44 protein-coding genes (2 of these 44 only partly in view) are annotated in these 57453 nt (G+C 69.7%); 20 read left to right on the top strand and 24 right to left on the bottom strand.

What is annotated here, in order from left to right; genetic code table 11:
• From ACZ5MC_RS12135 to ACZ5MC_RS12125, 3 genes are all read right to left on the bottom strand, one after another.
• Window positions 1-2373: the 5' portion of a S9 family peptidase gene (locus ACZ5MC_RS12135; RefSeq protein WP_464515934.1), read on the bottom strand. 33 nt of this gene lie to the left of the window's left edge; 2373 of the gene's 2406 nt are visible here — the first part of the coding sequence; its start codon is at window positions 2371-2373; its stop codon lies off the left edge, out of view.
• 118 nt (window positions 2374-2491) lie between these two features.
• The gene (locus ACZ5MC_RS12130; RefSeq protein ID WP_464515933.1) at window positions 2492-4018 is read right to left on the bottom strand and encodes a M14 family metallopeptidase; all 1527 of its coding nucleotides are present in this window, start codon (window positions 4016-4018) and stop codon (window positions 2492-2494) included.
• Between the two features lie 80 nt (window positions 4019-4098).
• Complete coding sequence (locus ACZ5MC_RS12125) at window positions 4099-5166, bottom strand: hypothetical protein (RefSeq protein WP_464515932.1); 1068 nt, start codon at window positions 5164-5166, stop codon at window positions 4099-4101.
• 74 nt (window positions 5167-5240) lie between these two features.
• On the opposite strand from ACZ5MC_RS12125, the gene ACZ5MC_RS12120 reads away from it, so the two are divergent.
• From ACZ5MC_RS12120 to ACZ5MC_RS12105, 4 genes are all read left to right on the top strand, one after another.
• On the top strand, window positions 5241-5885 hold the full coding sequence (locus ACZ5MC_RS12120) for an SOS response-associated peptidase (protein ID WP_464515931.1): 645 nt from the start codon (window positions 5241-5243) through the stop codon (window positions 5883-5885).
• The gene (locus ACZ5MC_RS12115; RefSeq protein ID WP_306600685.1) at window positions 5878-6405 is read left to right on the top strand and encodes a hypothetical protein; all 528 of its coding nucleotides are present in this window, start codon (window positions 5878-5880) and stop codon (window positions 6403-6405) included. The genes ACZ5MC_RS12120 and ACZ5MC_RS12115 overlap by 8 nt, the downstream gene beginning before the upstream one ends.
• A gap of 67 nt (window positions 6406-6472) precedes the next feature.
• A complete protein-coding gene (locus ACZ5MC_RS12110; RefSeq protein WP_464515930.1) occupies window positions 6473-7207 on the top strand; it encodes a GNAT family N-acetyltransferase in 735 nt (244 codons plus the stop codon).
• A gap of 94 nt (window positions 7208-7301) precedes the next feature.
• Window positions 7302-7601: a PIN domain-containing protein gene (locus tag ACZ5MC_RS12105; RefSeq protein WP_306600682.1), complete on the top strand. Its 300-nt coding sequence runs from the start codon at window positions 7302-7304 to the stop codon at window positions 7599-7601.
• Window positions 7602-7929: 328 nt separating this feature from the next.
• On the opposite strand, the gene ACZ5MC_RS12100 is transcribed toward ACZ5MC_RS12105, so the two are convergent.
• The 4 genes from ACZ5MC_RS12100 to ACZ5MC_RS12085 form a co-directional block, all read right to left on the bottom strand.
• Complete coding sequence (locus tag ACZ5MC_RS12100; protein WP_306600681.1) at window positions 7930-9504, bottom strand: DHA2 family efflux MFS transporter permease subunit; 1575 nt, start codon at window positions 9502-9504, stop codon at window positions 7930-7932.
• A gap of 10 nt (window positions 9505-9514) precedes the next feature.
• Window positions 9515-10600: an HlyD family secretion protein gene (locus tag ACZ5MC_RS12095; RefSeq protein WP_306600680.1), complete on the bottom strand. Its 1086-nt coding sequence runs from the start codon at window positions 10598-10600 to the stop codon at window positions 9515-9517.
• The gene (locus ACZ5MC_RS12090) at window positions 10600-12216 is read right to left on the bottom strand and encodes a TolC family protein (RefSeq protein WP_306600679.1); all 1617 of its coding nucleotides are present in this window, start codon (window positions 12214-12216) and stop codon (window positions 10600-10602) included. The genes ACZ5MC_RS12095 and ACZ5MC_RS12090 overlap by 1 nt, the downstream gene beginning before the upstream one ends.
• A 143-nt stretch (window positions 12217-12359) precedes the next feature.
• Window positions 12360-14402, bottom strand: a complete 2043-nt coding sequence (locus ACZ5MC_RS12085) for a sigma 54-interacting transcriptional regulator (protein ID WP_464515929.1) — start codon at window positions 14400-14402, stop codon at window positions 12360-12362.
• 123 nt (window positions 14403-14525) lie between these two features.
• On the opposite strand from ACZ5MC_RS12085, the gene ACZ5MC_RS12080 reads away from it, so the two are divergent.
• Together ACZ5MC_RS12080 and ACZ5MC_RS12075 are read left to right on the top strand one after the other, a co-directional pair.
• Complete coding sequence (locus ACZ5MC_RS12080; RefSeq protein ID WP_306600677.1) at window positions 14526-15107, top strand: outer membrane beta-barrel protein; 582 nt, start codon at window positions 14526-14528, stop codon at window positions 15105-15107.
• 411 nt (window positions 15108-15518) lie between these two features.
• Window positions 15519-16904 (top strand): sigma-54 interaction domain-containing protein, encoded by a 1386-nt coding sequence (locus tag ACZ5MC_RS12075; RefSeq protein WP_306600676.1) that lies wholly within the window; start codon window positions 15519-15521, stop codon window positions 16902-16904.
• Here the strand turns inward: ACZ5MC_RS12075 and ACZ5MC_RS12070 are convergent.
• Window positions 16894-17145, bottom strand: coding sequence for a FitA-like ribbon-helix-helix domain-containing protein (locus ACZ5MC_RS12070; protein ID WP_306600675.1), 252 nt, complete (start codon window positions 17143-17145; stop codon window positions 16894-16896). The genes ACZ5MC_RS12075 and ACZ5MC_RS12070 overlap by 11 nt on opposite strands.
• 252 nt (window positions 17146-17397) lie before the next feature.
• On the opposite strand from ACZ5MC_RS12070, the gene ACZ5MC_RS12065 reads away from it, so the two are divergent.
• From ACZ5MC_RS12065 to ACZ5MC_RS12050, 4 genes are all read left to right on the top strand, one after another.
• Window positions 17398-20589: a C45 family autoproteolytic acyltransferase/hydolase gene (locus ACZ5MC_RS12065; RefSeq protein WP_306600674.1), complete on the top strand. Its 3192-nt coding sequence runs from the start codon at window positions 17398-17400 to the stop codon at window positions 20587-20589.
• 128 nt (window positions 20590-20717) lie between these two features.
• On the top strand, window positions 20718-21119 hold the full coding sequence (locus ACZ5MC_RS12060; protein ID WP_306600673.1) for a bacteriohemerythrin: 402 nt from the start codon (window positions 20718-20720) through the stop codon (window positions 21117-21119).
• 98 nt (window positions 21120-21217) lie between these two features.
• Complete coding sequence (locus ACZ5MC_RS12055) at window positions 21218-22183, top strand: hypothetical protein (protein ID WP_464515928.1); 966 nt, start codon at window positions 21218-21220, stop codon at window positions 22181-22183.
• Window positions 22184-22244: 61 nt separating this feature from the next.
• Window positions 22245-25478, top strand: a complete 3234-nt coding sequence (locus ACZ5MC_RS12050) for a S41 family peptidase (RefSeq protein WP_464515927.1) — start codon at window positions 22245-22247, stop codon at window positions 25476-25478.
• Here the strand turns inward: ACZ5MC_RS12050 and ACZ5MC_RS12045 are convergent.
• Window positions 25475-25969, bottom strand: a complete 495-nt coding sequence (locus ACZ5MC_RS12045) for a DinB family protein (protein WP_464515926.1) — start codon at window positions 25967-25969, stop codon at window positions 25475-25477. The two genes, ACZ5MC_RS12050 and ACZ5MC_RS12045, sit on opposite strands and share 4 nt — an antisense overlap.
• Window positions 25970-26094: 125 nt before the next feature.
• Between ACZ5MC_RS12045 and ACZ5MC_RS12040 the strand changes: the two genes are divergently transcribed.
• Together ACZ5MC_RS12040 and ACZ5MC_RS12035 are read left to right on the top strand one after the other, a co-directional pair.
• Window positions 26095-27666: a peptide MFS transporter gene (locus ACZ5MC_RS12040; RefSeq protein WP_464515925.1), complete on the top strand. Its 1572-nt coding sequence runs from the start codon at window positions 26095-26097 to the stop codon at window positions 27664-27666.
• A 113-nt stretch (window positions 27667-27779) separates the two neighbouring features.
• Window positions 27780-28835, top strand: coding sequence for a PilZ domain-containing protein (locus ACZ5MC_RS12035; RefSeq protein ID WP_464515924.1), 1056 nt, complete (start codon window positions 27780-27782; stop codon window positions 28833-28835).
• On the opposite strand, the gene ACZ5MC_RS12030 is transcribed toward ACZ5MC_RS12035, so the two are convergent.
• The 5 genes from ACZ5MC_RS12030 to ACZ5MC_RS12010 form a co-directional block, all read right to left on the bottom strand.
• A complete protein-coding gene (locus tag ACZ5MC_RS12030) occupies window positions 28825-31836 on the bottom strand; it encodes an IPT/TIG domain-containing protein (RefSeq protein ID WP_464515923.1) in 3012 nt (1003 codons plus the stop codon). The two genes, ACZ5MC_RS12035 and ACZ5MC_RS12030, sit on opposite strands and share 11 nt — an antisense overlap.
• A gap of 19 nt (window positions 31837-31855) precedes the next feature.
• Window positions 31856-34867 (bottom strand): IPT/TIG domain-containing protein, encoded by a 3012-nt coding sequence (locus tag ACZ5MC_RS12025; RefSeq protein WP_464515922.1) that lies wholly within the window; start codon window positions 34865-34867, stop codon window positions 31856-31858.
• An 88-nt stretch (window positions 34868-34955) separates the two neighbouring features.
• Window positions 34956-36185, bottom strand: coding sequence for a glycosyltransferase family 4 protein (locus ACZ5MC_RS12020; protein WP_306600665.1), 1230 nt, complete (start codon window positions 36183-36185; stop codon window positions 34956-34958).
• An 11-nt stretch (window positions 36186-36196) separates the two neighbouring features.
• Window positions 36197-37207, bottom strand: a complete 1011-nt coding sequence (locus ACZ5MC_RS12015) for a zinc-dependent alcohol dehydrogenase family protein (protein WP_464515921.1) — start codon at window positions 37205-37207, stop codon at window positions 36197-36199.
• A 13-nt stretch (window positions 37208-37220) separates the two neighbouring features.
• A complete protein-coding gene (locus ACZ5MC_RS12010; protein ID WP_306600663.1) occupies window positions 37221-38288 on the bottom strand; it encodes a quinone-dependent dihydroorotate dehydrogenase in 1068 nt (355 codons plus the stop codon).
• 107 nt (window positions 38289-38395) lie between these two features.
• On the opposite strand from ACZ5MC_RS12010, the gene ACZ5MC_RS12005 reads away from it, so the two are divergent.
• A complete protein-coding gene (locus tag ACZ5MC_RS12005) occupies window positions 38396-40036 on the top strand; it encodes an NAD(P)/FAD-dependent oxidoreductase (protein ID WP_464515920.1) in 1641 nt (546 codons plus the stop codon).
• A 330-nt stretch (window positions 40037-40366) separates the two neighbouring features.
• Here ACZ5MC_RS12005 and ACZ5MC_RS12000 read toward each other — a convergent pair whose 3' ends face one another.
• The 3 genes from ACZ5MC_RS12000 to ACZ5MC_RS11990 form a co-directional block, all read right to left on the bottom strand.
• Window positions 40367-40786, bottom strand: a complete 420-nt coding sequence (locus ACZ5MC_RS12000; protein WP_306598196.1) for a GxxExxY protein — start codon at window positions 40784-40786, stop codon at window positions 40367-40369.
• A gap of 220 nt (window positions 40787-41006) precedes the next feature.
• Window positions 41007-42047: an IS630 family transposase gene (locus ACZ5MC_RS11995; RefSeq protein ID WP_464515919.1), complete on the bottom strand. Its 1041-nt coding sequence runs from the start codon at window positions 42045-42047 to the stop codon at window positions 41007-41009.
• Window positions 42048-42778: 731 nt separating this feature from the next.
• The gene (locus ACZ5MC_RS11990) at window positions 42779-43237 is read right to left on the bottom strand and encodes a GNAT family N-acetyltransferase (RefSeq protein ID WP_464515918.1); all 459 of its coding nucleotides are present in this window, start codon (window positions 43235-43237) and stop codon (window positions 42779-42781) included.
• A gap of 89 nt (window positions 43238-43326) precedes the next feature.
• Between ACZ5MC_RS11990 and ACZ5MC_RS11985 the strand changes: the two genes are divergently transcribed.
• Window positions 43327-44295 carry a hypothetical protein gene (locus ACZ5MC_RS11985; protein ID WP_306600660.1) on the top strand — a complete coding sequence of 323 codons (969 nt, stop codon included), beginning with the start codon at window positions 43327-43329 and terminating at the stop codon, window positions 44293-44295.
• On the opposite strand, the gene ACZ5MC_RS11980 is transcribed toward ACZ5MC_RS11985, so the two are convergent.
• Window positions 44276-45457, bottom strand: a complete 1182-nt coding sequence (locus ACZ5MC_RS11980; protein ID WP_464515917.1) for a GNAT family N-acetyltransferase — start codon at window positions 45455-45457, stop codon at window positions 44276-44278. The genes ACZ5MC_RS11985 and ACZ5MC_RS11980 overlap by 20 nt on opposite strands.
• Window positions 45458-45618: 161 nt before the next feature.
• Between ACZ5MC_RS11980 and ACZ5MC_RS11975 the strand changes: the two genes are divergently transcribed.
• From ACZ5MC_RS11975 to ACZ5MC_RS11950, 6 genes are all read left to right on the top strand, one after another.
• Window positions 45619-47184, top strand: coding sequence for a peptide chain release factor 3 (locus ACZ5MC_RS11975; protein ID WP_306600658.1), 1566 nt, complete (start codon window positions 45619-45621; stop codon window positions 47182-47184).
• 82 nt (window positions 47185-47266) lie between these two features.
• Window positions 47267-47569 carry a hypothetical protein gene (locus ACZ5MC_RS11970; RefSeq protein ID WP_306600657.1) on the top strand — a complete coding sequence of 101 codons (303 nt, stop codon included), beginning with the start codon at window positions 47267-47269 and terminating at the stop codon, window positions 47567-47569.
• Window positions 47570-47580: 11 nt separating this feature from the next.
• Entirely contained in the window at window positions 47581-48090 is a 510-nt protein-coding gene (locus ACZ5MC_RS11965; protein ID WP_306600656.1) for a hypothetical protein, read from the top strand.
• Window positions 48091-48249: 159 nt separating this feature from the next.
• Window positions 48250-48861, top strand: coding sequence for an outer membrane protein (locus ACZ5MC_RS11960; RefSeq protein WP_306600655.1), 612 nt, complete (start codon window positions 48250-48252; stop codon window positions 48859-48861).
• Window positions 48862-48945: 84 nt separating this feature from the next.
• The gene (locus ACZ5MC_RS11955; RefSeq protein WP_464515916.1) at window positions 48946-49077 is read left to right on the top strand and encodes a hypothetical protein; all 132 of its coding nucleotides are present in this window, start codon (window positions 48946-48948) and stop codon (window positions 49075-49077) included.
• A 75-nt stretch (window positions 49078-49152) separates the two neighbouring features.
• Window positions 49153-52206 carry a serine/threonine-protein kinase gene (locus ACZ5MC_RS11950; RefSeq protein WP_464515915.1) on the top strand — a complete coding sequence of 1018 codons (3054 nt, stop codon included), beginning with the start codon at window positions 49153-49155 and terminating at the stop codon, window positions 52204-52206.
• 91 nt (window positions 52207-52297) lie between these two features.
• On the opposite strand, the gene ACZ5MC_RS11945 is transcribed toward ACZ5MC_RS11950, so the two are convergent.
• The 6 genes from ACZ5MC_RS11945 to ACZ5MC_RS11920 all read right to left on the bottom strand — a co-directional run.
• Window positions 52298-53536, bottom strand: coding sequence for an MFS transporter (locus ACZ5MC_RS11945; protein ID WP_464515914.1), 1239 nt, complete (start codon window positions 53534-53536; stop codon window positions 52298-52300).
• A gap of 258 nt (window positions 53537-53794) precedes the next feature.
• Complete coding sequence (locus ACZ5MC_RS11940) at window positions 53795-54541, bottom strand: lysophospholipid acyltransferase family protein (RefSeq protein ID WP_306600651.1); 747 nt, start codon at window positions 54539-54541, stop codon at window positions 53795-53797.
• Window positions 54538-55011 carry a hypothetical protein gene (locus tag ACZ5MC_RS11935; protein WP_306600650.1) on the bottom strand — a complete coding sequence of 158 codons (474 nt, stop codon included), beginning with the start codon at window positions 55009-55011 and terminating at the stop codon, window positions 54538-54540. Before ACZ5MC_RS11935 ends, ACZ5MC_RS11940 begins: the two co-directional genes overlap by 4 nt.
• A 10-nt stretch (window positions 55012-55021) precedes the next feature.
• Complete coding sequence (locus ACZ5MC_RS11930; protein ID WP_464515913.1) at window positions 55022-55954, bottom strand: arginase family protein; 933 nt, start codon at window positions 55952-55954, stop codon at window positions 55022-55024.
• A 12-nt stretch (window positions 55955-55966) separates the two neighbouring features.
• On the bottom strand, window positions 55967-56497 hold the full coding sequence (locus tag ACZ5MC_RS11925) for a GNAT family N-acetyltransferase (RefSeq protein WP_464515912.1): 531 nt from the start codon (window positions 56495-56497) through the stop codon (window positions 55967-55969).
• Window positions 56498-56567: 70 nt separating this feature from the next.
• On the bottom strand, window positions 56568-57453 hold the end of the coding sequence (locus ACZ5MC_RS11920; RefSeq protein ID WP_464515911.1) for a GGDEF domain-containing protein. It continues 980 nt past the right edge of the window; 886 of the gene's 1866 nt are visible here — the last part of the coding sequence; the start codon falls outside the window, past its right edge — the gene reads right to left on this strand; its stop codon occupies window positions 56568-56570.

Genomic DNA, 57453 nt, shown 5'->3' with positions numbered 1-57453 from the left:
CTGGTCCTGCTCCCAGAGCATGTGCAGGACGTTCTCCCGGGCGGCGTAGCTGTGCGACTCCAGGGGCAGCAGCACCAGCCGCGCCCTGCCGCCCAGGCCCTTGATGGCCTGGAAGAGGCGTTCGCTCTGCAGGGTGAACGTGCCCGGATTGTTGTCGGCGTCGCCGTGGATGAGGAGGATGGGCGCCTTGATCTGCCCGGCCGCGTCGAAGGGCGACATGGCGTGGTAGACCCCCGGAGCCTGCCAGTAGGTGCGCTCCTCGGCCTGGAAGCCGAAGGGCGTGAGCGTGCGGTTGTAGGCGCCGCTGCGGGCGATGCCGGCGGCGAAGAGATCGGAGTGGGCCAGGAGGTTGGCCACCATGAAGGCGCCGTACGAATGCCCCATGCAGGCCACGCGCCTGCGGTCGCCCACCCCCAGGCGGTCCAGCTCGTCGATGGCCGCCTTGGCGTTGGCCACCAGCTGCTCGATGTAGGTGTCGTTGGGTTCCGCGGCGCCCTGGCCGACGATGGGGAACCTGGCGTTCTCGAGCACCGCGTAGCCGCGCAGGGTCCAGTAGAGCGGCATGGACCAGCGGGGGGCGGAGAAGAGGTTGGGGGATTCCTTCACCTGGCCGGCGTTGGCGGCGTCCTTGAACTCGGTGGGGTAGGCCTCCATGAGCACGGGAAGGCGCCCGTCCCGCGCGGGATCGTAGCCGGCGGGCAGGTGCAGGACGGCGCTGAGGTCCACGCCGTCGGCGCGCTTGTAGTGGAGCGTCGTGCGGGAGACGCCCGCCAGGGCCTTGTATGGATTCTCGGTGTGCGTGAGGGGCTGCAGGGAGGGCTTCTTCCCGAGGGTGCGCAGGTTCAGGTCGGGGAAGCGCGCGGGTCCCTGGATCTGCGTGAGGAGCCGGGAGGGGTCCAGCACGCGCACGATGTGCTCGTACGTGGTGGCGCCGTCGGCCTGCCAGAGCCGCTCCGCCTTGCCCGTGGCCGGGTCGTAGGCGTCCAGGAAGGGGCGGTTGCCCTTGGGTCCGCAGCCCTCGCCCTCGAGGAAGAGGCGCTTGCGGTCCTGGCTGAAGAGCAGCGTCATGCGGTTGAAGGCGTTGCGGGCGGTGACGAAGTCGCCGGGGTCCCCGTAGGCGTCCTCGGAGGAGCGCTCGAAGAGCAGCCTCCCCGGGCCGCCCCGGGACGGGTCCACCAGGCTCGTGCGGGCGCGGCGGGTCTTCCACCAGCTCTCCACGGCGATGGCGGTGTGATCGTCGCCCCACACGATTTCGTGGAGGCGGTACTTCGCCTGGAAGACCAGGGCGGGCGCGCCCGTGAAGGGCTCGCGGAGCTGGTACGCGTGGTCGCGGAGGGGCACGTCCCGGGAAGGCGCGCCGCCGTCCTGGGCCTCGGTCCACGCCACGGTGGCCGCCTCGTCCTCGCGCCACTGGAACCGCCGGCGCCCCGCCTCGCAGGCGTCGAAGTCCACGGGGATCCGGTCCTGGAGACCCCGTTGCGCCAGGGTGGCCACCGGCGCTCCGGAGGCCGTGACGATGCGCACGGTGGCGGGGAAGCGGCTTTCGGGGAACAGATAGGAGAAGGGCCGCACGAGCTCGGTCACCAGGAGGAAGGCGCCGCCGGGGGCGGGCAGGATGCCGCGGTAGAGGGCCGGAGGCAGCACGCCGGAGCTCCTGCCCTCCAGGTCCACGCGCTGGATGCGGGTGGTGGCGTAGTAGGCGAAGCGGGCCTCGTCCGCGGGGGAGTGGAGCAGGTCCTGGTAGGTGCGCGAAGGCGCGCGCACGCCGGTGGCCTCCTGGACGGCGGGGCCCAGGGGCAGGGCGGAGCCTTCGGGGCAGGGGTCCAGGGTCGGCCGCACGCGGACGTAGAGCCCCGCGCCGTCCGGGCTCCACGCGAAGGGCGCGCCCAGCACCGCGCTCAGCACGGGTTCCGTGAGGCGCCGGGCCCGGCCCGTCGTGGTGTCCACGGTCCAGAGCGCCAGGCCCGCGGCCTGGACCTTCACCAGGGCCAGGTGGGCGCCGGTGGGGGAGAACGCGGGATGCTCGAAGCGCAGGTCCGCCGGCAGGCCCGTGACGGGAATGGCCCTGCCCGTGGCCACCTCGCGCAGCTCCAGGCCGCGCAGGGTCCTTGTGCGCGACAGGTTGTGGGTGCGGGGATTGATGCGGAGTCCCGCCAGGCGCAGTTCGGGCTGGGCGAGGTCCTCGAGGGTCAGCAGGGCGGGGCGCTTGACCAGGGCCAGCACCCGGGCCCGGGGATCCACCAGGGCCGAGGGCGGCGTCTCCACGTCCACCAGATCCTGGATCACCTTGGGGGGCGTGCGGAAGGCGAGGGGAGCCTGGGCCGAGGCGGGAAGGAGGGCCGCCAGGGCCAGGACGAGCCGGATCGAGGTCATGGGTGCTCCGGGGACAAGGCTCCACTGTCCCATCGGCGGCCCTGGAAAGCCAGCACCCGCTGCTCCTGCGGCGAACCCTTGCCCTTGATGAGGAAACCCGGTTTCCCCCGCACCCCGGTCAGGGCAGATCCCCCTCCACCCGCCAGATGGGCAGCTCCGCACCCTGGGCCGGGACGGGAATGAGGCCGTTCTCCACCGCGCCGTCGTCGCTCCCGGGCTCGCACAGGTAGACCGCGATGGCGCCCATGGGCTGGTCCGTGCGCACCAGGACGGAGCCGGCCGGGGCGATGCGGGCGGTCCGGCGCCAGGACACGGACAGCTCGCCCACCTTGGCGGCCTCCAGGATGGCCCGGCCGGTCTGGGCGCCCAGGCCCTCCACGGTGGGCACGTCCACGTCGTAGGTGCCCGAGGGCGTCTCCACGGCGAGACCGTGGCCCTTGAGCGCCTCGCCCACGCCGGCGGGCACCAGGTAGGCCCGGGGCCGCGGCACCACGAGGCTGCCCACGAAGCGGGACAGGTGGGGCAGGACGATGGAGCTGGGCTCGCCCTCCAGGGTGCGGGGGGTGCGGGTGAGGATGGTGACGGGGGCCTTGGCGCGTTCGAGGCGGTAGCGCACGGCGATGCGGTCCCTGGGGGCGCGGCAGGAGGCCACGGTCTGCACCACGTCGTCCCGGTGGGCGGCCACGAAGCGCAGGGTCTCGAGCATGAAGGCGTAGGCGGTGCGCACCCGCTCCTCGAAGGTGATGTAGGAGTAGCACTCCAGCAGGAGGTCCATGCGGCTGGTGAGGCCCCGGTAGTTGCTGCCGAAGCGGGGGTGGTGGGGGTAGGTCATCCAGCCTTCGCGCACCGGGGAGCGCGGATCGGCGTCGCCGTCGGCGTCCAGCACCCGCTCGTCCTCCACGAAGTTGCCGTACCAGCCCGCGTCCAGGCCGTGGTTGGCCTTGAGGGCGGCGGTGACCGGGGGCAGGAGGACCTCGCGCATGTAGTCGATGGGTTCGGCGCGGCCGCTCTCGATGGTGTGGGGGATGTCGTAGGTCATGGAGAAGCGGTGCACGGACCCGTTGGTGGCGTGGTTGTCGATGGTGAGGTCCGGTTCCCATTCCTGGCACACCCGGGTCTGGAGCAGGCGCATCTCCAGGGTCTCCTGGCGCATGTAGTCGCGGTTGAGGTTGATGCCCGAGCCGTTCACCCGGGTGCCCACGCCGCTGTCGGGGCCCAGCTGCCCGGTGAGCTTGGGGAGGTGCAGCCTGCGGTTCCCCGGCTCGATGGCGTCGTTGCCGTCGGGGTTGAAGAGCGGCGCCACGACGAGCGTGACTTCCGCCAGCAGGTCTCCGCCGTGCGTTCCGTCCAGCAGGTCCCGGACCAGCATCAGGCAGCCCTCCTTGCCCTCCACCTCGCCCGCGTGGATCCCGCTGATCACAAGCACCACCGGCAGCCCCAGGGCCCGGGCCTCCATGGGCGTCGTGACGGCGTGGGACGAGAGCACCAGCAGCGGCAGCTCGCGCCCCTGGGGGCTGGCCCCGAAGGAGGTCACGTGGAGCCGCCGGTCCCCCCGGGCCGAGAGCCCCGCGATGAAGGCCATGACGTCGGCGTGGCGGGAGGTCTCCTCGTAGCGGGTTGCTTCGGCGCGGGTGAGCAGCGGCATGGGTGACTCCGGAGGGTGTGGCATTGTCCTCCGCCCGGAGGCCCCTGTCCATATGGGGAATCATGAGGAAAAAACAGCCTTCAGCCTCCCCCCCTGTCCAGCCAGGCCACGGCCCTCCACGCCAGCCAGCTCCCCATCGCCCGCCCCGAGCTCGACGCCAGCTTCTGCACCGCGACCCGGGGAAAGATGGCCCTGGGAAACGCGCAGGCATAGAACCGGATCGTGGACGCCATGTAGGACAGCGCCGAGGTCAGGCCCAGGCCCGCCAGCAGGGTCAGGCACGCGCCCGGTCCGCAGCGGGGGAAGGCCACCAGGAGTCCCAGGAGCGCGATGCTCCCCCCCAGGCCCACGGCGTACGAGCTCCGGTCCCCCAGCGGTCCAAGGCCGTTCCTGAACGCGAGGGTGCCGAAGGCGTGGGCGTAGGCCTCGACGGCCAGCAGCACCCCGATCCACTCCTTGGGCAGGGAGCACGCCTGGGAAAGGCGGTAGGGGATCAGGGCGTTGGCCAGGTTGATCACCGTGAAATTGAGGGCGATCAGGCCCATGCCGGCCAGGGCGGCCAGGGGGGGCCCCTCCTCCAGGGGCGCCGCGGGGTCGGGGGGATCCGGGTCCGCCCAGGCCAGGGCGATGGCCGCGGACAGGGCGACGATGGCCACGCCGGCCAGGGCCACCAGCACCCGCGCGGGCACCGCCGCCCGGGGGGTGCCCGCCACGGCCCCCCCCACCAGGAAGCCCGAACCCACGCCCAGGGCCTTGGTGAAGCTGAACCAGGAGATCCGGCTGCGCAGCTCGGGGGGATGGCTGGACCGCACCGCCATGCGCATGGCGGCCACCTCGGTGCCGGCCATGCCCACGCCCAGGGCCAGGGCGAAGGCCCCGTAGACCCAGGGCGGGGCCGCCAGGCGCAGGCCGAAGAGGCCGAGCAGGAGGACCCCGCACAGGGCGTCCGACACCCAGGCCAGCGTGAGGACCTTGGGCACGGCCGCGGGCCGGTAGATCACCCAGGCCACCACCAGGATCGCGCCCAGCCCCAGCAGGGGGGTGCTCTTCAGGATGGCGGCGTTGCGGTGCCAGAGGAGCGGGGCGGTGGCCACGAAGAAGATGTTCGCGAACCGCAGGAGCAGGGTTAGGACGTTGACGGAGGGCATGGCGGCACGATTCAGGCTCGAGCCTCACCGATGGCACCGGGGGCCCCAAGGTTCCCCTGGGGTAGAATCGGGGCATGTGCGGCCGCTACGCCCTCTCCTCCCCCATCGAGTCCCTGGAAGCCCAGTTCGAGGCCGAGGCCCAGGCGCTGCTCCAGCCGCGGTACAACATCGCCCCCACCACGCCGGTGCCGGTGGTGCGCAACGGCGCCGCGGGCCGGGTCATCGTCCTGCAGCAGTGGGGGCTGATCCCCGCCTGGTCGAAGGACCTCTCCATGGGCGCGCGCATGGCCAACGCCCGGGCCGAGACCGTGGCGGACAAGCCCAGCTTCCGCGCGCCCTTCAAGCGCAGCCGCTGCATCGTCCCCGCCGACGCCTTCTACGAGTGGCGCGCCGGAACCCCCAGGCAGCCCTTCGCCATCCGCGCCGCCGGGGGCGGCCTGCTGGCCTTCGCGGGCCTGTGGGACCGCTGGGAAGGGCCGTCGGGGGTCCTGGAGACCTGCACCATCATCACCACCACCGCCAACGGGGCCATGGCCCCCATCCACGACCGCATGCCGGTGATCCTGGCGCGGGAGGACTACGGCCGGTGGCTGGACGAGGGGGGGACGGCGCTGCTGCGCCCGTGCCCCGACGCCTGGCTCGAGGTGCGCCCCGTGGGGCCCCGGGTGGGCAACGTGCGCAACGACGACCCCTCCCTCCTGGAGCCCCTGGATGCCTAGCCACCCGCGCGAATGGATCTACATCGGCCTCATCGTGGCCGCCCTCTTCGGCCTCCACGGGATCCGCCGGATCTTCTGGGTGTTTTCGCTGCTGGTGCTGCCGGGGACCTTCGCCCACGAGGCCCTCCACTACGTCTTCGGCATCCTCCTCAACGGCGGGCCGGTGGGCTTCAACCTCCTGCCCCGGCGGGAGGGGACGGGATGGGCCATGGGCTCGGTGAGCTTCACCCACATAAGGTGGTACAACGCCTTCTTCATCGGCATGGCCCCGCTGCTCCTGCTGCCTGCGGCCTACGCCCTGGTGGTCTGGCGGCTGCGGGGCGTGCCGGTGTTCGGGTGGCGGGAGGCGCTGGCCGTGTACGTCATCGCAAACCTCATCTATGCGGCGCTGCCGTCCTGGCAGGACGTGCGGATCGCGGCGCGGTCCCCCATCGGCTGGCTCCTGCTGGCGGCGGGGCTCGGCTGGGGCTGGCACGCGCTGCAGGTGGGGGCGCCGCCGGTCCAGGCCCAGGCCAGATAGCGGAACCGCGAGAGCGGACGGCGCATCCATGGAATCCCGCGCCCGCGGGCCTTTCCTTGGATTCACCATGAAAGACCTTCAAATGTGGAACCTGGTGGAGTCGACCCTCGGCATGTCCTCCGTGCCGGGCTGGGAGGTGCTCCAGGAGCAGGACCTCCTGCTCCTGAAGTCCCCGGCGCGCAGGCCCCTCCTCAACCTCGCCTGGGGCCCGGTGACGGCGCGGTCCCTCGAGGTGTGCGAGGCCTTCTTCGCGGGCCGGCCCTGGAGCTGGATGCTCAAGGAGGGCCAGGAGCTGGCCCGGCTCCTGGAGGCGGGCTTCCACGCCACGGAACCCTCCAGGGAGATGGTGCTGGACCTGTCCAGCGCCGGCTTCGACGCCCCGGCCCCCTCCATCCGGGTGCAGCCCGTGGCCTCGGCCCGCGCCATGCGTGCCTGGACGGAGATCCTGGGGGAGGCCTTCGACACGCCCCCGGCCGACCTGGAGGAATTCTTCGGGCCCCTGGTGAAGACCCCCGGCCACGTCCCCTTCCTGGCCACCTGGCGGGGCCTGCCCGCGGCCACGGCCGGCGTCTTCCTGGGGGCCACGGGCGCGGGGATCTACGCCGTGGCCACCCGGCCTCCCTTCCGCCGCAAGGGCCTGGGCAGGGCCCTGGTGCAGGCCTGCCTGCGCGAGGCGCGCCGGGCGGAACTGCGCAGGGCGGTGCTGTACGCCTCGGTGATGGGGCTGGGGCTCTACGAGAAGGCCGGGTTCCGGACGGAGCAGGCCTTCAGCGAATACTGCACGCCGGGGTATCCCCATTGACGGATGTCTCCCGAAAGGCATCCTTGTCCTACCGCGGTAATGGCTTACCATCCAGTGCGCCGCGGCGGACGGCTGCCAGCGGAACGGCGGCGCCTTGTGGGTTCCGCAGGTCGTCCTCGTGGAGACCGTGTGGGTCCTGTCCACGTCCTGCCGCCGCACCCGCAAGGAGATCCTGGGCGTCCTCGAGGCGCTCCTGGGCAACGCCGACCTCCACCTCCAGGACGAGGCCATCGTCAGCGCCGCGGTGGCGTCGTTCAAGGCCTCCAAGGCGGACTTCTCCGACTGCCTCGCGCTGGAGACCGCCAGGGCAAACGGCCACGTGCCATGGGCGGCCTTCGACGGGAACCTCCTGAAACTGCCGGACACGACCCAGCCGAAGGCTCCCGCGCACTGACACGTGTAGCATTTCAGTCCAGTGCCGACCCGTACCGTTCCCCTCATCCGGGAGGAGGTGCGTTCACTCCGGGCGGGAGCCTCACTTTGTTTATCATTTCTCGGCGATCCTCGGCTTCTCGGCGCCTCGGCGAAAGGCTTTTTGCTGAATCTGCCTCAAGGATTGGGCCATGAGTGAACAGTCCAGCAAGGTGTGGAAAAGGACTTATCGCCGAGGCGCCGAGGAGCCGAGGATCGCCGAGAAAAGCAAAAGCAGGATCGCCCCACATCAGGTAATCAGAACCCCGGCGAGGGACGGAATTGTGAAAGATCTTTCTGACGGCCTACGGTCAGTGATCCATCACCACAGGCTTCTTCCCCGCCATGGTCCTGCGCATCAGGAAGATCAGCGGCAGCAGCGCGAAGCACAGGATCCCCATGATCCAGAACGCGTCCGAGAACGCCATCATCGCCGCCTGCCGCTGGAGCAGGCCGTAGGCCATGCCCTGCGCCTGGTGCGCGGCGTCGGGGCCCGAGGAACCCTTGGCCACCAGCACGTGGCTGGCGCTGTTCAGGAAGCCCTGGTAGGCCAGGCTGGCGGGGTGGAGGTTGGCCACGAGGCTGGCCTGGTGCACCTGGCTGCGCCGCGAGAGGATCGTGCTCACCAGGGCGATGCCCGTGGACCCGCCGATGTTGCGCACGAGGTTCATCATGCCGGTGGCGTAGCTGGTCTTTTCCAGGGGGACGTTCTGGAAGGCGGTGACGTTCATGGGCACGAAGAGGAACGCCAGGCCGAAGCTCTGGAGGCACCGGGAATACATGGCGGTGTCGAAGGGCACCTGCAGGTTGAACCGCGACATCCACAGGAGCCCGGCGCCGCAGGTGGTGAAGCCCGCGGCGATGAGGATCCGGGTGTCGAACTTGCGCAGCAGCATGGCCACCACCGGCATCATCAGGAGGATCACCACCCCGCCGGGGCTGAGGATCCAGCCGCTGAGGCTGGCGGTGTAGCCCAAAAGGGTCTGCAGGAAGATGGGCAGGAGCGCCAGGCTGCCGTAGAGCACGAAGCCCAGCACGAAGAGCATCACGGTGGACACCGCGAAGTTGCGGTCCTTGAGCAGGCGCAGGTCCAGGATGGGGTGGTCCTTCCTGAGAAGGTAGAACACGACGCCCACCAGGCACACCACGGCCAGCACGGCGCAGACGAGGATGAGGTTCGAGGCGAACCAGTCCCGCCGCTGGCCTTCGTCCAGGACGATCTCCAGCGCCGCCAGGCCCAGGGTGAGGATGCCGATGCCCAGGTAGTCGACCTTGAAGCCTTCCTTGATCGACATGCGCTTGAGGGTCGGGGGATCGTGCACCATCCGGTAGGTGAGGAACAGCGACAGGATGCCCACCGGGATGTTGATGAGAAAGATCCAGTGCCAGCTGTAGTTGTCGGTGATCCATCCGCCCAGCACGGGTCCGACGATGGGGGCCAGCACCACGCCCATTCCGTACAGGGCCATGGCCGCGCCACGCTTCTCGTGGGGGAAGCTCTCCACCAGGATGGCCTGGGACGTGGGCTGCAGGGCGCCGCCGCCCAGGCCCTGCATGATGCGGAAAAAGATCAGCCAGGGCAGGCTGGGCGCGAGGCCGCAGAGCATGCTGGAGACCGTGAAGATCCCCACGCAGGTCATGTAGAAGCGCTTGCGCCCGAAGAGCCCGCCCAGGTAGCCGCCCAGGGGCAGCACCACGGCGTTGGCCACCAGGTACGAGGTGAGCACCCAGGTGGCCTCGTCCACCGTGGCCGAGAGGTTGCCCGCGATGTGGGGCAGGGCCACGTTGGCCACGGAGGTGTCCAGCACTTCCATGAAGGTGGCGATCATCACCACGAGGGCGATGAGCCACGGGTTTACGGCCCGGTGCCGCGTTTCCGTCGTCATGTGCGGGGCCTCAGCGGGTGAGGATGGTGGCGTCGACGTTCATGCCGGGGCGCAGCGTGACGTTGGCGGCGTCCTTGGCGTCCAGCTTGATCTTCACGGGGATGCGCTGGACGACCTTGACGAAGTTGCCCACGGCGTTCTCGGGGGGCAGCAGGGACAGGCGGGATCCCGTGGAGGCGGCGATGGAATCCACGGTCCCGTGGAGGACGATGCCGTTCATGTCCACCGTGACCTCGGCCTCCATGCCGGCGCGGACCTTGCGCAGCTGGGTCTCCTTGAAGTTGGCGGTGATCCAGGTCTGGTGCAGCGGCACGAGGGTGAGCAGCCCCTGGCCGGGCTGGATGATCTGGCCCAGCTCCACGGACTTGCGGGTGACCACGCCGTCCACGGGGGCGGTGATGCGGGTGTAGGAGAGCTGGAGCTCCAGGGCTTCCAGGTTCGCCTTGGCGGCGAGGATGCCGGCCTTGGCCTGGACGGTCCTGGCCTCCTGGGCGCCCAGCCCGGCGCGGCGGATGTCGGACTCCTGGCGGACGCTGGCGAGGCGGCGCTCCGCGGCCTTGTACTGGCTGTCGGCCACCTCGAAGCGGTTCCTGTAGGCGTCGAAGGCCTGGGCGGAGATCTCCTGGCGCTCGGCCAGGGGACGGGTGCGCTCCAGGTCGGCCTTGGCCGTGGCCAGGGTGGAACGGCTCGCCTCCAGGTTGGCCTCGGCCACCTGCAGGTCCGAGCTGCGGGCCTGGTCGTACGAACTGCGCGCCTTGTCGGTGTCGGCGTGGGACGAGACCACCTGGGCCTCGGCCTGGGCGAGGGCGGCCCGGGCCTGGTCCACGCGGGCCTGCAGGTCCCGGGCGTCCAGCTGCACCAGGACGTCCCCGGCCTTCACGGCCTGGTTGTCCTCCACCAGGACCTTCTCCACGCTGCCGTTGACCTTGCAGGAGACGGGCACGAGGTGGCCGTCGACCTGGGCGTCGTCGGTGGAGACGCGGTCCCGGTAGTGCCACCCCATGCCGCCGGCCACCAGCACGGCGAGGACGCCGGCGGTCATGAGCGCCATGCGGGTGCGGTCCTTCTTGGGGGTCTGTTCGGTCGTCTCGCTCATTATCGGCTCCGTTTTCCGGCGAAGAGGGGTTCCAGCTGGCCCATGGCCTTGGCCAGGTCCGCGCGGGACTGGTTGAGGCGCCAAAGGGCGTTGATGCGGTTGTCTTCCGCCCGGGCCAGCTCGTCCTGGGCGTTGATGACCTCGATGTTGTTGCTCACGCCGGCTTCGAAGCGGTGGCGGGACTGGACCAGGGCCTCCTGGGCCAGGCCCACGGCCTGGGTGGCGACGTCCACCTCGCTGCGGGCCGAGTCCATCTCGGCCTGGGCCACCTGGACCTCGAGGCCGACCTGGGCCCGGATCTCCTTGCGCTCCTCGGCGACCCGGTCCAGCTCGAGCTTGGCCTTGGCGGTCTGGGCGGAGATCCTGCCGCCGGTGAACAGCGGCACCTTGACCCCCAGGCCCACGGTGTAGGTGGGCACCCAGGGCTGGCTGGGGGACAGGCCCATGGACGCGTAGGACCCCGTGACCACCAGGGAGGGCAGGCGCAGGCTGCGGGCCGAATCGCGAAGGCTCATGGCGGCCTGCTCCCGGGCGTCCAGGGCCGCCACCTCGGGCCGCTGGGCGAGGCCCTGGCCGTAGGCCTCCTGGAAGGTGAAGGCCGCGGCTTCGGGAGCCGTGAGGGGATCCGTGAGCACGATGTTCGTGGAGGGCTCCAGGTCCAGGAGCTTGACCAGCCCGAACTGGGCGGTGCGGACCTGGGTCTGGGCCTGGATGAGCCGCTGGCGCTCGTTCTGCACCTGCACCTGGGCCCGGAGGGTGTCCAGCTTCGTGCCCAGCCCGTTCTTCTGCTGGTCCTCGGCGAGCTTCTCCAGGGCGCCGGCCAGCTCCACCCGGCTCCGGGCGGCCTTCACGGATTCCGCGGCCCGCTGGGTGCGCAGGTACTGGCCCACCACCAGGGCGGCGATGCCTTCCCGCGCCACCCGGGACTGGGCCTTCGCTGAGGCCTCGCCGTGGCGGCTGGCCGTCCAGCGCTGGTAGAGGCTCAGGTCGAACAGCGGGGCCTCGGCGCGGATGCCCACCTGGCCCGCGTTGAAGGGCCCCACCACGTCGGGTCCGCCCGGGCTGGGGATGCCCAGGAAGGAGTCCAGGTTCTGCTTGGTGCGGCTGTAGGCCGCCACCCCTTCGACGGAAGGCATCAGGGCCGACGCCGCCAGGCGCCGGTCGTCCTGGCTCTGGGCGATGTTGAGGAGCGACTTGTGGATCTCGGGGTTGCGGGTGAGGGCCTGGTCCAGGGCCTGGGCCAGGCTCAGGGGCACGGCGGGTTCCGCGGCGGCCAGGGCCCCGGCGGCGGCCAGCCCCAGCAGGGGCAGCCACAGGAAGCGCACGCCCGCGGCGCCCAGTTCCCCGCCGTTCAGGATGGACTGGATGATGGGGCCCACGTAGCAGCCCGAGCCCACCAGCCCGGCGCCTTCGCCGTGGATGCGGGCCAGCAGCTCGCGGCCGGCCTCGTCGATGAAGGCCACGCCCTGCATGTCCAGCACCGCCCTGGCGGGATCGGTGCGCCCCTGCCAGCTGCTCCAGGCCTGGGCCAGTTCGGCCACCCATGGGCCGGCCAACTTGCCTTCCAGAACCAGGGTGAGTCCGGTGTCCTGGTCCCTGGGTGTGATTCGAAGCATGGAAACCTCCGTCCGTTCAGACGGTTGCCGGATTCATGCCGAAAGGTAACATTCAAATATATCAATAAAAAGATTCCACCTGCCGACGAAGTGCCGAAAATAAGTGCCGATATATCGGCACACTGCCCATATATCGGCACTCTTCAGATGCCCAGCTTGCGCATGCGGCTCTGCAGGGTGGTGCGCTTCATGCCCAGGCGCGCCGCGGCGCCGTCCGGGCCTCCCACCTTGCCGTGGCAGGCCTCGAGGATCTTGAGGATGTGGGCGCGGTCGGCCTCCTCCAACGTCGCGGCCGGGGCTGGGGCCGGCCGGGCCGTCTCCAGCTCGGCGAAGGGGATCTCCAGCTCCCTGCCGCGGCTGAGGATGACGGAGCGCTCGATGAAGTTCTCCAGCTCCCGGATGTTGCCGGGCCAGTCCCAGGCCACCAGCTTCTCCAGGGCCCGGGTGGGGATGGACTCGATGGGGCGGTGCATGCGCTGGGCGAACTTCTGGGTGAAGTACCGCACCAGGGTGGGGATGTCCTCCTTGCGCTCGCGCAGGGGCGGGACGCGGATGGGGAAGACGTTGAGGCGGTAGAAGAGGTCCGCGCGGAATTCCCGGGCCTCCACCATGGCCGTCAGGTCGCGGTTGGTGGCCGCGATGAGGCGCAGGTCCACCTTGCGGGGCCGGGTTCCCCCCACCCGCTCGAACTCGCGCTCCTGGAGGGCCCGGAGCAGCTTGGGCTGGAGCTCCAGGGGGAGGTCGCCGATCTCGTCCAGGAAGAGCGTGCCCTGGTGGGCCAGCTCCAGGCGCCCGGTCTTCTGCGCGATGGCGCCGGTGAAGGCCCCCTTCTCGTGGCCGAACAGCTCGCTCTCCACCAGGCCCGCCGGGATGGACGCGCAGTTGATCTGCACGAAGCCCCGCTCGGCCCGCGGACTCAGGGAGTGGATGGCCCGGGCCATGAGCTCCTTGCCCGTGCCCGTCTCGCCCAGCAGCAGCACCGTGGCGTCCGACGGGGCCACCGTCTCCACCTGGCGCAGCACCTTCTGGAGGGAGGGGCTGCGTCCCACGATCTCCATGCCGAAGTCCTTGTCCATCTCCTCCTGCAGGTAGAGGTTCTCCTGGGCCAGCTGGTCCCGGAGGGTCTGGATCTCCTCGTAGGCGAAGGCGTTGTCCAGGGCGACGGCCACCTGGGCCGTCACCCGGCCCAGCAGGTCCACCGTGGCCTCCGGGAAGGCGTCCCCCCTGCGGCTCAGGAAGGAGAGCACGCCCATCACCCGGCTGCGGGACACCAGCGGGATGCAGCACATGGTGGCCAGGCCCTCGCCCTTCACCAGCACCTGGGGGATGGGCCCCTCGAAGGCGTCCAGCTCGGCCCGGGTGAACACCAGCGCCCGGCGCAGGTCCATGGCCCGCTGGCTGGGCCCGTTCCGGACGGTGAAGACCTGGTTCTCCTGCATGTGGCCGCGGTTGGTGGGGTAGTCCAGGAACCGGAGGAGGGGTTCGGCCTCGTCCTGGACGAGCACCAGCGCGATGCCGTCGAAGGAGAAGCGCTCGCGCAGGCTCCTGGAGATGGCCTGGAAGAGGTCCCGGGGATCGCGGTGCTCCACCAGCTCGTTGGTGATCTGGAGCAGGATGCGCTGCTGGTCGCGCTCCAGCGTGAGGCTCGCGTTGAGCTCGTCCATCTGGCGCAGGCGCAGGATCTTCACCGTGAAGGAGGCCACGAACTTCGCGAGGTGGACCAGGTAGGCCGGCCCCGCCTCCCGGAACGCGGCCGGCGCGCGGCTGGACAGGGCCAGGCCCCCCACGAGCTGCTCCGGAGTGCGCAGCGGCAGGAGGACGAAGGACCTGAAGCCGCGGTCCCGCAGGGCCTTCCCCGATCCGCCTCCGGTCCCGTCCGGATCCCAGAGATCCGTCTGGAGGTTGCGCGTGAGTTCCACCAGGTCGGGCATCGGCTCCACCCGGGCGAGGAAGCCGTCCTGTCCCAGCTCCGCCGCCCAGGCGGTCTCGGGCCGGTCCTCCCCGGGGTCCCCCAGCCACAGCGCCATGCGGTGGACGGGCAGGGACTTCTGCAGCACCCGGAACAGGGCCGGCCCCAGCGTGCCCAGGTCCCTGCACGGACCCAGTTCCGCGGCCGCGTCCAGGAGCTGGGCGAGCCTCGGGGGATCCATGTCCCGGAAGGTCCGGGCGGGGGCGTTCACGTTCACCCGAGGATCATACCAGCCCGCCGGGAGCGGCACCGGAACCCCGCGGCGGGTCCCGGCACACCTGCTCTGTGGCCGGACCCGAGCCCGGGAGGCCGCGAACGCAACCTTTGCCGTGGAGACACCATGTCGCTCCGTCCGCGTATGCTCCTTCTCGCGCCGTTCCTGGCCGCGGCGCCCCTGGCGGCGGCCGAGGCCTCCTTCGGCGGCCAGATCCACCTCGCCAAGCCGCTGGGCGCCTTCTCCGACTCCGGGCGCCTGGACAACAGGCTGGGATTCGGTCTGGGGATCCAGGCCCCCGTCGACTTCGGCGCCGGCCACATTCTGAGGCCCAAGCTCGACTACCTGGCCTTCAGCCGTGGCGGCGGGGACCGCCGCTACAAGGCCGACTCCCTGCTGCTCATGGCCGACTACACCTACTTCGTGGCGGAGGAGGCGGAAGGCGGATACCTCATCGCGGGGCTGGGCTTCCACTCAACCCGCCTGGACGCGGCGAAGACCTTCGGTCCCGTCACGGCCAGGGGCAGGAAGACCCACAACGGGCTGGCCTACAACGTGGGGCTGGGTTACGCCTTCAACAGGAACGTCGGGATGGAGGTGAAGTACCTGGGCATGGACATGGGGGAGCTGGGCTACAACCTTCCGGGCGCCTACGACGCCGGGTTCATGGCGAACGCCATTGTCGGGACCCTGAGCTTCAGGTTCTAGGGGCAATACGGGCGGCACGGCATGGCCGAACGACGAGAAACACCCCCGGATGGACAGGGATTGGCGAACGCCATCCCCTTCATCCTGCACATCTGCGTCCATCCCTGTTCCGCAGGGCCGATGCCGGGATGGGTCGACTTTGAAAGTAAATAGGGCTCAGACCCATCCCTGCGCTGGCCCTGCGTAACGGGTTGAATTGGATTTTCGCGAAAGGGCAGGATAAAGACTGGGTGGTCAAAGCCTGAGCCGGATGAACAGACATGGCTTTGGGTTGGCCGACACGCCCTGCGCCTTAAGGGGCGCCGGGTCGGGGTGGAAGTCAAACCGGACATCGCCTTCGAGGGCCCGCGGGCCCCGAAGCATACCGGATCGACCTTCTGGCGGGGGATGCGATAATACCGCCTGACCCCCATGGCCAAACTCCTCTCGATCTTCCAGGACTTCACCCTCCTCAAGCAGAAGGCGACCCAGCTGGTCTTCGACTGCTTCGACGAGCTGGCCGAGGGCTGCCTGGTCGTGGACAAGGACGTCCGGGTCGTCATGATCAGCGAGCGGTACGCGGCCAACCTGGGCGTGGACCCCGCCGCGGTCCTGGGACAGGAGATCGAGACCTTCCTGCCCAACAGCCTCATGCGCCAGGTGGTGGAGACGGGAAAGCCCATCCTCCTTGAGATCTTCGAGGCCCAGGAGCACGCCATGGTCGTCTCCCGCATGCCCATCCGGGACGAGGACGGATCGGTCGCCGGGGCCATGGCCTTCGCGCTCTACAGCGACCTGGAGCCCCTCAAGCCCTTCAACGACCGCCTGAACCACCTCCAGACGGAACTGGCCCACGCCCACAAGAAGCTCGCGGAGGCCCGGCGCTCCCGGTTCACCTTCTCCTCCTTCATCGGCACCAGCCCCGGGACCATGGAGACCAAGCGCCTGGCCCGGCGCGCCGCGTTCCTGAAGGCCCCGGTGCTCCTGCGGGGGGAGACGGGCACGGGCAAGGAACTTCTGGCCCACGCCATCCACGCCGGAGGCCCCAGGGCCGAGGGCCCCTTCGTCACGGTGAACGTCGCCGCCATCCCGGACACCCTGCTGGAGGCCGAGTTCTTCGGCGTGGCTCCGGGCGCCTATACCGGCGCGGACCGCAAGCCCCGGGCGGGGAAGTTCGAGCTTGCCCACGGCGGCACCCTCTTCCTCGACGAGATCGGCGACATGCCCCTGGCCCTCCAGGGCAAGCTGCTGCGGGTCCTCCAGGACCAGGAATTCGAGCCCCTGGGCTCCAACCGCGTCGTCCGCGTGGACGTGCGCATCATGGCCGCCACCAACCGCGACCTCGCGGCCATGGTCAAGGCCGGGACCTTCCGCAAGGACCTCTTCTACCGCCTGGACGTGCTGAGCATCCCCGTTCCGCCCCTCCGCGAGCGCATGGGGGATCTGGAGACCCTGTGCGAGCACCTCCTCGAAAAGATCGGCCACAAGAACGGCACCCTCTGCCAGGAACTGAGCCCCGCCGCCATGGAGCTTCTGGAACGCCATGCCTGGCCCGGCAACGTGCGGGAACTGGAGAACGTCCTGGAAAGGGCCATGCTGAACACCGATGCCCACACCCTGGAGCCGTCGGATTTCCAGGAGCTCGGGGGGGAACCGGCCGCCGGAGCCTCGACCCTGGCCGGCGCCGCCTTTGAGGCTGAACGCCGCGCCCTGGAAGCGGCCCTGGAGGCCTGCCACGGCAACGTCGCCCAGGCCGCCCGGAGGCTGGGGATCGGGAGGACCACCTTCTACAGGCGGCTGAACGCGTTCAGGCGGTAGCGTCGGGCCACATGTCGCTCATGTAGCGCTGCAGGAGCCCCACGGAATCGAGCTCCTCGCCGTCGTCCATGACGGGCAGGTTCTGGCCCCAGCCCCGGAGGGCCTCCACCTCGTCCACGGCCGCGGCGTGCTCCAGGATCGCCTTGGCCTCGGTCTGGACGTTCCAGCCGTGCAGGGTCGCGCGGATCCGCAGGCAATCGATGGATTCTTCCTTCACATCCTGGATGAGCAGCTGGGTCATGGTCACCTCCGCATGGAACTCGAGCTCCTGTGAGCATCGGGTGTGCCAATTCGTTAAGCCGTTTATTAAGATCAATAGCATTCAACCCGATCGTCCCGATGTTCCGGCCGCGGAACGGTCCCGGCCCCCCTCCGGAGGCCGGATCCTCGCCGCGGCGGCCGGGTCCCGGGTCCGGATCCCCGGCGCGGCACATGTTCCATTTCCAGGACGGCCCGGATTGCTGCATCATGGTTTGAGGTAATTGGAGATTTCATGATGCGTGGATCCTGGCCGTTCCTGGGTATCTGTTTTTCTGCCATGGCGCTGGTGGCGTCGGATCCGGCCCTGCTGCCGCTGGTGAACGCCGGCTTCGAGCAGCAGAAGGACTCGCAGGTCGCGGGCTGGACGCTGGCCAAGGCCAACGGGGCGACCGTCTCCGTCGGGCTGGGGCACAAGGCGGGGTTCCGCAGCCTCCGGCTCGAGAACCCTGCCGGGGGCGCCGAGTCCACCGTGGTCTCCGAGCCGGTCAAGCTGGAGGTGGGCCGTCTCTACCGGCTCAGCGCGTTCATCCGCACCAAGGGCGTGCACCCCGATCCCACGGCCCGCTACCCCACGGCCCTCGGGGCCTGCGTCTCCATGAAGAGCTTCCCCTTCACCAACGCCTCGCCGACGGTGGCGGGGGACGGCTCCCAGCGCGTCTCGGTGGCCTTTTTCGCCACGACCGCCAACGACCGGGTCCAGCTGCACCTGGGCCGCAACGGGAAGACCGCGGGCGCGGCCTGGTTCGACGACCTCAGGCTGGAGCAGGTGGACGACATCGGCGCGATCATCCCCACGGAGACGGTGCGCTGGGCCGGAAAGGGCTTCCGCTACGACGACGGCGGCTGGATCGTCCTGCACATCGAGGGCGAGCCCTACGACCGGGGCGTCCAGTACGGCCAGCTGGTGGCTTCCGAGCTGGCGCTGTTCGTGGACAAGCTGGCCATCCTGCAGGACAAGGCCGACCCCGTCCGGGGCTGGGACCGCCAGCGGACCCTGGCGGACGCCCTCATGCTGCGCAAGTACGAGCCGGAGTTCCTGGAGGAGATGAAGGGCATCGCCGACGGCGCGGCCAAGGCCGGCGCGAAGTTCCGCGGCCGGGCCCTGGACGTGCTGGACGTGGTCACCGCCAATTCCGACATCGACCTGGGCGAGATCGCCGCCGCCACGCGCGTCACCGCCTCCCCGCTGACGGGCCGCAGCTTCCTGAAGGCCGAGGACGAGGCCGCCGCGGGCGGGAAGGGGGACCGCTGCTCCTCCTTCATCGCCACGAAGTCGGCGTCCTCCGACGGCCGCGTGGTCATGGGGCAGATCTTCATGTGGCCTCCTGGATACACCGGCGTGGACTGGAACGTCATGGTGGACGTGCAGCCCGCGAAGGGACACCGCTTCGTGATGCAGACCTTCCCGGGCGGCATCAGCTCGGGCGCGGACTGGTACATCAACGACGCCGGCATCGTCATCGGCGAGACCACCGTCCAGCAGACCCCCTTCAATCCCGACGGCACCCCCGAGGCCAACCGCATCCGCCAGGCCGCCCAGTACGCCACGAGCATCGACCAGGTGGCGGAGATCCTGAAGAACAGGAACAACGGCCTCTACACCAACGACTGGACCATCGCCGACATCAAGACCGACGAGGGCGCCGTCTTCCTCCTGGGCACCAAGGAGACGAAGATGTGGCGCACCGGCAGCAAGGGCCACCCCGCCGACACCCCGGCGGGCCTCAAGGACTTCGTGTGGGCCGACAACAACAACCGGGACCTGGGCGTGCGCAAGGAGCGCGTCCCCAACGCCGAGAACGAGCCCGTGGACCTGGCCTTCAACACCTGGAACCGCGACATCGCCTTCCAGGACTTCTACAAGCGCTACGGCCAGGGCAAGTTCGACCTGCAGGTGGGCGTGGAGCTGAACGGCTCGAGCCCCATCAACCGCCCCCATGCCTGCGACGGCAAGCTCACCACCTCCGAGATGGCCGAGAAGCTCATGTTCATCGCCCACTTCGGCAAGACCACCCTGCGCGAGAAGTGGGTGGGCGGCCGCTTCATGGCCGACCTCCCCGGGGCGACGCCCCACCTGACGCTGGGCTTCACCACGTTCAGCCCCCTCTACGTCGCCGACCGCCTCAAGCAGGCCCGCGCCGCCGCCCAGGAAGCCGCGACCGCGCCCAAGCCCGACCTGGCCGCGGCCAAGGACGTCCACGCCTATCCCAAGCGCCTGCTCTGGTCCAACACCGTGCTCCCCGCCACCGACGGCGACAACTGGTTCGTGAGCGGCTCGGCGGCGTACTACGGGCTCCTCAAGCGCCTGCCCGAGGCCCAGGACAAGGCGGCCGCGTCCCTGCGGGACAGCCTGGCCGAGCTCAACGCCCGCTACGCCTACGTGGTCTCGAAGGAGGGCTCCCTGGCCCCCGCCAAGGCCCGGGTGGCCTACGACCGCTACGGCGCCTACCAGATCCCCCGGATCAAGGGCACCTTCCTGCTGCACCAGCTGCGCCTCCTGGTGGGCAACGGCCCCTTCGCCAAGGCCATGGCCGCGGTGCACGACGGGTTCAGCAACCGCCCCATGACCACCGCGGACTTCACGGAGACCTTCTCCAAGTCGCTCGGACGGGACCTGAAGCCCTTCATCCAGCAGTGGGTGGGCAGGGAGGACCTGCCCGACCCCATCATCACCGCCAGCGTGGCCACCGCCGCCGAAGGCTTCGACGTCACCGTCAAGGTGACCCAGCCCGGCAGGCCCTGGCACTTCGTCACCTTCCTGGAACTGGGCTCGGCCAAGGGCTCCCGCTTCGTGCGCCTGGAGATGGACGAGGCCATGGGCTCCACCACGTACCACGTGGCCGACAGGCCCACCCGCGTGGTCTTCAACGCGGGCCGGGACCTGCCCACCCGCCAGGAGAACCCCTACACCCTCCCCAACCTCCTGGACGACTTCGACCACACGCTCTACGTCTTCGGCACCTCCCGCGAAGTGGAGGCCAACCGTTCCCTGGCGATCAACTGCCGGGACCTCATGGCCGACGCGTTCACGGAGATCCTGCCCCCCGTCAAGCCCGACGCGGAAGTGACCGACGAGGAACTGGCCTCCCGTGACCTGGTGGTCTTCGGCGGCCCCGAGGAGAACAGCCTCCTGGCGCGCATCACGGAGGAGCACAAGCTGCCCGTGACCTTCGGCAAGGGGTTCTTCCGGTTCCAGGGACGCACCTACGGCAGCTCCTGGGACGGCCTGGCCATCGCCCTGCCCAATCCCTACAACCCGAAGCGCACCCTCTACCTCTACACCGCCAACAGCCGGCTGGAACTGTGGCACATGACCCGCACCTTCCAGCGGGGCCTTCCGGGGTGGGCGCTCTACCGCGGCGCCGAAACGGCGGCGAAGGGCTTCCAGGCCGAAGAAAGGCACGAGGTGGTCCTGCAGCCCTGAGGAGGGAGGATCGGGGCCGGCTGACGTAATTATTCATATCCTGGATTTTGCCCGCAGAATCTAAGTAATCTACTGTATTCACCGTCCCCGGGTTCTCCTGGGAGAATCGGGCAATCCGGGAGATGCATATGGAATCGATGGTCTGGCAGAAGGGCTGGGAAATGGGGGACGCCAAGCTCGACTCCCAGCACAAGGCCATGATCCGCGCCATCAACCATCTGGCGGTGCGCCTGGAGGAGGGCCGGAGCAGGGAGGGCGTGAACCGGTCCATCACCTTCCTGATGGTCTACGTGGAGCTTCACTTCCGGGAGGAGGAGGAGGCCATGGAGCGGTCCGGGTACCCGTTCAAGCAGGCCCACGTGGAACAGCACCGGGAATGCACCCGGCGCATCGAGGCCCTCCTTGAGAAGTGGCGGAACGGCGCCCCCGAGATCCTCCGCGACCTGGTGGCCTTCTTCAACTTCTGGCTGGCGGACCACCTCGGCGACGCGGACCGGCGCTTCTCGGAATTCCTGCGCTCCGCGGCCTGACGCACTCCGGCCGGGGGACTCAACCTCGAAGGCGCCCGGCGCGTCCATTCCCCTGAAAGCCATGGACAGTCCTGGATCCTGGGAGGTGGAGCATGCGTATGTCCGGATGGCGCGTTTCCCTGGGTGCGGCCTCCCTGCTCCTGCTGGCGGGATGCTCGTCGGTGAAGGTCCTCCTCGGCTACCGGGTCCGTCTCGAGAAGACGCCCATCGCCTCCCTGGAGGCGAGCCTGCCGCATGGGCTCGCGCCGGGGGAGCGGGTCCCCCTGGTGGTGAAGCTGCAGGGAAGGGACGGGACCCCCTACCTGACCGAGGGTGCCGGAAAGGGGAAGGTCCTTTGGGAGGACCTCCAGGTCGCCGCGACGGTGGTGACCGTGGACGCGAAGGGGCGGGTGTCCCTGCCGCGCGACCCCCGGGCCAGTGACGGCCTGGCGGGGCGCCTCGTGATAACCCTTCCAAGCCAGCCGGGCCTGCGCACGGAGCTGGCGGTGCCGGTGCGGTATGACCATCCCTTCACGTGCGAATTCCGGGGCCGGCCGGGCATCTCCGGAACGGACGGTTCGGCGGGCCTGGACGGCTCGGACGGGAGCATGGGCTCCACCGACCCGGACCACCCCTCGCCCGGAGGCAACGGCGGCAGTGGCGACAACGGCGGCGACGGGCAGGACGGGAGCCGCGGCGGGGATGGTCCCGCGGTGGAGGTGCGCCTGGCCCTGCGGCCCGGGCCCCTGGTCATGGCCAGCTGCGAAGCGGGAGGCGACACCTTCTTCTACCTGGTGGATCCCGTCGGCGGGAGCCTGACCGTCGCCTCCCGGGGCGGCGCGGGGGGCTCGGGCGGAAAGGGCGGCAGGGGAGGCCGGGGAGGCAACGGCGGCATGGGCAGCCCCGGCGGCAGCAGCGGCAGCGACGGCCTGGGCGGGCGGGACGGCTGGGACGGGGCGCCGGGGGCCGACGGGCCCGTCACCGTCGTCTTCGATCCGGCGGTGAAGCCCTACCTGGGCGCGATCCATCTGCCCGAAGGTCCCGGCGTGGTCCTCCGGGAAGGGAAGGTCGGCCCGCTCTGGTGATTTTTGCCGCCCCGGGAAGATACCTCGCAATACAATAGCCTCACGATCCCCTGGAGGCCCCATGTCCTGTCCGGCTACCCGGTTCCTCACCTCGGTCCTGTCCCTCGCCCTGGCGGCCGGTCTCGGCGCCCAGACCCGGCTCCTGCGCTTCCCGGACATCTCCGGCGACCGGGTGGTCTTCACCTACGGCGGCGACCTGTGGACCGCCGGCGCCACGGGAGGCACGGCCACCCGGCTCACCGCGCACCCGGGCCTGGAGCTCTTCGCGAAGTACAGCCCCGACGGGCGGTGGATCGCCTTCACGGGCCAGTACGACGGGGACGAGCAGGTCTACGTGATCCCCGCCGAGGGCGGCGTGCCCCGGCAGCTGACGTTCTACCCCGCCCGCGGGCCCCTGAAGCCCCGGGGCGGCTACGACAACCAGGTGATGGGCTGGACCCCGGACGGGACGTCCATCCTCTTCCGGTCCATGCGGGACGCCAACGGCGTCTCCGTCCACGGCCGGCTCTACACGGTGCCCCGCGAGGGCGGCCTGCCCGCGGTGCTCCCCATGCAGGAATCCGGCGCGGGCTGCTTCTCCCCCGACGGCAAGCGGATCGTCTACACGCCCCAGTTCCGCGACTTCCGCCACTGGAAGCGCTACCAGGGCGGCTGGGCGGAGCACCTCTACGTCATCGACCCCGCGACGCTGGAGCGCAGGCCCATCGCCCACACCCGGCGCACGGAGCGCGACCCCATGTGGATCCGGGACCGGGTCTGGTTCGCCTCGGACCGGGACGGCACCCTCAACCTCTACAGCGCCGACCCCGCCACGGACCAGGTGAAGCAGCACACCTTCAGCAGGACCTGGGACGTGCGCTGGCCCTCCTCCGACCAGGCCCGCATCGTGTACGAGCTCAACGGCGAGCTCCACGTGCTCGACACCCGCGACGGCTCGGACAAGGCCATCCTGGTCCGCGTCCCCACCGACGGCGGCGCCTCGCGGCCCACCCATCTGGCCGTGGAGAAGTTCATCGAGGGCTTCGGCCTGTCCCCGAAGGGGGAGCGGGCCCTCTTCGTGGCCCGGGGCGACGTGTTCACCGCGCCGGTCGAGAAGGGACCCACGCGCAACCTGACGAACTCCTCCCGGCACCATGACAAGCGCGCCCAGTGGTCCCCGGACGGGAAGAGCATCGCCTTCATCTCGGACATGAGCGGCGAGGAGCAGGTCTACGTCATGGACCAGGACGGCAAGGGCAGACCCGTGGCCCTCACCTCGGGCCTGTCGGTCTTCCTCACCTCCCTGGAGTGGGCCCCCGACGGCAAGCGCCTGGCCTTCACCGACAAGAACGGCGTCCTCTACGTCGTGGGCGTCGCCGACCGGAAGGTGGTCGAGGCCGCGCGGGAGACCCACGGCGGCATCCCGGAGCACGCCTGGTCCCCGGACGGGAGGTTCCTGGCCCTGACCCTTCGCAACGCCAACGGCTTCGATTCCCTGTGGATCTGGGACGGCCAGCTGCACCGGGTCACCTCCGACCAGGCCCCGGTGACGTCCCCCGCCTGGGACCCCGAAGGCAAGTACCTGTATGCCCTCAGCCGCCGGGACTACGCCCCGCTGATGAGCAACCTGGAGTTCGACTACGCCGGCGCCAGCAACACGGGCGTGTTCGCCTACGCCCTGCGCCGGGACACGCCCCACCCCTTCCCGCCGGAAAGCGACGAGGTGGCCGTCGAGGAGAAGAAGGAGGAGGCCAGGGGGCCCCGGACCGTCGCCATCGACTTCGAGGGCCTGGGCCAGCGCTGCGCCCGCGTGCCCGTGCCCATGGGCAACCTCATGGGCCTCCACGCCTCGAAGGGGACGCTCTCCTACGTGAGGGGCGGCCCGCGGTTCTACGCCACGGAACCGGCTCCCGGCGGCAGCCTCACGGTCTTCGACCTGCGCAAGCGCAAGGAGTCCGAGCTGATCGCCGACGTGCGGGGCCTGGCCTTCAGCGCCTCCGGCGACAAGGCCCTGGTCAAGCTCAAGGAATCGTACGTGCTCGTGGACGTCAAGCCCGACGCCAAGGACCGCAAGCCCGTCCCCACCAAGGGCCTCCACGTCGACGCCGTCCCCGCCCAGGAGTGGGCGGAGATCTTCGACGAGGTCTGGCGCCGCTACCGGGACTTCTTCTACGTGAAGAACATGCACGGCTACGACTGGAAGGCCCTGGGCGACCGCTACCGCGCCCTGCTCCCCTTCGTCACCCACCGTTCCGACCTCACCTACATCCTCACCGAGCTCGTCTCCGAGCTGAACATCGGCCACGCCTACGTGGAGGGCGGGGACTACCTGGTGCCCGAGCGCGCCAGGTACGGCCTGCCCGGCGCCCGCTTCGAGCTGGACGCCAAGGCCGGGCGGTACCGCATCGCGAAGATCTTCCGGGGCCAGAACGAGGAGGCCAAGTACCGGAGCCCCCTCACCGAGGTGGGCGTGGACGCCCGCGAAGGCGACTACGTGCTGGCCATCGACGGCGTCGAGCTGGGCGCCGGAACCGACCCCTACACCCTCCTGCGCAACCACCCGGATCCGGTGACCCTCACCCTGAACGGCAAGCCCGTGGCCGAAGGGGCCCGGCGCGTCACCTACAACCCGGTGGCCAGCGAGGACGCCCTCCTCTACCTGGACTTCGTCCTCGCCTCCAAGGAGCGCGTGGACAGGCTCTCCGGGGGCCGCGTGGGCTACATCCACATCCCCGACATGGGCGCGCCCGGCATCGCCGAGTTCATCAAGTGGTTCTATCCCCAGATCCGCAAGGAGGGCCTGGTGGTGGACGACAGGGCCAACGGCGGCGGCAACGTCAGCCAGATGGTCCTGGAGCGCCTGGGGAGAAAGCTCCTGGGCACGCGCTTCGGCCGCACCTCGGAGTTCCCGTCGACCTACCCCTCCACGGTCTTCCACGGCCCCATGGCCTGCCTCGTCAGCGAGACCAGCGCCTCGGACGGGGACATCTTCCCCTACCACTTCCGCCTGGCGGGCCTCGGCCCCCTGGTGGGCAAGCGCACCTGGGGCGGCGTGGTGGGCATCAGCGACTCCGGCCCACTCCTGGACGGAGGCACGGTCTTCGTGCCGCAGTCGGGGACGAACGCGCCCACCGGGGAGTGGATCATCGAGGGGGAGGGGGTCACGCCCGACATCGAGGTGGAGAACGACCCCGCCTCCATCCGGGACGGCCACGACCTGCAGCTGGAGCGCGGCGTGCAGGAGGTGCTGAAGGCGATGGAGGCCAGGCCCATGAAGCTTCCCGCCAAGCCGGTGGATCCCGTCAAGACACGCTAGTCCCACCTGCCTTCCGGCCGTTTCTTCCACGTCCAGATGATGTAGTCCACATTGAGGGGCTTCCCCCCCAGCCCCTTCAGCCGCGTCATCAGCTGCCCCCGGTGGTGCTGCGTATGCATCGCCACCTGGGTCAGCGCCTCGTCCACCGTGATGTGGCAGGGCGGGCCGGGGAACCAGGGGACCACCAGGTCCCTGCCCAGGCCTTCCGGCGGCATCTCCCGGAACAGGGCCCGGTAGGCCTCGTGGTTGGCCCGGGTATGGGTCTGCAGGGCTTCGAAGGAGGGCAGGGGCGTGGCCGGGTCGAAGCGGACGTGCTCGCCCCGCAGGACCATCAGGAAGGCGGACTCGGTGTCGGCCATGTGGCGCACCCGCTGGCGGAGGTCCTCGTCGTCCTGGAAGCCGGACGTTCCCCAGGCCTCGAACCACACGGCGTCCGCCCAGGCCATGTGATCGTGCATGTCCCGGAGATGGTCGAACAGGTTGCTGGGCATGGAGGCACCTCGGATAATCCAGTCGGACTCGGGCCAGCATACCTGAATTGGCCTTTGGGCAGTTGTGACAAGGGTTTGAATAAAAAGAAGGTATAAAGAAGGTGACAATCATTCGGAGCTTGCCCATGAGCGGAGACCTTCGCACGGATGCCCCTGCGCCCCCCAAGGGCCAGCCCGCGGGCCTTTGGGTCCTCATCTTCACGGAGACGTGGGAACGCTGGAGCCACTACGGCATGCGCGCCATCCTCATCCTCTACCTCACGGCGCCCGTGGCGCTGGGGGGCATGGGGCTGGAGAAGCCCCAGGCGGCGGGCATCTTCGGAGGGTATCTCCTGGCCATCTACCTGTTCGCCCTCTCCGGCGGGCAGATCGCGGACCGCTTCCTCGGCGCGAAGCGAACGATCGTGCTCGGCGGCCTCTTCATCGCCGCGGGCCAGCTGCTGCTCCAGGTGCGCAGCCTCAACGGGCTGGTGGCGAGCCTCGTGCTCATCTCCATCGGCACCTGCCTCCTGAAGCCCAACGTCAGCGCCTCGGTGGGCCGGCTCTACACCAAGGAGGACCCCCGCCGCGACGGCGCGTTCACCTTCGAGTACATGGGCATCAACCTGGGCGCCATGATCGCCCCCATCTTCTGCGGCTACATGGCCGAGCAGCCCACCTTCATCGCCTTCCTCACCCGCATGGGCCTGCACTCCCCCTCGGGCTGGGCCTGGGCCTTCGGGCTCTCCGGCTTCGGCATGCTCCTGGGCCTGGGCAACTTCGTCCTGCGGCGCAACCTCATCGTCGACGTGAACCTGCCCGAAGGGCAGAAGGAGGCCCCGCCGCGCGGCATGGGCTTCCTGGCCATCCTCCTCCTGGTGCTCCTGGCCTCGGCCTGGATGGTCATCGGCGGGAAGAACTGGCCCATCCAGCTGCTGGGCGGCGCCGCGGCCTCCGTGGGCACCATGGCGGCGGTGTCCTGGCTGCTGAAGAAGGGCATCGTGCAGGGCCGCGCCGCGGCCACCACGGCCACCGGCGAGACCGTGGCCGCGCCCACGCTGACCCCCGAGGACCTCAAGCGCCTGGGCGTGGTGGGCATGATGCTCTGCTTCAGCATGACCTTCTGGGCGGTCTTCCAGCAGGCCGGCTCCAGCCTCAACCTCTTCGCCAAGGAGTTCACCGAGCGGGTGATCTTCGGGTTCGAGATCCCCGCCTCCTGGTTCCAGTCGGTGAACGCCACGGGCATCGTGCTCCTGGGCTCGGTCTTCGCCTGGCTGTGGACCCGCAGGGCCGGGAAGTGGCCCAGCAGCCCGGTGAAGTTCGCCCTGGCGCTGCTCTTCGCGGCCCTGGGCTTCTACCTGCTGGTGCCCGCCTCCCTCATCGCCCAGGCCGTGCCCGGCCAGGTGACCAAGGTGGGCATGGGCTGGCTCGGGGGCGTCTACCTCATGCACACCATCGGCGAGCTGTGCCTGTCCCCGGTGGGCCTCAGCTACGTGTCGAAGCTGGCCCCGAAGCACATGAGCAGCCAGCTCATGGGGGCCTGGTTCTTCGCCACGGGCCTGGGGTCGTACCTGGCCGGCAAGGCCGCGGGCCTCATGGGCACCGTCCCCCTGGCGGTGCTCTTCGGCTTCTGCGCCACCGTGGCCCTGGCGGCCTCCCTGATCCTGTGGGTCCTGGTCAGCCCCATCATCCGGCGCCAGATGGGCGGCTACAGCTGATTTTCTCCCGCCACTGGGGAAAATCCTGCACTATGATCGGATAACCGCCCCCGGAGCCCATGGAGAACAAGCTCGATTCCACCATCCGCAACCCTGACGTGATACGTGAGGCGATGCGTAACGTTTGCGAAAAGGGCGAACTCCTCCTGCTCGTGACGCCCTACCTCCGCCTGGAATCCAACTTCCTCCGCCTGGACCAGGACGCCGTCCACGTCACGGCGCTCATGAGCCGGGAGGACGCCATCTTCGGCCTGCGCTCGCCCGAGCTGCGCATGCGGTTCCCCTACGGCCACCAGTTCTACGAGGCCCCCACCCGCACCCTGGGCGTGGGCATGACCCGGGGCCGCCAGTCCCTGTCCCTGGCCCTCCCCACCGTCATGAACATGGACGACTACCGCGCCTCGCACCGGGTGGACCGGGTGGGCCGGCTCATGGCGACCTTCAGCTCCCGCAAGTACGACCTGCTGGTGGCCAACGTGGTGAACCTCAGCACCAGCGGGGTGCGGATCTTCGCCCAGCGGGACTTCGAGGAAGGCGAAGTGGACGTGGACGACATCATCCACATCGCCCTCACCGTCACGCCCGAGATCGTCATCAACTCCAAGGCCAAGGTCCGCTACGTGAAGGACCGGATCCTGGGCCTGGAGTTCCGGCCCCGGCCCGAGGGCGCCCTCCTGGACACCTTCGCCCGGTGGGTCTTCCAGAAGCAGGAGGAGGAGCTCATCATCCAGAGCGGACGGGGCGGAGCCGACGAGGAGCGCAGCGGCGCCGCGCACCGCGCGGAGACCGCCCCCGGCCTGGCGCTGGTGTCGAGCGACGCGGATCTGGAAACCCGCCTCCGGGAGATCCTCAAGGACCTTCCGCCCCTGGCGCGGGTGGCCCCCGGCACCCAGAACATGAAGGACCTGGCCGCCTCCACCCGCAGCCTCGTCCTCTTCCACGTTGCGTCCCTGGGCATGGACGACCGCAAGCGCATCCGGATCCTCCTGGAGGCCCTGGGCGGCAAGGTGCCCTTCCTGCTTCTGGGCACCGGCGTGGACAACGGCGCCCTGTTCGAACTGGGCAGCGAGCTCAAGGCCGTCAGCGTCTACGTGCTGGGGGCGACGTCCTCCGGCCTGCTGCCCAGGCTGCTGCAGGGGATCCTGCGAAAGCACTTCCCTACGGCGTGACCTTCACCCGCCTGCGCACGCTGCGGATGCCGGCGCTCATGTTCAGGTCCAGCTCCCGCGCGTCCGTGGCCAGGTCGGCGGAGCCCCCCTCCACCATGCCGATGACGGCCCCGGTGGCGGGATCGGTCACCATGACCATGGGGTGCGTTGCGGCGTCCCAGCCCAGATGCACCGTGCCCGGACCCCACGCGGTGGCCACGGGGTCCCGGGGCAGGGCCGCGCCGGTGGGCGACGCGAAGTGCCGGGAAGCCCGGCGCACGGTGCCCTCGGCCCTCGCGGAAGCGTCGACGACCTCCATGCTGGCCAGCGCGGCTTCCACCTGCGGGCTCAGGGGGATGGAGAAGGCGAAGGTCCGCACGGATTCGCCCTGGGGCAGGTCGGCTTCCTCCTGGGCCTCGAAGGGGATCTCCTGGAGGATGGCGCCGGTGGCGTCCCGTAGCACGAGGGTGGAGTCCCCCGGGGCGGGCTGGTCCGAGCAGTCCGCCGCCTGGAAGGCCGGCTCCAGCACCGCGCCCCCTTTCGAGAGCGTGCCCCAGACCACGAGGCCCGGCCGGGCTTCGGTTGTCGACCGCGGCGTGCCGAGTTCCCAGGCCCGGTTGGCCAGCACGTCCTTGTAGACGTAGTCGCTGACCCAACGTGGATAGCAGTAGCTCATTATGTCCGACTGGGCCCGGGGGGCGATCACCTTGCCCGTGGCCATGTTGAAGCCGGTGGCGCCGAGTTCGGCGTCCGGGTACGGATACCTCGGGTCAGGCACTGCCGCTCCGCCGCAGGGGCTGTGGTACCTCCGCAGGTTGTGCCCCAGTTCATGGGCGAAGGTTCCGTAATAGGACCGGTCGAAGGGACTGCCCTCGGCGTCGAAGCCCACCGCGGACCTGGCGAGGTTGTCGGGACGCCCGCTGATGTCGGCCAGTCCGGAGATCATGGGGGAGGGGCCGCGGTTGATCACGCCGTAATGGTACCGGCGGCTTCGGGGATCGGCGGTCAACCGGTTGGCCTCGATGGCCGTGCGAAGCCGGACCCAGGTCATGATGTCCTCGGTGACGGTCTCGCTCCAGGTCATGACCGGCGCCTTCACCAGATCGATGTCCTTGAGGGGCCAGATCTGCCGGGTCAGGGTCAGCCAGGATTCCAGGGGCCGGGCCGCGTCGCTCACCCGGCCCACGGTTCCGCCCTGCTGGACCGGGATGAGGGTGATCCCGATGGGGGGCACCGCCACCACGTTCAGGGGCAGCGGCGCGCCGCCCGGGGGGTAGACGTCGTCGGCGGCGGACAGGTCGGTCCCCACGCCGAGGATGCGGGCCTGGATGGCGTTGCCGGGCTGGACGAACGCCCCGTCCAGGGTGAAATCCCAGGACCGCCCTTCGCGGGTGTCGTCGGTATAAAGGGGCACCGTCGCCAGGGGGGCGGGAATGTCCCGGGTGACCAGGGTGCCGCCGGCCGCGTCGGTCACGGTCACCCGCACCGCGGGAGCCTGGGGGAGGGAGGCGTCGCCTTCCAGGAAGACCCGCACCCGGCCGCTGCGGCCGGCCACGAGCGGCACGGACCGGTCCATGCGCTGGGTGGCCTGGGTGACGTACAGTCCCGAGATCCGCCTGTTGGCGGTGGAGGTTCCGGCCTTGACGGTGAAGGTCTGGTCGGACTGGGCCCTGCCGCCCGGGCCCGTGACCGTCACCGGGCCCGTGGTGGCCCCCTTGGGCACGAGGACCCGGATGACGGAGCCCAGGTTGTAGGTCACCGACACGGCCCGGGTGGATCCGAAGAGGATTTCCGTGGCCGGATCCAGGTTGCTCCCCCAGATCCCCACGGACGTTCCCTCCGGGCCCGTGACCGGATCGATGCGGGTGATGACGGGAGCGGGGTGGACGACCGTGAAGGGCGTGGGGTGGGTGATGGTGCCGTCCCCGTGGGTCAGGACGATGGGGCCGGAGGCGGCGTTGGCGCCGGGGACCCAGACGGTGAGGGAGGTGTCCCCCCAGGAAAAGGTGGGGGCGCGCTGGCCGGCGATCGTCGCGGAGGTGATCGCCGAGAGCCCGGTGCCGGTGATCTCCACCCGCTGGCCCGGGGGGCCCGTCAGGGGGGTGAAGCCCGTGAAGGTGGGGGCCGGGCGGCTTTCGGAGGTGACGGTGAAGGGATGGGGGGTGAGGGCGGCGCCGGTGGCGGCGGTGATCGACACCGGACCGGTGGAGGCCCCCGCGGGGACCGTGAACGTGAGCTCCGTGTCGTTCACGGGCGTGAAGACGACGGCGTTGCCGGCCAATTCGACCCGGGTGACCGGGAGCAGACCGTTGCCGAAAAGGCGCACCACCGTGTTCACGGGCCCCTTCAGGGGCTCGATGCTGGTGATCGACGGCGGGCCCGGCAGTCCGGGATCGAGGGTGAAATCCGCCGCCGAGGTCGCGCTGCCCGCCGGCGTGGTCACGGCCACCTTCCCGGAGCCGGCGCCTGCCGGGACGGAGGTGAGGATCTTCGTGTCGGTGGCGCTGAACCAGCCCACGGCGGCGCCGCCGACGGTCACGGCGGTGGCCTTGGCGAGGCCCGACCCCAGGATCGTCATCGGGGTGTAGGCCTGGGCCCTGGCCGGGTCGAAACGGTCCAGGACCGGGGCATCCGGCGTCGCGGGGACGGTGAAGGCCGCGCTGGCCGATTCCCCCGCGAGGGTGGTGACCGTGACGGGGCCCGTCTGGGCCCCCCGGGGCACCGTGGTGGTGACCTCCAGGTCCGAGGCGTCGAAGGACGCGGCGACGCCCGGGCTGAACGTCACGCCGGAGACGGTCCCCAGGCCCACGCCGGTGATCCTCACGGGCGTGTCCACAGCCCCGCCTGAAGGCAGGACGGAAAGGATGCGGGGCCCGGGGGTGAAGGGATTGTCCGGCGTCGCCGACGGGGTGCCACCCTTGCTCCCGCCGCCGCAGGCGGAAAGGAAGGCCAGGGTGAGGGCTGCCGGGATTACCGCGGTAATGTTCCCTGGATGCTGATCGCGCTGGGAGAGCCGGGGCATACTTCCTCCTGATGGTTCTCTAGGGCGTGACCTTCACCCGCATCCGCACGCTGCGCACCCCGGCGGAGAGGTTCAGGTCCAGTTCCGTGGCGTCGGTGAGCAGGTCGGCGGAGCCGCCCTCGACCATGCCGATGACGGCGCCGCTTGCGGGATCGGTCACCATGACCATGGGATGGGTGGCGGCGTCCCAGCTCAGGTGCACCGTGCCCGGACCCCATGCGGTGGCCACGGGGTCCCGGGGCAGGGCGAGGCCGGTGGGCGAAGCATAGCGGCGGGAGGCCCGGGCCACCGCGCCCAGGGCGGCCTGGGAGCCGTCGACGACCTCCATGCCGGCCAGCGCGGCCTGGACCTCAGGGCTCAGGGCCAGGGTGAAGGCGAAGGACCGCACCTGCTGGCCCTGGGGCAGATCGGCCTCCTCCCGGGTCTCGAACGGGACCTCCTGGAGGATGGTGCCCGAGGCGTCCCGCAGCAGGAGGGTGCAGTCGCCGGGGACGGGCGGGCCCGAGACGTCCGCCGTCTGGAAGGCGGGCTCCACGGCGATTTCGCCGTTGTGGATGGTGCCCCAGACCACCATGCCCTGCGTGGCCACGTGCGGCGACGGGGTGGCGAGCTCCCAGGCCCGGTTGGCGAGCACATCCTTGTAGACATGGTCGCTGACCCATTGGGGACTGCAGTAGCTCATGATGTCCTTGAACATTGCGGGATGGAGGATCCTGCCCGAGGCGGGATCGAAGCCGGTGGCGCCCAGTTCCGCGTCCGGGTAGGGATACGACGGGTCGGGGCCGGAGGCCCCGCCGCAGGGGCTGTGGGCCCTCCGGAGGTTGTGCCCCAGTTCATGGGCGAAGACGCTGGAGTAGGTTTCCCTGTTCGGGGTGCCCTCGCCATCCCAACCCACGGCGGACCTCACGAGGTTGGTGGGGCCCTGCGGCACCTGGCTCAGGCCGGCGATCCCCGGGGCCGAGCCGCGGTCGATCACGCCATAGTGGTACCGCAGGCTCCTCGGGTTCGCGGCCAGCCGCTGCACCTCGATGGCATTCCGGAGCCGGGCCCAGGTCATGCCGTCCTCGGTGACGGTCTCGGACCAGTTCATGACCGGCGCCTGCACCAGATCGATATCCTTGAGCGGCCAGATCCGGCGCACCTCGGTCAGCCAGGAATCCAGGGTCCGGGTGGCGTCTGTGACGCGCCCGGTGGTGCCGCCCTGCCGGACCGGAATGAGGGTGATCCCGATGGGAGGCACCTCCACCACATTCAAGGGCAGGGGCGCGCCTCCGGCGGGATACACGTCGTTGCCGGAGGCGAGGTCCGAGGCTCCGAGGATCCGGGCCTGGATGGTCGTGCCGGGCTGAATGAAGGCGCCGTCAAGATCGAAATCCCAGGATTGGCCCTCGAGGGTGTCGTCCAGGCGGGTGGGCACGCCCGCCCTGGGGGCGGCGATATCCCGGGTCACCAGGGTGGCGCCGCCGGCGTCCGCCAGGGTCACCCGCACGGAGGGGCTCTGCCGGTTGGGGGAACCGGCCTCCAGGAAGACCCGCACCCGGCCCTTGCGGCCCGCCACCAGGGGCACGGACCGGTCCAGGCGCTGGGTGGCCTGGGTGACGTACAGCCCCGCGATCCGGGTGTCCGCGGTGCTGGTCCCGGCCGTCACCGTGAAGCTCTGGATGGACTGGACCCGCCCGGCGGCGGTGGTCACCGTGACCGGGCCCCGGGTCGCCCCTTTGGGCACCAGGACCTTGATGGTGGAAGGACTTGAATAGATGAGGGAGGTCGCCCGGGTGGAACCGAATCGAATGTCCGTGGGTGCGGCAAGCCCGGTTCCCTGGATCCACACGGGCGTGCCTTCCGGTCCCGAGGGCGGATCGAAGGCGGTGATGGAGGGCGGGGGCGTATCGACCGCCAAGGGAACGGGGTGGGTGACGGTGCCGCCCGCCCAGGCAAGGACGATCGGACCGGAAACCGGGACGCTTTCCGGAAGAAAGAGGATCAGGCTGTTGTCGTTCAGGGGACCGGAGGTGACCATCTGGCCCCCGACGGTCGCCTTCAGGATCGAGGCGAGGCCGGTGCCGGTGATCGTGATCGTCTGGCCGGGCCGGGCCGAACGGGGGGTGAAGTCCAGGAAGGAGGGGCCGGCGGCGGGCCCGGGCGTGACGGTGAAGGGGAGGGACGTGGCGGCGGCGCCCGCGGCGCCGGTGAGGGTGACGGGGCCGGTGGCGGCCCCGAAGGGAATCGCGAACATCAGTTCCGTATCGCCGAGGAGAGTAAAGGGGAGGCTGATGCCGGTGAGTTCGGCCTTCGTCACGCCGAGCAGGTTGTTGCCGAAAAGCCGCACCACCGTGTTCACGGGGCCGGACAGGGGCGCGAGGCTCGTGATCGCGGGGGGGTCGGGCGTCGCCGGGTCGAAGGTGAAATCCGTGGCGGACGTCGCGGTTCCCCACCGCGTCGCGACCGCGATCCTGCCGCTGGCGGCCCCTTCCGGGACGGCCACGAGGAGCTGCGTATCCGAGGCGACGGAGAACCAGGTGGCCGCAACCCCTCCCAGGGTGACGCCGGTGGCGCCCGTGAAGCCGGAGCCCGCGAGCGTCACCTGGCTCCGGGCCCGGCCGCGGTCCGGGGCGAAGGCATCCAGGACGGGCTCAGGCAGGGGCTGGGCGACGGTGAAGGGGATCGTGGCCGCCAGGCCCCCGCGGGTGGTGACGGTGATCGGGCCCGTCTGGGCCCCCGGGGGCACCGTGGTGGTGACCTGGGTGTCCGAGTCCACCGTGAAGGGGGCGGCGATGGAGGGGGTGAACGTCACCCCGGCGACGGTCGCGAGGTTCACCCCCGTGAGGGTGATGGCGACCCCGGGGGTGGCTGCGGCCGGCAGGCTCCCGGTGATCTCCGGAATCGGGGAGGCGCTCCCCCCTCCGCCCCGGGTGCCGCCTCCCCCGCCGCCGCAAGCCAGGAGGACGACGGCCAGGACGGCCAGAAGGGCCGGAGTGAGCCGTTGCGGAAGGTTCCAGGAACGGGGGCGGCAAAGGGTGAGCCGGGACATGGGCACTCCGAAAAGATATAAATAAAATATTGTTTTTTAATGGGCATGCAAGTGCTGCTTCAAATTTGAATCGTATTATGATGTTTAATTAATTCAACTTCAGGGCCCGAACCAGGACCGCCCCCGCCGCCTCCGCCGAGAACCGGCCCCGGCAGGCGTCGTCCGTCCGCTGCCTCCTCCGGTCAACCTCCCCGTCGCCCAGGGCCGCCACCGCCCCCAGCGCCTCCGCCAGCGCCCCGGGCGAGAAGGGGTCGCACACCCAGCCCAGGTCCCCCCCCTCGAGGATCTCGCAGGGTCCCCCGTGGTCGGAACCGATGAGCAGCAGGCCCCGGGCGGCGGCTTCGGGGTAGACCATGCCGAAGGGTTCGTCCAGGGACAGCAGGGCGAAGACGTCGCAGGCCTCGTACACCCGGCGCAGGTCATCGGCCGGCAGGTATCCGTGGAACAGGAAGGCGTCCGCGGGCAGCAGTTCGGCGGCCAACTGCTCCAGACGGGCCCGCACGGGGCCCTCGCCCACCACGTGGAGGCGGCTGCCCGGGGATCCGGCATGGTAGGCGGCGAAGCCCCGGATCACGGTGTCGATGTTCTTGGCGGCCTCCAGGCGGGAGTGGGTGAGCACGTTCAGGCCCGAGCGGGAAAGGCCCGCGCGGCGGGAGCCGCCCTCCGGGAACCGCACGATGGGGAAGACCGGCTCCTCCTGGCAGCGCCCGTAGATGCGCCGCGCGCCGTCCCGGCTGAAGGCGCTGATGGCGTAGATGTGGTCCAGGCCCGCCACGCCCTCCAGGTCGAGGCCGCGGCGGAGGAAGAAGGTGGCCTTGCGCGCCAGGGCCTCGTCGTGGCGGCGCAGGGCGTCCCGGAAGTCCTCCGTGGCCCACTCGGGGGCCTTCGGGACGGCATCGGCCCGGGCGGCCAGGTTCGGGTTGGCCTCCCGCAGGTGCAGGCTCCGGGGCGGCTCGTTGCACTGCCAGATCTTCCGGCCCCGGATCGGCGCGCCGCCCAGGATGGAGCTGGCGGGGGCGTTGTGGGCCACCACCACGTCGGCCTCCGCCAGCATCGGCACGGCGGACCGGCCCTGGATGCGCAGGCGGGAAGCCCGGGTCCAGGCCCTGAACACGTCGGTCCAGGGCCGCCAGGGCGCGACCCGCACGGGCATTCGCTCCAGGCGCTCCCCCCAGAGGGCCGGATCGTGGGCGTAGGTGACGATGTCCACCCGCACGCCGCGGCGGGTCAGGTACTCGCCCTCGTCCAGGGCCAGAAGCTCGGCTCCACCGCGGGCCGCGAAGGTCGGATGGAAAAGCGTCAGTCTCGGAGGATTCATGAGGGAGGGTATCACACCATCCGGATCACGATCTTCCCCGTGTGGGCCCCGCTCTTCATGCGGGCCAGGGCCCCGGGCACCTCCGCGAAGGCGAAGGTGCGGTCGATGACCGGCTTCAGGCGCGCGAGGGCGATGGCCCGGGACATGTCCTCGAACATGCGCCTGGAGCCCACGAAGACCCCCTGGAGCCGCAGCCCTTTCATGAGGATCTTCACCGGGTCCAGGCCGCCGCCCTGGGCCAGCACGCCGATCACCGTGACCAGGCCGCCCATGCGGGTGGCGTTGAGGGACCGGGCCAGGGTGCCCGCGCCGCCCACCTCCACCACGTGATCCACGCCGCGCTTGCCGGTGAGGCGCAGGACCTCCTTGTCCCAGTCCGGCGTGGCCACGTAGTTGATGGTCATGTCGGCCCCCAGGGCCCGGGCCGTCTCGAGCTTGGCGTCGCTGCCGGAGGTTGCGATCACCCGCGCGCCGTGCAGCTTGGCAAGCTGGAGCGCGAAGAGCGAGACGCCGCCGGTGCCAAGGGTGAGGATGGTGTCGCCGGCCTTGATGCCGCCGATCTCCACAAGCGCGTTCCAGGCCGTCAGCGCCGCGCAGGGCAGGGTGGCCGCCTCCTCGAAGGAGAGGTGCTCCGGGATGGCCGAGAGCCCCTGCTCGGGGAAGACGCCGAATTCCCGAAGCACCCCGTCCCGGTCCCCGGCGCCCAGGGCGGAGCGCTGCAGGGCCGGCGTCAGGGGACCGTCCACCCAGTCCTGCATGAAGGCCGGGCACACCCGGTCGCCCACCTTCCAGCGGGTGACGCCCTCGCCCACGGCCGTGACCTCCCCGGCCCCGTCGGAGCCGGGAATGGCCGGCAGGCGCGGGTTGGGGTTGTAGGAACCCTGGCCGAAGAGCAGGTCCCGGAAGTTGAGCGACGCGGCATGGAACCGCACCTGCGCCTCCCCCGGACCCGGCAGGGGCTCGGGCCGCTCCACCACGGCCAGGTTCTCCAGTCCGAGTCTGGCGTATTCGTAGGACTTCATGGCCGTCCTCCTCTCACCCGGAGTAGTACGTGCGCTCCGCGAGATCCCGGTTCATTCGCCCCACCAGGAGGGGTCCTTCGAAGATCAGCGACGAGTAGATCTGCACCAGGGCCGCGCCGTCCTGCAGGGCCACGGCCGCGTCCTCGCCGCTGCCGATGCCGCCGCAGGCCATGAGCTTGATCCGGGACGGGATGCGGCTCAGCACCTGGCGGTGCACTTCCCGGGCCTTGATCTTGAGGCCGCGTCCGGAAAGTCCGCCCATGCCCAGCGCCTCGACCTTGGCGCGGTTCATCTCCGAGACGATGTTGCGGTCCAGGGTGGTGTTGGTGGCGATGAGCCCGGTGACGCCGCTGGCCACGATCACGTCCACCGTGGCGTCCAGTTCCTGCGCGTCCAGGTCGGGCGCCAGCTTGACCAGCAGCGGCTGGTTCTCCAGCCCCAGCTCCCTGCGCAGGGCCAGCACGCCCTCCAGGAGGGGCTTGAGCTGCTCGGGGGCCTGCAGCCTCCGCAGGCCCGGGGTGTTGGGGGAGGAGATGTTCAGGGCCACGTAGTCCACCAGGGGCGCGATGGCGCGGAAGGCGGCGGCATAGTCCAGCAGCGCCTCCTCCTCGGGGGTCTCCTTGTTCTTGCCGATGTTGCCGCCCACCACGAGGCCCGGGGGCCGGTGCCGGAGCCTGCGGGCCACCACCTCCACGCCCTCGGAGTTGAAGCCCATGCGGTTGAGGATGAGATTCTCCTCGGGAAACCGGAAGACCCGCGGCTTGGGGTTGCCCGCCTGGGCCCGGGGGGTCACGGTGCCGATCTCCACGAAGCCGAAGCCCAGGGCCTTCCACAGGGGCAGCAGCTCGGCCCCCTTGTCCAGGCCGGCGGCCAGGCCCACGGGTGAGGGGAACCGCAGTCCGAACACCTCCCGGGCCAGGCCCGGGTCCGGCTGTCCGCACAGGGAGCGGGTGAGCCCCAGGACCCCGGGGATCCGCTGGGCGAGTCCGCCCAGGGTGAAGGCCGCATGGTGGGCCAGTTCCGGGTTCATCCTGAAGATCAGGGGCCGGAGCAGGGCATAGGGATCGAAGGATCGGGTCATGGGCCTCGCCGTCAACGGGTTGAACTTCATTATGACGCCGGGGCCCCGGATCGTATAATCCTCGTTCCGGCCTTGATTCCGAAGAATCCCCTACGCCGAGGAGCGCCATGCGATACCTCATCTCGAACCTCCCCCTGGCGCTCGGCGAGGAGAAGAACCCCCTCCAGGAGACCCTGGCCGCCCTCCTCGGGGGCCGGCCCTCGGACTACCTGGAGCCCGTGCTGGAGCGCCTGAGCCTCGACGCCCGCCACAAGGGCTCCATCCGGTTCCTGGCGGCCCTGGCCTTCGATACCGGGCGCGACCTCGCGGACCTGTCCCTGCCCAGGGGCGCCCAGCTCGACGCCGCGCCCCGGCCCGTGGCCTGGGCCGTGCCCCCCGTGGAGCGAAGGCCGAGGGTGGTGGTGGTGGGCAGTGGCCCCGCCGGGACCTTCTGCGCCCTGCGGCTCCTGGACTACGGCATCGAGCCCGTCGTGCTGGAGCGGGGCGCGCCCATGAGCGAGCGCGTGCGGGCCGTGGCCGGCCTCTGGAACGAGGCCGTGCTGGACCCCAACGCCAACGCCCAGTTCGGGGAGGGCGGCGCGGGCACCTTCTCGGACGGCAAGCTCACCACCCGCATCGGGCACCCGGCGATCCGTTTCGTAATCGAGACATTCGTGAAGTTCGGAGCCAACCCTAAAGTGCTCTACCTGGCCCGCCCCCACGTGGGCACCGACGTCATCCGCAAGTGCTCGGTCCTCATCCGCAAGGAGGCCGAGGCCCGGGGCGCGCGGTACCGGTTCCGCGCCCGGCTCGCGGACATCCGCTTCCGGGACGGGGCCGTGGCCGCGGCGGTGCTGGACAGCGGGGAGGAGATCGCCTGCGAGGCCATCGTCCTGGCCCCCGGCCACAGCGCCCGGGACACCTTCGAGATGCTCCACCGCCACGGCGTGGCCATGCGCCAGAAGGCCTTCGCCATGGGGGTGCGGGTCGAGCATCCCCAGGTGCTCATCGACCAGTCCCAGTACGGCCCCTCCAAGGGCCACCCCAGCCTGGCGCCGGCCGACTACAAGGTGGTGTGCAACTTCGGCCCCGCCCGGGCCGCCTATTCCTTCTGCATGTGCCCCGGCGGCGAGGTGATCCAGTGCGCCTCGGAGCCCGGCGGCGTGGTGGTCAACGGCATGAGCAATGCCCGGCGCGACTCGGGCTTCGCCAACTCGGGCCTGGTGGCCAAGGTGAACACCGCCGACTTCGGCTCGGACCACCTGCTGGCCGGCATGTACTTCCAGCGCAAGTGGGAGCAGGCCGCCTTCCGCGCCGCGGGCGAGACCTACGGCGCGCCCGCCACGAGCGTCCAGGACTTCCTCAAGGGCCGGGCCTCGGGAAACCTGCCCCCCACCAGCTTCCGCCCCTTCGCCGTGCCCGCCGACGTCGGCACCTGCCTGCCGGACTTCGTCCAGGAGCAACTGCGGGGCGCCATCCCCGACTTCGACAAGAAGATCCACGGCTTCGCCAGCCGCCAGGCCCTGCTGCTGGCCATCGAGAGCCGCACCAGCAGCCCGGTGCAGATGATCCGGGGCGAGGACGGCCAGAGCGTGAGCCACCCGGGTCTCTACCCCTGCGGCGAAGGCGCCGGCTTCGCCGGGGGCATCACCTCGGCCGCCGTGGACGGCATCCGGGTGGCCGAATGGATCGCCCAGACCTGCGGCGCCGCGCCGTTCCTGCCGTTCCAGAGAAACGTCAAGGCCGGGGACTACGCGACGGAGTACTAGGAGCCTGTCTACGCAATAGGAGGCCCCGCGATGACGGCACCGGGGCTAGCAAATTAAGGAAGGCGAGGAAAGCCGCAGCGGGACTGCGGTTGACGAGCCTGACGCAGAGTTGCTGGCCCCGCTGCCATCACCCGAAGGGCGGCGCCCAGAAGCGCGCTTATCGTGTGCAAGTCCCTTGAAGGATTGACCTAATCCTCCTGCGGGCCTTGCGCTCGATAATCACGCTTCTGGGCGCCGTCGCGGGGCCTCCCATTACGTAGACAGGCTCCTAGTGTAGGCCGCCAGAAGAACAGGTAACACCTTGTCCCCCCCCTTCGCCTCGGGTCCAGTTCAGGGCTTGGTGTTGACGAGTCGCTTGATGCCCCCGTCCTTGAGGGGCCAGTTATGAAAATTGATCAGCAGGCCCACTTCGAAATTTGCAAAGTGGAGGCAGCTATTCAGTTGGGCGAAGTCGGCATCCGAAAACTTCGCAATGGCCTTCGCCTCGACGACCACCTTGTGGTCCACCACGATATCCATGATGTAGGCATTCTCGACGCACAATTCCTTGTAGGTGATGTCGAGGTGAACCTCGCGTAGGGCCTCGTGTCCGGCCAACCTGAGTTCATGGGCGAGGCAAGCCTTGTAGGCATTTTCCAGGAGTCCAGGCCCCAGAACTATCTGCACCCTGATGGCAGCGAGGATGATGGCTTCGGTGATATCTCGATGGGGATAGTTGTCGCCCCAATCTTCGCCCCAATGCCGACCCATGACTTCCTCCTTCGGGTCAGGAGTGCGCTCAATCACGCCGGGACGTTCAGGCCAGAATTCTTTCCTCGGTATCCTCGGCCTCCTCGGCGCCTCGGCGATGGGCTTTTCGACGGGTGCTTCGGCGCATGTAATCTTTGCGCCGACTGATACTTGAGAAAGCCATCGCCGAGGCGCCGAGGAGGCCGAGGATACCGAGGAAAAGAAAAAGGCAGGTTCGCCGTCAACCCTTGGCAGAGGCCGTCCGAATGGCCGCGAGGGCCTGCCGTGCTCGTGTCACCTTGGCGAGGATATCGTTCGCGGACGCGGTCCAAACAAATGGTTTCGGAGCGGCATTGTGTCTCGCGATATAGGTGTGGATCGCTGCTTCGAGTTCCGGGACGGATCTGAAAATACCCCTTCGGATGCGGTTCTCCGCGATGTCCCGGAAAAATCGCTCCACCATGTTCAACCACGATGAACTGCTGGGGGTGAAGTGAACGTGGACCCTCGAATGGCCTTTCAACCAGCTTTTGACCGCCGGATGTTTGTGGGTGGCGTAGTTGTCGCAAATGATGTGCAGAGCGAGTCGCTTCGACGTACCCCGCTCAAGCCGCTTGAGGAACTTCAGCCACTCCTCATGGCGATGACGTGGCATCGTGGCCGAGATCACCGTACCATCCAGCGTGTTCATGGCCGCAAAGAGGGTGGTCGTTCCATTGCGCTTGTAGTCGTGCGTCATGGTGCCGCAGCGACCCTTCTTCATCGGTAGGCCAGGCTGAGTCCGGTCCAGGGCCTGAATCTGGCTCTTCTCATCTACGCTCAGCACGATGGCATGCTCCGGAGGGTCCAGATACAGGGCCACGATGTCCACCAACTTCTCTTCGAAATGAGGATCGTTGCTTAACTTGAAACCAACGGTGCGGTGCGGCTTGAGGCCATTCTGACGCCAAATGCGTCCCACCGTGCTCTCGCTCACCCCGGTGGCCTGCGCCATGGAGGCCCGGCTCCAGTGCGTGGCATTGACGGGCTGTTCCTGCGTCGTCTTATGGAGCACCTCTTGCCCCTTCAAAGCAATCACCCAAGACTTCCGGCCTCGACCTGGGCGTTCCCTCTCGAGGCCATCGAAGCCCGCTTCCTCCCATCGCTTGAGGCATTGCCAAGCAGTCCGATGATCACAGCCCAAAGCCTGGCCGATGTCACGAAAGGACTCGCCAGAAGCTCGATGAAGAACAATCTTGGCCCGCAGGACGCTGCGCGCAGGCAAGGTCCGGCTCCGCGCCATTTCCTCAAGGCGTCTGAATTGCTCCACAGTTAGATCAACTCGCCCCACTTGCGCCAAAGTTCTCACCTGCCGCCTGGATGCGACGAGCTGTATTGGCGTTACAGGTATTTCTGGCGGCCTACACTAGGGGCCCGGCAATGGAATCGCACGTGTCCCGGATCTTCGCCCCGGGTACTCGGCCGGACAAGCCGGCCTCGTTGGATTCCGAAGGAGACGGGGGGCCGGGTTCCGCTTGCCGGCTTCGCTGTCGGTCCAGGGCATGGGGTCAGGGGGCCCTGCCGACGTGCCTATTGCCTCCGGGGCGCGCTGCGAGTGGGTCATGGCAGGAAGAGGGGGGGGCGCCGACGCTGATCGGCTCAACCAGGCCTCCCATGGAACCGTGGTTCCCGAGGCAAAGGCCCGGGCCCATTGCGGGAGGTCATGGGCGGTGCGGACCGGGATCCACTCGGCCTGGACCCTGGCCGGACCGCGGAATGGGAACTGGCGAAAGCCCTTTGCTTGCCAGCGTCGGCGCGACCCGTCTTCCACCCCGCAACCCTTGAAGCGTATCGAAGGGCCCTAGGCCCACCCGGGGAGCCGCCCTTCCATGTTGGTCCAAAACGTTCGTCGAAGCCGGAGTGTGCCAACACTTTCGCGGAATCCCAAGGCGAGAGCTTGCCGTTGACGCAGCTTGCCTGCGTCAACGAACCGGGCTGGAGATCCGGGACACGTGCGATGACGAAGCCGGGCTTCTAGAAATTCAACCGGTAGAAGACCTGCCTGCCGTTCCAGCGCTTCGAGAAGGCGTTGAACCCGAGTTTCGCGTAGATGGCCGTGGAGGCGGCGTTGTTCTCGTTCGTGTCCAGGCACACCGAGGCGCAGGACCGCTCGCGGGCCATGCCCAGGGCGGCTTCCACCAGGGCCCTGCCGGCCCCGGCCCTGCGGGCCGCGGGGTCCACGAACAGGTCCTCGAGGGTGGCTTCGGTGCCTCCGGCCCACATGGAATGGCGGTACCGAAGCAGGACGTAGCCGACCGGGACCTGCCCTTCCTGGCCGAGGCAGAACTCCGCGTCCTCCGAATCCAGGAGCCGGGCGATGCTCTCGGCGAACTGGGCGTCGCTGGGTCCGGACCGGCCGAGGTGGTCCCTGAAACCGGCCGCCAGGGCCGTGATGGAGGGAAGGTCCGCCTTGGCGGCGCGCCGGATTTCCATGGATTCCTCAAGAATCGGGGTGAAGATAAATGTTGGCAAATTCCGGTCGGCCCCGCAAGCTTGCGATAACCGTTACTACAGGAGTCGGCATGGGTTGGGTGAAGGAATGCGAACGCAGGATGCGCCACTTCCTGAAGGCGCGCGGCTACCGTTCCGCCCGGAGCGTCCGGAACATGGTGGAAGCCATGTGGATCACGTCGGAGCAGCAGCTCGCCCTCCAGGGGAACACGGCGGCCCGGATGGTCGTGGCGCTTCCCGTGGACGCCAACATCCAGGACGCCGAGTTCAGGTGCTTCTCCCAGTGGGGGGAGGACGGCATCCTCCAGTTCCTGGTGGCCAAGACGGGCGTGCGCGAGCGGACCTTCGTGGAATTCGGGGTGGAGGACTACCAGCAGAGCAACACCCGCTTCCTCATGCAGAACGACGGCTGGTCGGGCCTGGTCATCGACGGCTCGCCCCGGAATGTGGAACGCATCAGGGCCAGTCCCCTGTTCCCCCGGCACACCCTGAACCCCGTCGCCGCCTGGATCTCCAGGGAGAACATCAACGACCTCATCCGCGGAGGGGGGCTGGAAGGGCCGATCGGCCTGCTCAGCGTGGACATCGACGGGAACGACTACTGGGTCTGGGAGGCCATCGACGTGGTGGCCCCGGTCATCGTGGTGTGCGAATACAACAACCTCTTCGGCGCCCACCGCGCCGTGACCGTGCCCTACGACGCCGGCCGCGTCTGGGACGGCAGCCACGCCTACTGGGGGGCCTCGCTTCGGGCCCTGTGCCTGCTGGCGGAAAGCAAGGGCTACGCCTTCGTGGGGTCCAACAAGGCGGGCCTGAACGCCTTCTTCGTGCGGAAGGACCACCTGGGCGGCTTGCGGGTGGGCGACCCCGTGGCCGACTTCCGGCCCAGCACCTACCGCGAAGGACGGGATCCCCGGAACCCGTCCCGCTTCCTGGACCGGCGGGAGCGCCTGGAGGCCATCGCGGACCTGGAGCTGGTGGATGTGGAACGGGGCGAGCGGGGGAAGGTTCGCGACCTGCTCACAGCGGAATTCGGCTGAGCGCCTTCCGTTCCCGCAGCCAGCGCGCCAACCTGCGCACCGGGCCGAACCGCAGCTTGAGCAGGGCGGTGAGCAGCCGGCCCCGCCAGCCTCCGGTGCCCACGTACGCCAGTTGCAGCGTCACCTGCTCCGTGCGCCACCCGCGCAGCCACGGCGCATCGCTCACCAGGTCGAGGCGCTGGATCCCAGGGTCCGCGCAGCAGAGCTCGATGACGCGCGCGAGGAGCACCTGCCCGGAGGAAACCCGGGCGAAGGCGGGATCGTAGGCGGTCTTGAGGGCCGAGAAGACCGCCCCCGTCCGGGTGCCCAGGATCGAGGCCAGGCAGCGTCCTTCGGCGTACAGCGCGTGGATTTCGAACCGGTCGGTCTCCCCCCGCAGCGTTCCGGCCAGGGCCGCGAAGAATGCGGGCTGCCTGCGGCGGAACTTCACGGCGGTGCCGGCGGCGCCTTTCCAACTGGAGGCCTCCACCTCCAGGAAGGTGCTGAATTCCCGCTCCAGCTCCCGCGGTTCGCGGGCGATGACGAAGTGGACGTCGGCAAGGCCTGCCAGCCGCTTCCGGGCGGTGTTCAGGTTGTGGCGGAAATTTCCGGACAGGCCCGCCAGCAGATCTCCGTAGGGGCTGCCGCAGTCCATGAATCGCACGCTCTCCTTGGGATCCAGGCAGGGGGGACCCAGGCTGCGCAGGCCCTCCCAGAAGGGGGATCCGGATGGCAGCGGACCCATGACCAGCAGGGGCCGGCCCTCCGGCTCCCGCCGGACATGGGCCGCCAGGGCCGGGAGGAAGCGCCGGCGCGCCTCGTCGTCGGTGCAGAGCACATCGGCCTGGTGGCTGTGCTTGAGCCATAGCACGCCCCACGTCGGCACCGGCATGCCCAGGCGCACGTCCATCCGCGGTTCCAGCAGGCAGATGCCCCGCACCTCCCGGCCGTCGCCCAGCGCGAGGCACCGGAGCTGGTCCGGGTCCCCCATGATGTGGTCCACGTGGGCCGCGCAGGCCTCGAAGGACATGAAACTGGTGCGCAGCGGCAGGCCTGCCCAGATGCGGCGCCAGTCCTCCTCCAGCCGCTCCAGGCCCGCCCGGCCGCGGAATTCCTGGATCTCCCAGACCGCCGCGCGGGTTCCGGGCCGATAATCACGGATTTCCATGTCGGTAATTACCATGCGCAATCCTTGTGGCCCAAGACTGTTTGACAGTATGGAAGTATGGCATGAATTTCAAAAAAGCAAGGCGCACCTGCCGATTCCAGGCAGGTCATCGCGGGTAGAATGAAGGTGAGCGGCCGCCGCCAACCCGGCGCCGCTCCCTTTTTGTGACGGAACCCATGCATCTGAACGAAGAAATCAAGCGCCGGCGCACCTTCGCCATCATCAGCCACCCCGACGCGGGCAAGACCACCCTCACGGAAAAACTCCTGCTCTACAGCGGCGCCATCGACCGAGCCGGCAGCGTCAAGGGCCGCGAAGGGGCGGGCCACGCCCAGAGCGACTGGATGGAGATCGAGCAGGAGCGCGGCATCTCCGTCACCTCCGCCGCCATGCAGTTCGAGTACCAGGACCACGTCATCAACCTCCTGGACACCCCCGGCCACCAGGACTTCAGCGAGGACACCTACCGCGCCCTGACCGCAGCCGACAGCGTCGTGATGCTCCTGGACTGCGCCAAGGGCGTGGAAGAGCAGACCAAGAAGCTCTTCCGCGTGGCCCGTGAGCGGGCCCTGCCGATTTTCACCTTCGTGAACAAACTGGACCGCCCCGGGCGGGAGCCGGTGGAACTCATCGACGAGGTGGAGGAGCTCTTCGGCCTGCACGCCGTGCCCATGACCTGGCCCATCGGTTCGGGCACGGACTTCAAGGGCGTCTATGTGCGCGCCACCGGCCAGATCCAGGTGTTCGAGCGGACCAAGGCCGGCCGCAAGGCCCGGGTGGCCGGGGAAGGGGGCCTGGACGACCCCGAGATCAAGGCCCTGCTCACCCCCGCCGAGCTCCAGCAGCTGCGCGACGACGTGGACCTCATGGACCACGTGCTGCCCCCCTTCGACATGGAGGAATTCCTCGCCGGGCGGCAGTCGCCGCTCTTCTTCGGCAGCGCCCTGAACAACTTCGGCGTGGCCGAATTCCTGGAGGAGTTCCTCGCCATGGCCCCGGCGCCCCACGCCCGCCCCCTCATGGACGGCGGCGAAGTGCCGGTGGACGCCCCCTTCACGGCCTTCGTCTTCAAGGTGCAGGCCAACATGAACAAGGCCCACCGGGACCGGGTGGCCTTCGCCCGCATCGTCTCGGGCCGCTTCGAGCGGGGCATGGACGCCCTCCACGTGCGCGGCGCCAAGAGCATCAAGCTCAACTACCCCCACATGTTCTTCGGCCGCGAGCGGGTCATCGTGGACGAGGCCTTCCCCGGGGACATCCTGGGTCTGATCAACCCCGGCATGTTCCGCATCGGGGACGTGCTGAGCGCCGCGGGCCCCGTGGAGTTCCACGCCGTGCCGCGCTTTTCCCCCGAGCAGTTCGTCTCCGTTCGCCTGGCGGATCCCGGGGCCCGCAAGGGCTTCCTGAAGGGCGTGCAGCAGATTGCCGAGGAGGGCGTGGTGCAGGTGTTCTGGCCCCGGGGCGGCGCGCCCCTGCCCATCCTGGGCGCCGTGGGCCGCCTGCAGTTCGACGTGCTCCAGCACCGCCTCAAGACCGAGTACGCCTGCCCGGTGATCATGGAGCCCCGCAGCTTCCAGATGGCCCGGTGGCTCCAGGGCGGCTGGCCCGAGCCCAGCCGGTTCTGGGGGGAGCTGGTCGAGGATGCCGACGGCAACCCCGCCATCCTCTTCGAGAACGACTGGCAGCGCCGCACCACCAAGGAGAAGAACCCCGACCTCACCTTCCTGGATCATCCGCAGTAGGTATTAATTCTTATTGAAGCCTGGGCGAATTACGCTTAGGTTGAACGCAAGCCCAGCCGATACCAGGGTAGGAGATTCAGGAATGCGACAGGAGATCAAGCCGGAAGACCTGATCGTCACGGAGAACGACGGCACGCGCCGCATCAACCACGATGTCCTGGAATCCTATGGCCTCTTCAACCTCCCGAAGTCCATCATGCGCAGCGCCCTGATGGTCTACTACGACAACGCCGCCCGCCAAGGCCGCGTGGCCGCCCAGACCGTCCGCACCTTCATCAGCCTCGCCAGTTCGATCACCCGCTTTCCCAAGCCCGTCGCCATCAACTTCACCCGGGGCGCGGCCTACCGGCGGAACATGCGGATGCTCCGGCGCTACAGCCGCTGAGGGCCGGGATTGTGAATGCCCGGACGGTCCTGCCCCTGGTCTGCGCGGTTCTTCTCCTGGGCTGCGTCCGGGACAAGCCCTACGCCTTCGACCAGCCGAACCTGCGGGTCCACGCCACCTTCCCCGGCGAACCCCGGATGGCCATCTACCCGGAGGACACGCCCTTCGGCATCATCCAGTGGCACAGCTTCGCCTACACGCCCCCCGGCCGCATGGACCTGAACTTCCGGGTGGACGTGGGCAACCTCCCCCCCGGCACCCAGGGCGGGGACACCATCCCCGCCGCGCTCGCCACCTACCAGGGCTTCCTGGCCAAGCGCCTGGGCGGCGCCATCGAGCGTACGGATCTGCCGCCGGACCGCGGCCCCGGTTTCCAGTACCGGGCCCAGGCCAACCCCACGGCCCGGGTTGAGGGCATCGTGATCCTCAAGCGGGGCCGCCTGCACCACGCCCAGGCCACCGTGGAGCGTGCGGACGATCCCAGGCTCCGGGTGTTCATGGACTCCTTTACCGTCGACTAGGGTCAATTATTAAATGATTAATTGAAATCGGCCTGCACTGGCGAGTGGTATCTGCAATATCACTTGGCAGCTATTGATATGCCGCTTGACATTAAATTATTAATTTATTATCTTCAGGGTGCCATCCCGGCCAATCCCGGCCGCCCTGGAGCCAACGTCATGAAGTCGCTCGTCCTTTCGACCCTCATCCTCGGTGCCACCTCCCTTTCCGCCGCGGACTTCACCGGCGGCGTGCAGCTCGGGCCCGCCTTCCCCCAAGGGGACATGAAGCTCCTCACGGACGGAAACACCGGAGCCCAGCTGGTCCTCTTCGGCCGCTGGGACCTGGGCGGCGGCCACGCCCTCCGCGCACGGCTGGACGGCACCTCCGCCAAGGGCACCCCCAGCTCGTTCAACACTCCGGTCGGGAAGGTGGTCAACGGGCCGCGGGCCGAGGTGACCTCCACGCTTGGAACGTTGGGGGCGGACTACCTCTACTACGTCGACGGGACGACCGGCAAAGGCTTCTATGCGGGCGGCGGCCTGGCCTTCGGTTCCAGCCACGTGGAGCTGGAACTGCCCCTGCTCGGGGGAGGCTACTACAAGCATGGCCGTTCTTCGGATGCCCTGGCCTACGGCCTCTACGCCGGCTACCAGTTCAATTCCCACTGGAGCGTGGAACTGACCTACCGCGCCTCGACCTTCAAGGCGGACATCACGGTCGGCAACAGCGTCGGCTCCTTCAAATACAGCATGCCGATGGTGGCCCTGGTGGCCGGGTACACCTTCTAGGAGCCGCACTCCGGCCGGATCCCGCTCCGTCCGGGGCGGGATTCTTTGGCCCGTTCGCGGCAGGTCGGAAGGTACCAGGACCTGGTGGCCAGATGCAACGGCGACGCCAAGGCCGCCGCCAACCTCCCCATGACCGGGAAGATCGAGCAGATCGTCCAGCTCCCGGAGTATCTCGGGAGCCTGGCCCGGGCGGACGGAAAATCCAAGGTAGACTGAAGGCATCGTTGGGATGCCTGAATGGGAAGTGCGGACAAGCCGAAGAGCTCCTCGCCTGGATGGCTGGAACCGACGTTGGCGTGGACCGGTGCCGGACTTCCTCCGCAGTCCTCCCATGACGAACCCACCCTCGCGGACACCGTGGCGGAACGCCCCCTGACCCTGCCCGAGTGGCTTGGACAGGCCGAAGATCAACCGGGGCGCCAGGTGGGGCGCTTCGTCCTGGGCCCGCTGCTGGGGGAGGGCGGCATGGGGCGGGTCTACCAGGCCTACGACGCCTCCCTCCACCGGATCGTGGCCCTCAAGCTGGTCAGGAACCAGGATCCCCAGATCCTGGCCCGCTTCGAGCAGGAAGCCCGGGCCCAGGCGCGGGTGGACCACCCGAACATCTGCAAGGTCTACGAAGTGGGCCACTTCGAGGGGGTCCCCTTCATCGCCATGCAGTACGTCGAAGGCGGCAACCTGGCCCAGCGGGGGCCGGGCCTGGACCTCCGCGACAAGGTCCGGATCATCACCCTGGCCGCAGGCGCCCTGGAGGCCGCCCACCAGGCCGGGCTCATCCACCGGGATATCAAGCCTTCCAATATCATGCTGGAGGACCGCCCCGAAGGCGTGACGCCCTTCCTGATGGACTTCGGGCTGGCCCGGGAACAGGAGGGGGGGTCCCTCACCATCGATGAGCAGGTGCTGGGCACCCCGGCGTACATGGCTCCGGAGCAGGCCATGGGCGTCTCCGGGCGCATCGACGCCCGGGCCGACGTCTACGCCTTGGGCGCCACCTTCTTCTTCCTGCTTGCCAACCGTCCCCCCTTCCGGGGACCCAGCGCCGCCCAGACCCTGGTCGCCCTGTCCGGGGACGAGGCGCCCGGCCTGCGGACGCTGGTGCCGGACCTGCCGCAGGACCTGGCCGTCATCGTGCACAAGTGCCTGGAGAAGGAACCGGACCGGCGGTACGCCAGCGCCCGCCTCCTGGCCGAGGACCTGGGCCGGTTCAGCCAGGGCGAGCCCATCCTGGCCCGGGCGCCCTCGCTGTTCTACCTGGTGGGCAAGAAGGCCCGCAAGCACAAGGTGGCCACCCTCGTCCTCGCCCTGGCCGCGTTGCTGGGTGCGACCGCCTCCGCCTGGAACGTGCGCACCACCCTCAGGGCCCGGGCCCAGACGGAGCTGGCCCGCCGGTTCGGGGAGCAGGTGAAGGACCTGGAGTGGTCCCTGCGCCTGGCCCATCTCCTCCCCTGCCATGACCTCGGCCGGGACCTGGCCCGGGTGAGGCGGGCCATGGGGGCCATCCGGGCCGAAATGGCCGCCCAGCCGGGTCTGGCGGAGGCGCCGGGCGCCTATGCCCTGGGGCGGGGTCACCTGGTGCTGGGCGAATACCCGGAGGCCCGGCGCGAACTGCTGCGCGCCTGGCAGCTGGGTGCCCGCGGGCCGCAGGTGGCGCAGGCGCTGGGGTCCGCCTTGGGGGAGCTCTACCGCCGGGGCCTGGAAGAGGCCGAGCGCGAGCCCATCGGGGACGCCCGCACGGCCTTGAGGCTGGAGCTGGAGCGGAAATTCCGGGATCCGGCCCTGGAGTACATCCGCCTGGCCGGGGACGAACCCTACCTGAAGGGCCTGCTCGCCTATTATGAAGGGCGCAACGGGGATGCGGCGCGCCTGGCCCGGGAGGCCCTGGACGCGGACCCGGCCTTGTTCGAAGCGCACAAGCTCATGGGCGACGCCGCCCTGGACGAGGCCGAGACGGCCTTCCAGCGCGGACTCGCGCAGGAGGCGGCCGCGGCCGCGGCGCATGCGGCGGACGCCTTCGGAACCGCCCTGACCATCGCCCGGAGCCATCGGGAACTCTACCTGGCGGAGGCGCGCCGCTGCGTGCTGGCACTGAAGCTTGCCCACCAGCGCACCGGAACCCTGGACCGGTCCCGTCTGGACGAGGCCCTGGCCCGGGTGGACCAGGCCCTGGTCTGCGACCCCACCGCCTCCGGCACCCAGCTCGTGCTGGCGCAGATCTGGAGCACCTGGGCCGAGGCCCTCCGGCACCGGGGGCAGTCGCCCATGGAGGCCAACGGCAAGGCCCTGGAGGCCGCCCGCAGGGCGGCGCTGACCGATCCCGGCACGGGCCCCCTGATCGTGATGGCGGCCCTCCAGCGCTCCAACGCCGAGTACATCCGGTACCACGGGGGCGATCCGGACCCCTGGATCCAGGGCGCCTCGGCCCACTTCCAGCGGGCCGCCGACCTGGAGCCGGGCAACACCACGGTCCTGCGCGGCCACATCCTGCTCTGCTTCGTGGCCGCCGACGACGCCCGGCGCAAGGGCAGGGACCCCCGGGCCACGGTGGAGGCGGGCCTCGCCCTGGGTGCGAAGCTGGTGGAACTGCAGCCGGGCCTGGCCAGCAACCACGACTGGGTGGGCGGCCTGGCGGGAGCCGAGGCCGAGTATCTCCTGGATCACGGGCGTGACCCCGGCCCCTGGTTCAGCCGGTCCCTGGAAGCCTTCGGGAAGGCCATGGCCATCAACCCCCGGGACCAGCCACTCCTGAACAACGCAGCCTATTACACGGCACGGCTCGGCCAGTGGGAGCTGGAGACCGGGCGGCCTTCGGGCCCGACCCTGGCCCGTGCCCTGGACTTCGCCCGCCGCACGGTGCTCCTGGACCCCAAGGCCAGCCTCGGGTACGGCACCTGCGCCCTGGCGGCGCGGGTGATGGCCGAGCAGGAGCTGAAGGCGGGCCGGAACCCCATGCCCTTCGTGCGGGAGGGGGAGGCCGCCTGTGTGAAGGGCGAGGCCCAGGATCCGACGTTCTACGACAACCCCCTCCAGGCGGGCCTCCTCGCCCTGGTGGAAGCCCGTTGGCTCGCATCCCAGCACACCTCGCCGGAACAGGCCCTCTCCTCGGCCCTGGCGCGGCTGGAGCGGGCCCGGACCCTGAACCGGTTCCCCGGGTGGGAAACGGACCTGGCCCTGGCCCGGGGCCAGCTGCTGGGGGCGGACCTGCTTCCGGCCCGGGCCGCGGCGCTGCGGGCGGCCGCGAAAAAGCTGATGGCGGGGGTGGCGCGCAGGGATCCCGGGCTGCAGCCGCTGCGGGACCTGGAAGCCGCCGCGGGCGGCAGGACCCCACCCAGCCGGACGACCTGATCTGGGCCACGTCGCTCGCCGTTGAACATTCTCATAGGAGCCTGTCCATCCCCCGCACCTGCGGCAGGGCAGTCGCTTGAATCGGTCCCGGTCAGTTTCCGGCGACAGCCTCGGGTTCGGCCGGAACACCCCGGTGCACCGCCATGGAGCGCTTTTCGAGGTCGGGCAGGAACCAGGCCAGGAGGCCGATGAGTGGCAGGAAGGAACAGACCTTGTACACGAAGAAGATATCCGTGAGATCCGCCAGGCGCCCCAGCAGGGCCGCGCCGATGCCGCCCATGCCGAAGGCGAATCCGAAAAAGAGTCCCGAGATGGTCCCCACCCGCCCCGGCACCAGCTCCTGGGCGTAGACGAGGATGGCCGAGAAGGCCGAGGCCAGCACCAGTCCGATGACCACCGAAAGCACCCCGGTCCAGAAGAGGTTCGCCCGCGGCAGCAGGAGGGTGAAGGGCAGGATGCCCAGGATGGACACCCAGATCACGTATTTGCGGCCGATGCGGTCCCCCACGGGCCCCCCCGCCACGGTGCCCGAGGCCACGGCGCCCAGGAACACGAAGAGATGGATCTGCGCGTTCTGCACCGAAACATGGAAGCGGCTCATGAGATAGAAGGTGTAGTAGCTGGTGAGGCTGGCCAGATAGAAGTACTTGGAGAAGATGAGGGCCATGAGGATGGCCAGGGAGGCCGCCACCTTGCGCCGGCCCAGCGGGGAAGGGGGATGGGACCCGGCCGATGCCAGGTGCCCCTGGGCCCTGCGGCGGTACCAGCCTCCCACCTTGAGGAGCACCCCCATGGCCAGGAGGGCCGCCAGGGCGAACCAGGCGATGCTGGTCCGGCCCCGGGGAAGGATGAAGAAGGCTGCCAGCAGGGGCCCCAGGGCGCCGCCGGCGTTGCCGCCGACCTGGAAGAGGCTCTGGGCCAGGCCGTGCCGCCCGCCCGAAGCCATGCGCGCCACCCGGCTGGACTCCGGGTGCAGGACCGCGGAACCCATCCCCATGAGGGCCACCGCCACCAGGATCAGGCCGAAGGAGGGGGCCCGGGCGAGCAGCAGGAGCCCCCCCAGGGTGAACCCCATCCCCACCGGCAGGGAGAAGGGCTGGGGCCGGCGGTCCGTCACCAGCCCCACCACCGGTTGCAGCAGGGAGGCCGTGAGCTGGCCCGTAAGGGCGATGAGCCCCACCTGGGAAAAACTCAGTTGGAAGGAACTCTTCAGGATGGGATACATGGCCGGGATGAGCGACTGCATCATATCGTTGAGGAAGTGGCAGAAGCTGATGGCCAGGACGACCCTCACAACGAGTGTGGCTGGCTTGGGGTCGTCAGGCTGCATGGGCGGGTTCTCCTTCTCCCATGCTATATGGGCCGCGCCCAGGTTCTTTGCCTTCCTGGTCAATGACCGGGTGGACGTGCACGCTCGATCAACCGGTTCAACTCGGCAAGCACCAGGGGATCCAGAAAGAAGTCGTGCCCTCGATTCGCCAGACGGACCAGCCGCACCTTCTGGCCGAGTTTCACGGCAGCCGCCTGGAACGATTCACTGAGCCTTGGGGGAGTCGTCCGGTCCTGGCTGCCCACCACCAGGGTCACCTCAACCGCGGGCGACAGGCCCTCGACCAGGTCCAGGGGGGAAAGGGCAACAATCCCCGTTCAGGTGGCGGCGGATGGAATCCACGAACCCGTCCTCGCTGGCAAAGGCGGCGGGCTCCAGGACCTCCCCCGGCAGCACCGTGATCCGCGTGCGCCTGGCCCGGGCCAGGCCCTGCAGGTGCGGCAGCAGCGTCGCGTCGCCCACCCAGGGGTAGTGCGGATCGGCGCCCGCCAGGCGGAACGGCAGCACCGGGATGCCCAGGCGGTAGGCCATGCGCAGGCCGCCTTCGCGCAGGGGTGCGAGGTCCCCGGCGGTGGTGGTGCCTTCGGGGAAGAGGAGGAAGGGCAGGCCGCCCCGCAGGTCCCGGCGCAACGTCTTGAGGGCGGCGGCGCGGCTGAAGAGGCTGTCGCGGTCCACGAAGCGCAGGCCCGCCTTGCGGGCCCCGGAACCGATGAGGGGATAGGCTGCAACCTCGGCCTTGGCCAGGGCCCCGCTGGGGCGCAGGCTGAGGAAGACGACGGGGTCCAGCCAGCTGAGGTGGTTCGAGACCCACAGCTGGCCGCCCTCGGGCACGGGCGCGGCGAGGGTGGCCTCCACCCCCAGGCGGCGCAGGAGCCGGCGGGCCCAGCAGTGCAGGGCCCACTGGGGACGGCTGCGCCAGCCCATGGCGCCGCTGGCCAGGGCCGCCCCGCCCAGGGCGCCCAGGAGCCGAAGGGCGGGCGCGGGGTGGCCGGCGGGGTAGTTCACGGGGCGATGCCGACGCCGTTGCGGTCCTGGATGAACCGCAGGATGGCGGAGCGGTCCGCCACGGGAGGCTTCTTCTCCCAGGGGCAGCCGCGCTTCCAGAGGCCCAGCATGTCCTCGGGGCAGCCCACCTTCTCGTAGATGGTCTCCACCGCCACCGCCAGCGCCTCGGCGGTGAGGGGGGCCTCCATGACGTCGCGCAGCAGGGCCACGCGCCAGCGGTCCTGGGCCGCGGCCCAGCGGCGGCCGCCGGGCCTGGGCACCTTGCCCGTGGCCTCGCGGCTGGCCTCCCACAGCGCGGCCTCGAAGAGCTCCCGGGCCTCCAGGGCGGCCAGGGCCATGGGGCCCAGGGGGCCGTGGGCCAGGAGCCAGTCCTGGATCTCCAGCGGGCTGAGAAGGCCGAAATCGTAGCCCGTCACGAGCTCGTCCCAACCTACGGTGGTGCCTTGACGTTCGAGCAGCGAGAGCCACATGGGGCGCCTCCTAGCTGAGCAGTTGAAGGGCGATGTGGGCCGCCACCCGGGCGCTGTCGTCCGCGCCGGGGAGGGTGGGGGCCAGTTCCATGATGTCGGCGCCGACCCACGCCACGTTCCGGAGGCAGGCCAGCAGGGTGAAGACGTCCAGCACCGAGAGGCCGCCGGGGACGGGCTCGGCCACGGCGGGGCAGAAGGCGGGGTCCAGCACGTCCAGGTCCACGCTCACGTAGGCCGGCACCTGGCCCACCCGGGCGATGTCGCCCTGGAGCTGCGACAGGAGCCGCGGGTCCTTGAGGTCCATGGGCGTCCACATGCGCACGCCGGCGTTGAGGAGGAAGACGATCTCCTCGCTGTCGAAGCGGGGGGCGCGGACCCCCAGCTGCACCGTGTGCCGGGGGTCCACCAGGCCTTCCTGGATCGCGCTCCGGAGCCAGGTGCCGTGGTGGTGCCCGGTCCCCCAGACCTCGCCCGTGCCGGCGTCGGGGTGGGCGTCCAGGTGCAGGAGGCCCAGGGGCCCGCGCCTGCGGGCATGGGCGCGCAGGGCGCCCAGGGTCATGAGGTGGTCGCCGCCCAGGAGGAGGGTCCGGGCCCCCTCGACGACCCACCCGTTGACCGTCTCCTCCACCGCGCCCAGCGCCTCGGCGATGCTGAAGGGCCGGGTGGGGATGTTGCCGCCGTCCACCCAGTCCAGGGCCGCCAGGGTCCGGCCCCCCAGGTCGTGGCCCTGGAGCCGGAACGGCATGGCCGCGCGCCCCAGGCCCAGGGTGGCCGCCCGCAGGGCCCAGGGCCCCATGCGCGCCCCGGGGCGGTTGAGGACGCCGCCGTCGAAGGGGGCTCCCAGCACGACGCCGGGCACGGGGGAGGGCTCCAGCTGGAGGGGCAGGCCCAGGAAGGGGGTGAGGCCCGTGCGCAGGGCCGTGAGCAGAGCTTCAGGGTGCATTCGCGCTCCGCTTCAGGAAACCAGCTTCAGGCGGGAATACCGCGCCCTGAGGCGGTCGATGTCCTGCTTCTCGATGACCGACCACAGCCGCACGTCGCCGGGGTGGTAGTAGTCCCGCGCCTCCGCCACCACGCGCGCGCCCAGGGACGCGTGGATGGACCGGGCGTCGTGGTTCCCGGGCTCCACCAGGAAGCGGCAGGACTCCATGTCCTCGGCCAGGAGCTTCTTCACCATGGCGCGGATCAGGAGGTAGTTGACGCGCGTCTTCCGGTAGTCGGGATGCACGGCCAGGGTGGCGCAGTAGACCGCCTTGCCGTTGGGGAAGTTGAGCACGTAGCCCGCGGGCCGGTCGCCGTCCATGGCGATGAAGCACCAGTCCGAGTAGAAGTCCGTGCAGAGCCTCTGGTAGTAGGGGCAGAGCTCGCCCACCTCGTCCTGCTCCCAGATCTCGCGCTCGAGGCGCTGCAGATGGGCGAAGTCGGCGGGCGTGAGGGGGCGGATGTCGTAGCGGGGCTGCTGTTGTTCCGTGAGCGGGATTGCCATCGGATCACCTCCTGCTTCAAGGATGGGGTCCGGGCGTTACAGGCGAACGCCCTGGCGGCAACGGCCCGGATCATTCCTGGGACATTCCTGTTAAACGCCGCGGCTGGCGGCGTTCCACGAAGAGGACGGAGCCCTCCAGGCCCTTGGCCTCCTTCTTGGCGACGGCCGCGCTGGCGGAGATCTCGTGGTGGTTCGCGAACTGGCCCGGCCACGCCTTCACCGCGCCCACGCTGAGGCTCAGCAGGGGGTGCACCACCTGGCGGCGGGAGCGGTCCTCGCCCACGTAGCCCCGCGACTCGAGCTCCCCTTCGCTGAAGAACCTGGCCAGCCCCGCGTCGAAGGCCTCCAGCAGGCTCATGCAGCGCCGCTCCCAGTCGGCGCTCCGGAACACCATCATGAAGTCGTCCCCGCCGATGTGTCCGACGAAGTCCAGGTCGGGCTCGCACACGGAGCGGAGCAGGTCCCCGGTCCACTGGATGACGTCGTCGCCGCGCCGGTAGCCGTGCACGTCGTTGTAGGGCTTGAAGTGGTCCAGGTCGCAGTAGCACGCCACGAAGGGGACGCCCTGGTGGAGCAGGTCGTCCAGGTGCTCGTTGATGGGGACGTTGCCGGGGAGGCCCGTGAGCGGGTTGGCGTAGCGGGCCGCCTTGATCTGCATCTGCGTGATCTCGCGCATGAGGTCGTGGCCGCTGCCCATTCCGGCGTAGAAGCCGTTCCGGGTGAGGATGTAGCCGTGGAGGATGTGGCGGGGATCGGACTCCACGATGAGCCGGCTCACCTCGTGGAGGCTGGTGCCGTGGTCGAGCACCAGGATGTCCCGGTTCATGATGGCCTCCACCGGCTTCTTCCCGTACAGCTCCCGGGAGAAGGGCTTGAACATCATGTCCATGAACACGTGGCGGTTGATCAGGCCCACGGGGATGCCGTCGCGGACGACGGGAATGGACTGCAGGTCG

This window comes from Mesoterricola sp. JemC181, assembly GCF_055384585.1.
This window is presented reverse-complemented; position numbering and strand designations above follow the sequence as displayed.

Coding starts and splice junctions, on each gene's coding strand:
- ACZ5MC_RS11985 (WP_306600660.1), top strand. CDS start 43,327: ATGGGTTGGGTGAAGGAATGCGAACGCAGGATGCGCCACTTCCTGAAG.
- ACZ5MC_RS12110 (WP_464515930.1), top strand. CDS start 6,473: ATGAAAGACCTTCAAATGTGGAACCTGGTGGAGTCGACCCTCGGCATG.
- ACZ5MC_RS11980 (WP_464515917.1), bottom strand. CDS start 45,457: ATGGTAATTACCGACATGGAAATCCGTGATTATCGGCCCGGAACCCGC.
- ACZ5MC_RS12035 (WP_464515924.1), top strand. CDS start 27,780: ATGCGTAACGTTTGCGAAAAGGGCGAACTCCTCCTGCTCGTGACGCCC.
- ACZ5MC_RS12010 (WP_306600663.1), bottom strand. CDS start 38,288: ATGACCCGATCCTTCGATCCCTATGCCCTGCTCCGGCCCCTGATCTTC.
- ACZ5MC_RS12070 (WP_306600675.1), bottom strand. CDS start 17,145: ATGACCCAGCTGCTCATCCAGGATGTGAAGGAAGAATCCATCGATTGC.
- ACZ5MC_RS12065 (WP_306600674.1), top strand. CDS start 17,398: ATGATGCGTGGATCCTGGCCGTTCCTGGGTATCTGTTTTTCTGCCATG.
- ACZ5MC_RS11975 (WP_306600658.1), top strand. CDS start 45,619: ATGCATCTGAACGAAGAAATCAAGCGCCGGCGCACCTTCGCCATCATC.
- ACZ5MC_RS12060 (WP_306600673.1), top strand. CDS start 20,718: ATGGAATCGATGGTCTGGCAGAAGGGCTGGGAAATGGGGGACGCCAAG.
- ACZ5MC_RS11945 (WP_464515914.1), bottom strand. CDS start 53,536: ATGCAGCCTGACGACCCCAAGCCAGCCACACTCGTTGTGAGGGTCGTC.
- ACZ5MC_RS12115 (WP_306600685.1), top strand. CDS start 5,878: ATGCCTAGCCACCCGCGCGAATGGATCTACATCGGCCTCATCGTGGCC.
- ACZ5MC_RS12040 (WP_464515925.1), top strand. CDS start 26,095: ATGAGCGGAGACCTTCGCACGGATGCCCCTGCGCCCCCCAAGGGCCAG.
- ACZ5MC_RS11970 (WP_306600657.1), top strand. CDS start 47,267: ATGCGACAGGAGATCAAGCCGGAAGACCTGATCGTCACGGAGAACGAC.
- ACZ5MC_RS12020 (WP_306600665.1), bottom strand. CDS start 36,185: ATGAATCCTCCGAGACTGACGCTTTTCCATCCGACCTTCGCGGCCCGC.
- ACZ5MC_RS11930 (WP_464515913.1), bottom strand. CDS start 55,954: ATGCACCCTGAAGCTCTGCTCACGGCCCTGCGCACGGGCCTCACCCCC.
- ACZ5MC_RS11990 (WP_464515918.1), bottom strand. CDS start 43,237: ATGGAAATCCGGCGCGCCGCCAAGGCGGACCTTCCCTCCATCACGGCC.
- ACZ5MC_RS12080 (WP_306600677.1), top strand. CDS start 14,526: ATGTCGCTCCGTCCGCGTATGCTCCTTCTCGCGCCGTTCCTGGCCGCG.
- ACZ5MC_RS12025 (WP_464515922.1), bottom strand. CDS start 34,867: ATGTCCCGGCTCACCCTTTGCCGCCCCCGTTCCTGGAACCTTCCGCAA.
- ACZ5MC_RS12030 (WP_464515923.1), bottom strand. CDS start 31,836: ATGCCCCGGCTCTCCCAGCGCGATCAGCATCCAGGGAACATTACCGCG.
- ACZ5MC_RS12005 (WP_464515920.1), top strand. CDS start 38,396: ATGCGATACCTCATCTCGAACCTCCCCCTGGCGCTCGGCGAGGAGAAG.
- ACZ5MC_RS12000 (WP_306598196.1), bottom strand. CDS start 40,786: ATGGGTCGGCATTGGGGCGAAGATTGGGGCGACAACTATCCCCATCGA.
- ACZ5MC_RS12125 (WP_464515932.1), bottom strand. CDS start 5,166: ATGCCCTCCGTCAACGTCCTAACCCTGCTCCTGCGGTTCGCGAACATC.
- ACZ5MC_RS11925 (WP_464515912.1), bottom strand. CDS start 56,497: ATGGCAATCCCGCTCACGGAACAACAGCAGCCCCGCTACGACATCCGC.
- ACZ5MC_RS12075 (WP_306600676.1), top strand. CDS start 15,519: ATGGCCAAACTCCTCTCGATCTTCCAGGACTTCACCCTCCTCAAGCAG.
- ACZ5MC_RS12055 (WP_464515928.1), top strand. CDS start 21,218: ATGTCCGGATGGCGCGTTTCCCTGGGTGCGGCCTCCCTGCTCCTGCTG.
- ACZ5MC_RS12100 (WP_306600681.1), bottom strand. CDS start 9,504: ATGACGACGGAAACGCGGCACCGGGCCGTAAACCCGTGGCTCATCGCC.
- ACZ5MC_RS11960 (WP_306600655.1), top strand. CDS start 48,250: ATGAAGTCGCTCGTCCTTTCGACCCTCATCCTCGGTGCCACCTCCCTT.
- ACZ5MC_RS12130 (WP_464515933.1), bottom strand. CDS start 4,018: ATGCCGCTGCTCACCCGCGCCGAAGCAACCCGCTACGAGGAGACCTCC.
- ACZ5MC_RS11995 (WP_464515919.1), bottom strand. CDS start 42,047: ATGGCGCGGAGCCGGACCTTGCCTGCGCGCAGCGTCCTGCGGGCCAAG.
- ACZ5MC_RS12120 (WP_464515931.1), top strand. CDS start 5,241: ATGTGCGGCCGCTACGCCCTCTCCTCCCCCATCGAGTCCCTGGAAGCC.
- ACZ5MC_RS12095 (WP_306600680.1), bottom strand. CDS start 10,600: ATGAGCGAGACGACCGAACAGACCCCCAAGAAGGACCGCACCCGCATG.
- ACZ5MC_RS12050 (WP_464515927.1), top strand. CDS start 22,245: ATGTCCTGTCCGGCTACCCGGTTCCTCACCTCGGTCCTGTCCCTCGCC.
- ACZ5MC_RS12015 (WP_464515921.1), bottom strand. CDS start 37,207: ATGAAGTCCTACGAATACGCCAGACTCGGACTGGAGAACCTGGCCGTG.
- ACZ5MC_RS12045 (WP_464515926.1), bottom strand. CDS start 25,969: ATGCCCAGCAACCTGTTCGACCATCTCCGGGACATGCACGATCACATG.
- ACZ5MC_RS11935 (WP_306600650.1), bottom strand. CDS start 55,011: ATGTGGCTCTCGCTGCTCGAACGTCAAGGCACCACCGTAGGTTGGGAC.
- ACZ5MC_RS12090 (WP_306600679.1), bottom strand. CDS start 12,216: ATGCTTCGAATCACACCCAGGGACCAGGACACCGGACTCACCCTGGTT.